The following is a 57,671-nucleotide window of genomic DNA, read 5'->3' as shown; positions in this document are numbered from 1 at the left end:
GTCAGAAGAAGAATATGAAACGTTACAAACTTTAACGCAACAAATTTCTCAACTTGTGAAAGAAGATTTAGCGACAAAAGGGTTAGAATTATATGATATTAAACTCGAATTTGGTAGAGATGCTAAAACGAATGAAATAATTTTAATTGATGAGATTTCTGGTGGCAATATGCGTGTTTATAAAGATGGTCAATATATTGAACCGCTAGCATTGGAAACTTTATTGTTCTCTTAAATAAGGAAGAATCCTTTATTCCATAAGAATAAGGGATTTTTTGTGTTATAATCAAACGGTAGATATAGAGATTCAAAAGGAGAAATATATGCAAAAACAACATATTATTCGAAATATTATTGTGGAAACTCCATCAAAACCAGGTAATTTTGCGAAAGTTGCAACTGCAATCGGTTTAGGAGAAGGAGATATTGGTGATATTACTACTTTAAAAAGTGGTGCATTGACGACGCTTCGTGATATTACGATTACATGTAAATCGATTGAACAATTAGATCAAGTAATTGCAAATATTGAAGAAATTGGAAACGGTGTGAAAATTCATGCGGTAACAGATGATGTACTGAATGCGCATGAAGGCGGAAAAATTGCGATGAAGAGTAGATTGGATGTACGCTCTCTTGGAGATTTGCAACGAATCTATACGCCCGGAGTCGCAAGTGTGTGTATGGAAATTTACAACCATCCAGAAAAAGCTAACTACTTCACATCGATTGGAAACTCTGTTGCTATCGTAACAGACGGTACAGCGATTTTAGGTTTAGGCAATATTGGTCCAGTTGCTGGTATGCCAGTAATGGAAGGGAAAGCTGTATTATTAGATCAATTCGTCGGATTAAGTGGAATTCCGATTTTATTGAACACGAGCGATCCGGATGAAATAGTAGAAACAGTGAAGCATATTCATAAAGGTTTTGGAGCGATTTTACTGGAAGATATTGGCTCTCCGCATTGCTTTGAAATTGAAGAAAGGCTAAAAGAAGAGCTTCCAATTCCTGTTATGCATGACGATCAGCATGGTACGGCAGTAGTTGCTTTAGCGGCTATATTATCTGCATGCAAAGCTACCAATGTCGATGTGAAAAAAGCGAAAATCGGTCAAATTGGTCTTGGTGCAGCTGGTCTTGCGATTTGCCGTATGTTAATGGCTTATGGTGTAGAAGACGTTTATGGGCTAGATCGCCAAGAAGAAGCACAAAATCGTCTATTAAAGCACGGAGGGAAAACAATTGGCTCTCTTGAGGAAATGATGGAGACTTGTGATATTATCGTTGCCACAACGGGAGTGTCTGGCTTGATCAAACCTGAAATGGTTCGAAAAGGACAAATCATTTTAGCGCTTTCCAATCCAAATCCAGAAATACTTCCATCTGAAGCAATCGCAGCAGGAGCAGCTTTTGCAGCAGATGGACGTTCTGTAAACAACGTAATCGGATTCCCAGGTATATTTAAGGGAGCATTAGATGCTGGAGCGTCTGCTATAACATACCCAATGCTAATAGCTGCAGCCCAAGCAATTGTCGGTCATACAAAACCAGGGGAGTTAATACCAAATCCACTCGATCCAACTGTGCATCAATTAGTTGCAAGAGCAGTGGAAGAAGCAGCAAATAAAAAATAATATCCAAAATAAAAGAAGATTTCGGTTAAGATGCCGAAATCTTCTTTTTAAATTCCTCTTTGTAATCAGTTGCTTCTATCAAAGCCTTTTCTTCTAGTGGAATGCGAACCGAAAGCATCGCTAGATTTAAGAGCGTAAAGCAAATAGCGGTAAAATATGCCTGAAACATTAAAGGTAATAGCGCTATTTCAATACATACGACCACATAATTGGGATGTCTAATATACAAATATGGACCAGATTTCACAACGTTTGCGCCGGGTAAGATCATGATTTTCGTATTCCAAAATGTCCCTAAGGAGGTTAAACACCAAATTCGAAGTGCCTGAACAAATAAAAAGATTAACATAAACAATGGAAATAAAGGTGAAATACGTTGGTTTAAAAAGACGACTTCTGCAATCAAGCACACAAAAAAACTTACATGAAGCGTAATCATATAAGGATAATGTGAGCTACCTACTTCATATGCTCCGCGTGCAAGCATCCTCTTTTCATTTCGTTTGGCAATCAAAACTTCTATAATTCTTTGAGCAATTACAAGGAATATGATAATCCAAAACAACATGCTAATCCCCCCAATTTAGTAATACTGCTTCTCCACAAAATCCAGGGCCAAGTGCTACAAGTAAACCAATCGCTTCTTTTTTATTTTCATTTTGCATGAATTGCTCTAATACATATAAGACGGTTGGTGAAGACATATTACCATGATTTCTTAATACGTCTCGCGAAATTGATGTGTGGTCTTCTGTCAGGTGTAGTGTATCCTCATATGCTTTTAGTACTTTTTTTCCTCCGGGATGTGCTACAAAATGGTCGAGTTGTTCTGTTGTCAGTTGCTGTTCTGTAAAAAAATCATCGATGAAAGGACCAAGCCAGCTAGAAATAATAGAAGGGATACTCTTTGAAAATACAACATGTAATCCACTATTTTTAATATCCCATCCCATTACATTTTCAGAGTCTGGCATCCATTTAGAAGCTGTATTTATAATGTGAGGAACGGGTCTTTTCGTTGAAACATTTGCTTCATCCCCACATACTAATACACAAGCGGCACCGTCCGCAAAAAGAGAAGCACCTATTAAATTGCTTTTCGAAAAATCATTTGGTTGAAAAGTAAGACTGCAAAGCTCTACACAAACAACGAGTACTTTCTCTGTCGGATGAGCTTTGCAATAGTCAAATGCTCGGCTAACTCCTGCAGCTCCACCAGCACAACCTAGTCCCCATAACGGGATACGTTTCATGCGATCGGAAAAAGGAAGATGGTTCATCACGCGTGCATCAATACTCGGAGTAGAGATTCCAGTAGTACTGACAAATATAATGGCATCAATTTCTTTTGGATCTATCGTAGTTTGTAAAAAAGCTGTGTTTTGAAGGCAAGCTTGGATAACCTCTACACTATATTTTGTCGCTAAATCTATATAAATATCATTGCGTTCTTCAAAAGTATGATCTGTTCGATGCCACTCTAAAGGTACACAAAAATTGCGGGTTTCGATATCTCCATTCTCAAATACTTTTAATAATCGATCTAGCTGTGCGATTTTGTCTTGGAACAGTTCTTTTGTTAATTGTTCAATATTAGTTTGGTTTAATGAATAGGGAGGTTTATATGTACTTATAGAGGCAATTTTAGGCATGGAGTTACTCCTTTTTACTAAGTACTATACCCATATTTTTGTTAGATATGCATAAAGGTGGTTGAAGTGTTACTTAAATTATATAAAACTTTTTTTCATTGCAAATCTTTTAATAGTAGTTGCAATGCAGGAAACCCGACCTATTCAAAAAAGGTCGGGTTTCCTTAAAACGTTAACTCATCTTCATTTTTTCAATCGCCAATATAAACGGCGGGTCATTTTGTTGATTGACAAATTGGTACGAAAGCACATGGGCGTACGACTGTGGTAATTGTTGTACGAAATCCATCAGGGTATCTTTTTCCTCTTTTCCACCTTCATGACCGTGGTAAACGACTAGCACGATAAGCCCGCCAACTTTTAATAAATGTAATAGAGATTCGATTGCTTGAATAGTTGAAGCTCCTCTTGTCACGATCTCATGACTACTACCAGGCAAATAACCCAAATTAAAAATGGCAGCAGATACTTGACCAGACACATATTTTGCTAGATTTTCATGCCCATCATGAATTAACGAAACTTGCTCACTCAAGTTTGCTAGTTTTAGTTTTTCGGCGGTTGACTGAATGGCTTCTTTTTGTACATCGAAAGCATACACATGCCCATTTTTTCCTACTAAATCTGCAAGATATAAGGTATCATGTCCATTTCCGGCAGTTGCATCTACTACCGAATCACCTTTTTCAACAACACTTGCTAGTAATTCTTTTGCAAATGGTAAAACTCTTTTTAAAATCATTGTAGAACACCAGTCTTTTCATAAAATTTCCCTTGATAGCTATCCCTTTTTAAAAGCTCCGCATCTATGCCGTTTAATACATCCCATTTATTGACACTCCACATTGGGCCAATCATTAAATCGATCGGTCCATCACCAGTAATACGTTGGACAACCATCGCAGGTGGAAGTACTTCTAATTGGTCGGCAACAAGCTGAATATATGCATCCCGCTCCATAAATTCTAGCTTTCCTTTTTCGTATTGCTTCACCATTGGAGTTCCTTTTAATAAATGAAGTAAATGGATTTTAATCCCTTGTACATCAAGCTTAGCAACTTCACGTGCAGTTTCCATCATCATTTCACGGTCTTCTAAAGGAAGTCCATTAATAATATGTGTGCAAATTCTAATGCCGTGTTTGCGTAATTTGTTAACTCCATCTATATAAGTAGGGTAATCATGCGCGCGATTCACTAAACTGGCTGTTCTTTCATGTACTGTTTGAAGTCCTAGCTCTATCCATAAATATGTTCGTTCGTTTAACTCCGCTAAATACTCGACTACATCATCTGGTAAGCAGTCGGGTCTAGTTGCAATGGAAATCCCAACGACACCTTCTAATGCTAAAGCAGCTTCGAATTTTTCTTTTAGCACGGGGAGTGGGGCATGTGTATTTGTGTATGCTTGAAAATAGGCAATGCATTTTCCTTTTTTCCACTTTTCATGCATTTTGGCTTTTATTTTTTCAAATTGTACGGGGATTGGGTCGACTTTATCTCCCGCGAAGTCACCGCTACCGGCAACGCTACAAAAAGTACAGCCTCCAAAAGCTACTGTACCGTCTCTATTTGGACAGTCAAATCCTGCGTCTAGTGCGACTTTGAAAATCTTCTGGTCAAATTTATCTCGTAAATATCGATTCCATGTATAATACCTTTTTCCGTCGGATGGAAAAGGAAAATTTTTTTCATTCATGCGAATTCACTCCTTAACATGCCTATTTTATCACGTCTTCGTGAAGTTTGTTGTATCTACCTTGAAGTACCTTATAAAAAAGCATACAATAGTTTAGCGAACGAGGAAATGAGGTGTGGTGTATGCCGAAAGTTGTATGGCTTTTAATCATCGGAATGTTTGTCAATACGATGGGAAATTCCTTTTTATGGCCTTTACATACGATTTATATGCATGATTACTTGGGTCAGTCGCTGTCGATGGCTGGTTTTGTTCTCATGATTAATGCTGGAACAGGTGTAATCGGTAATTTACTTGGAGGGTATTTGTTCGACCGTATTGGTGGTTATAAATCGATTATGCTAGGGATTATATTGTCAATGGTTGCTTTAGTGATGTTGACAATTTGGCATGGATGGCCGGAATATATATGGTTTGTTGCAATTTTAGGTTTTAGTGGGGGAGTTATTTTCCCAAGTATGTATGCGATGGTCGGTAGTGTTTGGCCAGAAGGTGGCAGAAAAGCGTTTAATGCTATTTATTTGGCGCAAAATGTGGGAGTTGCAATTGGTCCGGCGATTGCTGGTATTGTAGCGGACCACAATATAAACAACATATTCATGGCAAATCTGCTGACCTATGTATTGTTTTTAGCTATTGTATGGGTTTTTTATCGGAAATTGGTTGTTACGACAAATAGACATACCTCGGTGTTGAACGAGAAAAAGGAAATAAAACAAAAAGCACCTTTTTACGCTATGATGATTGTAACGATTGGGTATATGCTGACATGGATTGTATACGTGCAGTGGACATCTACTATTTCAACGCATGTGTTAGATTTAGGTATATCATTAAAACAATATAGTTTGCTATGGTCGATCAATGGTGCGCTTATTATTGTGGCGCAACCGCTGATTAAACCAATCATTAGCCGATTAGAGCATAAAATAAAAGCGCAACTTATCATCGGGATTGTTATTTTCATGGGTTCTTTTGTTGTTGTTGCTTTTGCAGAGAGTTATGCGATGTTTATCACAGCGATGGTTATCCTAACCATTGGTGAAATATTCGTATGGCCTGCTGTACCAACACTTGCTGGTCAGTTAGCACCAAAAGGAAGAGAAGGGTTTTATCAAGGGATCGTCAATAGTATGGCAACCATTGGTCGAATGATTGGTCCTTTTATAGGTGGAATACTTGTAGAGGCTTATGGAACCCCAATGATGATCCTAATACTAACTAGCTTGATGATTTTTGCAATTGTCACGAGTTTGCTATATGATTTACCACTTAAAAAACGGACCGTTTGATGAAAATCAAACGGTTTTTTTCTGAAATGAAATTGATTAATATGCTAATCTTTGAGAATATTAAAGAAAAGCTGTTTCCAAGGGGGGATTGCAATGGAAACTTTTTTAAAAAACTTATCTATATCTGTGCTTGCGGAAATATTAGAAAATGCATTTCAGTGGTTTGTAGTGGTGGACGAGTTTTCTAACATTCTTTATATTAATGAAGAATATTGCCGTTTCTTAGAGGTAGAAAGGAAAGAGGCAATTGGAAAGCCGGTTGCTGAAGTTATAGAAAATACTAAAATGCATGAAGTTATAAAGTCAGGGATAGCACATATTGCCTCACCTCACTATATTAAAGGGACGTATATGCTTGCGAATCGAGTACCTCTTGTTGTGGAAGGGAAAATTGTTGGTGCTTTTGGAAGTGTGATATTTAGAGATATGTCTGATTGGAAAAAGCTAAGTTCTCATGTTCGTACAACAATGGAACGCATTCAATTGAATATGGAGGATAATAGTTATAAAGATTACTATCTAGGAGATATTAAAGGTACCTCTGCAGCGGTGCGTAAAATAAAAGAAACGATTGAAATAATTGCTCCGAGTGATATACCAGTTTTAATTGAAGGGGAAAGTGGGACTGGAAAAGAGATTTTTGCACACAGCATACATCAGCTTTCTGAACGATCAAACGAGCCGTTTGTTAAAGTGAATTGTGCAGCGGTTCCACCTGAATTGCTGGAGGAAGAATTATTCGGCAAGTATGACTTGGCAACTGGTAAATTTAGTAGAGGGAGATATAAGCAAGCGGATAAAGGGACGTTGTTCATAGATGAAATTAGTGCGCTGCCTTTAACGCTACAGGCCAAACTCCTACGTGCGTTACAAGATGGCACGGTTTTTACTGCGCATGCTGAGAAAGAAGAACAAGTAGATGTTCGCATACTAGCATCGTCGAATGTATCACTAGCAAATCTAGTGGAGGAAAAGAAATTTAGAGAGGATCTATTTTATAGGATTCAAGCTGTAACATTACAAATACCGCCTTTACGGGAGCGGTTGGAGGACCTAGATGAGCTGTTAAATTACTTTTTACAAAAGTTTGTCGTGCAGGCTGGCCGCCGGAAAATTGTATTGGCAACAAAAACGAGAGAAATACTTCAATCTTATCATTGGCCAGGAAATGTCCGTGAGTTGCAAAATGTACTACAAGCAGCGGTATATCTTGCTGAAAATGACATTATTGAGCCTTCTGCACTGCCTATACAAGTAAAGAAGCGAAATGCTTTGTCGTTTAACACGAATGGAAAACTAGAGGATATATTAATAGAAGTAGAAAGACGCGTTATTCAAGATTTACTTGAAAGTCAATCCAACAAAGCAACGATTGCAAAACAATTAGGAATAAGCAGATCGACGCTTTATGAAAAAATAAAAAAATATAACTTATGACCTAATTCCGATTTATTGGACACTTGTCCTGAAAATCGGATTTTTTCTGTTGAATCAAATGATATTTATAGTGCTTTTTCAGAAGAAATTATCCAGGAATTCGGATTTAGAGGGGATATCATGAACTTAATATTGTCACAATGGCTATTGCTAGAATATTCCGATTCTGTTTTAATTACATATGAAAGCGTTTTAAATTAATTCAGTAATAGTCTTTCATTTTTACAATTGGCGGGATGATTACTAGAATTCATTAAAAACGGAGGTAGACCAAATTCATGCTTATTCAATTTAATCCTTCGGCGGATGCCACCGATTTTGAAAAAGAGTTATAGGATGTTAGTCTAAATACGTCGCATCCATGTGACAACGGCTAACTGACCTGCATCACGCAGACCAAAAGCGCAATTCAAAATCTGGACGCTATCACTCCGAGGCGCAATTGATTAGGATGTTAAAAATGTAAGGGGGAATTCATATGAAACCGATTTATTCTTCTGCAGAAGAAGCGGTAATGGAAATTCAAGATGGAGCAACATTAATGGTAGGGGGATTTGGTTTAGTAGGGATACCGGAACAGCTGATTCTTGCCCTAGTGAAAAAAGGCGTAAAGGATTTAACGGTTATTTCAAATAACTGTGGGATCGATGAATGGGGACTTGGATTATTATTAAATAATAAACAAATAAAAAAAATGATAGGTTCATATGTTGGGGAAAATAAAGAATTTGAACGCCAAGTACTTTCTGGAGAAATTGAAGTAGAGCTAACTCCACAAGGAACTCTTGCTGAAAAAATTCGTGCAGGGGGTGCAGGTATCCCAGCATTTTTCACTCCGGCTGGTGTTGGTACAACAATTGCTGAGGGGAAAGAGATTCGTGTGTACGATGGTAAAGAATATGTACTAGAAGAAGCTTTGAAAGCAGATTTTTCTCTTATTCGTGCAGCGAAAGCAGATAAATTTGGAAACTTAATTTATAACAAAACCGCTCAAAACTTCAATCCAATGATGGCTGCTGCGGGTAAAATTACGATTGCTGAGGTAGAAGAAATTGTAGAGACAGGCGACTTAGATCCAGCTCAAATTCATACACCAAGTATCTATGTTCAAGGATTATTCCAAGCAGCACAAGAAAAAAGAATTGAACGTTTAACAACACGTTCATAAGAATGAAGGAGGAGACTTAGTTGAATACTCGTGAAATAATTGCAAGAAGAGCAGAAAAAGAAATAGAAGATGGTAACTATGTCAATTTAGGGATAGGAATTCCTACTCTAGTAGCGAACTACATTTCTCCTGACAAAACAGTTGTCCTACAATCGGAAAATGGATTACTTGGTATTGGACCATATCCGACTGAAGAGGAAGTAGATCCCGATCTAATAAATGCTGGGAAAGAAACGGTAACGACCATTCCTGGTTCTTCATTTTTTTCAAGTGCGGAATCATTTGCGATGATACGTGGCGGCCATGTAGATGTGGCAATTTTAGGGGGAATGGAGGTATCTGAAAAAGGAGATCTCGCTAACTGGATGATTCCCGGGAAAATGATTAAAGGAATGGGTGGTGCAATGGATTTAGTCCATGGTGCTAAAAAGACAATTGTAATTATGGATCATGTAGCGAAGGATGGTTCTGCAAAAATTAAAAAAGAGTGCTCTCTACCATTAACAGGAAAAGGCGTAGTGAATAAAATCATTACAGAGCGTGCCATGATTGAAGTAACACCAGAAGGACTCGAACTAAAAGAAGTATTCGAGGGGTTCAGTGTACAAGATATCATTGATTCTACAGAAGCATCCTTAATTGTAAAAGATGTAAAGGAAAACGTACAAATTAGTTAATTTAATAAATTTATAAATAAAACTTAGTGAAATAAACATTTGGGGGAAATGTTCATGGAATTATTAAGTATGGTTGGACTTATTGGGGGATTAGTTCTACTTATTATTTTGACTATGAAGGGTGTAAATATTTTAATAGCAGGTCCAATATCGGCATTATTAGTGGCTTTGACAAGCGGCATGCCATTATTTGCACAATTGGCGGATGAAGGGGAAGCCAATTTTGTAACAAGTTATATGACCGGGTTTACTGGCTTTATTATGTCTTGGTATTTAATGTTCTTACTTGGTGCTGTATTTGGTAAAGTAATGGAGGATAGCGGTGCTGCAGACTCTGTTTCTAAATGGATTGTTGATAAGTTAGGAATGAAATATGCAGTGCTTGCTATCGTTATTGCCTGTGCAATTCTTACATATGGAGGCGTAAGTCTGTTTGTTGTTGCGTTCTCTGTGTATCCAATGGCAATTTCATTGTTTAAGCAAGCAGACTTACCTCGTCGGTTTATCCCAGCAACTTTAGCATTAGGTTCTGTAACTTTTACAATGACTTCAGCAGGATCTCCAGAAATACAAAACTGGATTCCCATTGAGTTTCTAGGAACGAATGCATATGCAGGATGGGAAGTAAGTATTATCGTAGCAGCATTTATGGCTATTTTCGGATATTGGTGGCTAAGACGTATTATTCAGAAAGCGGTTAGTAAAGGAGAAAGATTTATAGACCGTGAATCTGATCCGACATTCGATACGACAAGAAGTTTACCGAATCCTTTCTTAGCAATGCTGCCATTAGTAGTTGTACTAGTTATTTCCTTTATATTCCATGACAAATTAGCGCAATCCGCATTAATTTTAGCGTTACTTGGTGGGGTAATAGCAACTTATATTGTTGGAAGAAAGTATTCCCAAAATTTCTGGGAAGCATTTTCTGCAGGTACTGTTGGTGCACTTATTGCAATCGGTAATACAGCTGCAGTTGTTGGTTTCGGTGGGGTTGCAAAAAATGTCCCTGCATTTACAACTGCAGTAGAAGCTATGACGAATATTCCGGGATCACCTTTAATTGGAGCTGCGATTGCAGTATCTGTAATTGCTGGTATGACAGGTTCGTCATCTGGTGGTCAATCTATCGCTTTACCATTATTAGCACCACATTATATGGATATGGGTGTAAACGCAGAAGCATTGCACCGAGTAGTCAGTATTTCATCTGGTGCACTAGATTCATTGCCGCATAATGGATATGTAGTAACTACAATTCAATCAATCTGTGGAGAAAAGCATAGTGCAGCATATTGGGGAGTAGCAGCCACGACTGTAGTAGTGCCGTTATTAGGGACAGCTTTGGCAATTATCTTGTTTTCACTAGGTTTAGGTATCTAAATTTTAATATCTAAAGAGTATAAGTAATGAGTTTTGGAGGTAATACAAATGGTAAAAGATAGAGTACTACTCATCACCGGAGCGGCACAAGGTATAGGATTTGAAATAGCACGTGAATTTTATGAAGCAGGTGCGAAGGTAGTTTTAACGGATATTAATGAAGAAAAAGTAAAAGAAGCTGCATTGTCACTTGGTGAAGACGTTCTTAGTGTTAAATGTGATGTTACAAATGAAGAGGAAATTGTACATTCTATTAATAGAACGGTAGAAGAGTTTGGTCGTATTGATATTTTAATTAATAATGCCGGAATGCAGCATGTTGCAATGCTAGAAGATTTTCCGACAGAGCGCTTTGAATTATTAATAAAAATTATGCTAACCGCTCCATTTGTGGCGACTAAGCATGTTCTTCCACATATGCGTAAAGAAGGCTTCGGTAGAATTATTAATATGGCATCCATCAATGGCTTAATTGGTTTTGCAGGAAAAGCTGCCTATAATTCTGCTAAGCATGGTGTTATTGGATTAACAAAAGTTGCAGCCTTGGAAACGGCTGCCGATGGAATAACGGTTAATGCTATCTGTCCTGGATATGCGGATACACTTCTTGTGCGCAATCAATTTGAGGATCTTGCAAAAACACGTAACATTCCAGTAGAAGCAGTACTAGAAGAAGTTTTATATCCGTTAGTTCCGCAGAAACGTTTGTTAGATGTAAAGGAAATTGCTGACTTGGCATTATTTTTAGCAAGTGATTCTGCAAAAGGGATGACAGGTCAAGCTGTTGTTTTAGATGGTGGATACACAACGCAATAAAAACTTGCTATTTCTTGTTATTTCCTCTAAAATACGAAGTAATAGCAAGACTGGGATAAGGATCAGTAAATAGCGTGTGTTTTTTTAGAGAGCTAACGGTTGGTGAAAGTTAGTGAAATGCCCTATTGAACTCGCCTTGGAGTCTGTATAAGTGAACTTTAGTAGCTTATACCGTTTTCCGCGTTAAGGAATCAAGTTGAGTGAAGTTTTCACTAATTTGGGTGGTACCGCGTGAGTATATCTCTCGTCCCTTATTTTTTAAGGGGCGAGTTTTTTTATTTCTAGCTTCAGCGCCTAGCCCCTCGAGGTCAAATGTGAAATAGCTGTGGTGGCTGAGGAGCTGCCTCCTTGGCCCGCACGATGCGGGTTATGTCTGCAATGCCACAGGATGTGGCGCACTTTGCAGACCTCCCCTAAACCCATTTGCCTGTCGGGGCATACACAGGCGCTTACGCTTTCTTACATTTAAGGAGGAAATTCAATGAGCTTTAATCATGAAGCAATCGAAAAAAAGTGGCAAAAGTATTGGCAAGAAAACAAGACGTATAAAATGACGGATGATCCATCCAAACCTAAATTTTATGCATTGGATATGTTTCCTTATCCATCAGGAGTAGGTTTACACGTTGGGCATCCACTGGGATATATCGCAACGGATATACTAAGTGCATTTAAACGTAAACAAGGCTATAACGTACTTCATCCAATGGGCTGGGATGCTTTTGGATTACCAGCAGAGCAATATGCGATTGATACTGGTAATGATCCAGCAGAATTTACTGCCAAGAATATTGCTACATTTAAACGTCAAATGACAGATTTAGGATTTTCATTTGACTGGGATAGAGAAGTTAATACGACAGATCCTTCGTACTACAAATGGACACAATGGATTTTCATTCAGTTGTACAAAAAAGGTCTAGCTTATGTAGATGAAGTACCAGTAAACTGGTGCCCTGCATTAGGTACTGTATTGGCAAATGAAGAGGTAATTGATGGCGTTTCTGAACGTGGAGGACATCCAGTAGAACGTCGTCCGATGCGTCAATGGGTACTTCGCATAACTGCCTATGCAGATAGACTTTTGGAAGACCTGGAAGAACTAGATTGGCCGGAAAGCTTAAAAGAAATGCAACGTAACTGGATTGGCCGTTCAGAAGGTGCTGAGCTTACATTTGACATAGCTGATACGAAGGAATCCTTCCGTGCATTTACTACTCGACCAGATACCATTTTCGGTGCAACTTATGCAGTATTAGCGCCTGAACACAAGCTTGTCGATACAATCACAACTGCTGAACAAGCTGAAGCAGTGCAAGCTTATAAAGATCAAGTGAAATTGAAAAGTGATTTAGAACGTACGGACCTTGCAAAACACAAAACAGGTGTATTCACAGGTGCTTATGCGATCAATCCAGTAAGTGGCGAAAAAATGCCAATTTGGATTGCGGATTATGTGTTAGCATCATACGGGACAGGTGCTATTATGGCGGTTCCAGCCCATGATGAGCGCGACTATGAATTTGCAAAACAATTTGACTTACCAATCGTTGAAGTAGTTTCAGGTGGGGATATTGAAAAAGAAGCATACACAGCTGATGGTACGCTTGTGAACTCAGAATTCTTAAATGGCTTGAACAAACAAGAAGCTATTGCCAAAGCGATCGAATGGTTTGAGCAAAATGGTAAAGGTGAAAAGAAAATTACGTATCGTCTTCGTGACTGGTTATTTAGCCGTCAACGTTATTGGGGCGAGCCAATTCCAATTATCCATTGGGAGGATGGCACATCTACTCCTGTAGATGAGTCTGAATTACCATTAATGCTTCCTGTAACTACAGATATCAAACCAAGTGGAACCGGTGAATCTCCATTAGCTAATATTACGGAGTGGGTAAATGTTGTAGATCCAGTAACAGGTAAAAAAGGGCGTCGTGAAACAAATACAATGCCACAATGGGCAGGCAGCTGCTGGTACTACCTACGTTATATCGATCCGAACAATGACGAAGCACTTGTGGATCCAGAACTAGCTAAACGTTGGCTTCCAGTTGACATTTATGTGGGTGGAGCGGAGCATGCGGTACTTCACTTGTTATATGCACGTTTTTGGCATAAATTCCTTTACGACATCGGCGTTGTGGCAACGAAAGAGCCATTTCAAAAACTATTTAACCAAGGAATGATCCTAGGTGAAGGTAACGAAAAAATGTCTAAGTCAAAAGGGAATGTAGTTAATCCTGATGATATCGTGAAAAGTCATGGAGCAGATTCTCTTCGTCTATATGAAATGTTCATGGGACCGCTGGATTCTTCTAAACCATGGTCAACAAACGGCTTAGATGGATCAAGACGATTCCTAGACCGTATTTGGCGTTTACTTGTCGATGAAGATGGTAAATTAAGTGCGAAAGTTACAGACACTTCTTCTGACAATATGGAAAAAGCGTATCACCAAACGGTTAAAAAAGTAACGGAAGACTTTGAAGCAATGCATTATAATACAGCCATTTCACAAATGATGGTATTTATCAATGAAGGCTATAAAGCAGAGAAAATCTCAAAAGAATATGTGGAGGGCTTTGTGAAGCTTATTTCTCCAATCGTTCCGCATATAGCTGAGGAGCTTTGGAGCATTCTTGGACATAATGATACAATCGTGTATGAATCTTGGCCAACATTCGATGAGTCTAAATTAGTAGATAACGAAGTAGAAGTTCCGGTGCAAATTAAAGGAAAAGTACGCGCGAAACTAAATGTTTCTAAAGATGCAACAAAAGAGGAGTTAGAAGCATTAGCTTTAGCTTCTGAACAAGTGCAACAATGGCTAGAAGGTCAAGAAGTGAAGAAGATTATTGCAATACCTGGAAAAATGGTTAATATTGTAATCTGACGAGTGAAAAAGCTGCTTATCCCTATGAAGGATAAGTAGCTTTTTTTTACTTTTTTTACTATTACAACTAAACTGTTCATTTTTCCAACTAAATCCTCAGAAATTACAACTAAACCTTCAAAAAATCCAACTAAACACCCCAAATTTCCAACTAACTCCATTCTCAAGCATTTCACAACTAAAAAAGCCCCTAGTAAGGTACTAGGAGCTCCTAAATTTTGTAGATTATCATTCAAGTGTTTCTATAAAAGTCTGTATAATTCGATTCCCTTGTGCAGTTCCAATGGATTCCGGATGGAATTGAAGTCCATAAAGAGGGTAATCACGATGCTTAATCGCCATTATTTCCTGATCATCTTCAGCTCTGGCAAGTACCTCTAGTTCGTCGCTTATCGTATTTTCATCAATCACAAGCGAATGATAACGCATTACGGAAAAGGGTTCATTTACACCCTCAAACAAATATGAATAAGTATGTTCTACGTTTGAAATCTTGCCATGCATGATTGTTTTTGCTTGCACAATATTCGCGCCAAATGCAGCCCCAATTGATTGATGACCGAGGCAAATGCCCAGTATCGGATATTTTCTGTGCAGCTTCTGGATGATCTCCACCGAAATGCCGGCTTCCGATGGGGTACCAGGACCTGGAGAAATAATAATAGCCGCAGGATTTAATCGTTCAATTTCCTCTATGGATATGGCATCATTTCGAATAACCATTACTTCCTGTCCTAGCGTGCTCACTTGTTGAAATAAATTATAAGTAAAGGAATCATAATTATCGATTAATAAAATCATCGTTGCACCTCCAACAATGCTTTTGCTTTATTAATCGTTTCCTCGTATTCACTTTTTGGAATCGAATCAAAGACAATACCAGCTCCGGCTTGAACATGCGCAAGGCCATCTTTCACAACCATCGTGCGTATAGCAAGTGCTAAATCCATATTGCCAGTGACGGATATATAGCCGACCGCTCCCGCGTACACTCCGCGTTTGGTAGTTTCCAAATCATTAATAATTTGCATTGCACGGATTTTAGGAGCTCCTGATACAGTTCCTGCTGGCAAACAAGCTGTCAACACGTCGAGCACATGCAAGTCTTTCATTAAGCGACCAGTTACTTCGGAGACTATATGCATGACATATTTATAGTATTCAATCTTCATATACTTTTCGATTTGTACGGAACCAATTTCTGAGATTCTTCCGATATCATTACGGCCAAGATCTACAAGCATGCGGTGCTCGGCAATTTCTTTTTCATCATTCAATAAATCTTTCGCGATTTGCATATCTTCCTCGGAGTTTTTTCCTCGTGGCTTTGTGCCTGCAATTGGATTGGTTGTAATCATGCCATTATTAACTTTTACTAAGCTTTCTGGTGAAGTTCCGAGAATAGTATATTTTTCAAACTCCATATAAAACATATAGGGAGAAGGATTCGAAGTGCGAAGCTGGCGATATAAGGCAAAAGGATTTCCTTCGAAAGGAGAAGAAAAACGTTGTGACAATACAATTTGGAAAATATCACCTTTTACAATATGCTCCTTTGCTCTTTCTACCATCTGAATGAAAGTTGCCTGTTCTATATTTGGTTGGAAAGCAAGACTTGTTTTTGTATCTTCTTGAAACTTGAAAACCTGCTGTAAATCGGTATAAATTGTTTCAATAGCAGATGCCATCTCTTGTTGCGTGCGACCAGTTTGAAATAAATCAATTGCAGCAATCGTCACAGTTTGCTTCAAATGATCAAAAATAATAAATGTATCATAAAACATTAGATGGATATCTGGCATTTCTAATTCATCAGGCAATAATTCCCCGATTTTCTCATGATAAAATGCTGTTTCGTATCCGAAGTAGCCAATCGCACCGCCAAAAAAAGCAAACGGGTACTTTTCCATATGAATGGGCATTAAATTTTTTAGCTTTTCTATTACAGAAGTTGATCCTTTCTCCGTTTCACCCTTGGTATATGACAGAGTATAGCCTGATTGGTCACCAATCAGTTCTGCAATGGGGTTTAATGCGATAAATGAATAGCGTCCACTTTCCTCATGCTTCGCGGAAGATTCAAATAGCATTTTCTTTCTTCCATTAATCGATTGGTAAATGGAAATAGGGGTCATCATGTCTCCTTGAATCTCTTTCATCTCATAGCTTCTCGTCTCAACTGTCATTACTAATCTCTCCTTTTCTCTGCTCAACTGAACACAAAAAGGCCCTCCATCTAAAAAGGACGGAGAGCCGTGGTGCCACCTTTATTGATTACTATTGTAACCCGCTTATTTTGCAAACAATCATTCGCAAAGTCTTATAACGTAGACCTACGCCAAAGCCTACTAATTCGTTCAGCCCGGAGCTCAGAAGCCCATTCACGACATGTCTGCTACTAACTTGCACCAACCGTCAGCTCTCTTAAGCATTTTACATCGCTACTATTCTTCCTCATCGCTTGTTAAAGACTATTGTATTATAAATAGTGTTAAAATTCAATTTATATTTTGAGGTAGCTAATAAATAGTTGCACATTTTAGGGATACTGCGCGGTAAGGCTTTAATAGGTGTCCACCGTGATTCACTCCATCCCCGCCGCTTAGGCGTACGTTGGGATGTCTCATTAGCCCAAGTGGAACAAAGGCTAAGAACGCCACATCGTGTGGTAACGCCTTTGAAACCGACATCCTGTTGACCTCGCCGTCTGGAGCGAAAATCAATAGATATTTCTTACTTATTCAGTATCGACTTCACTGAAAGCAACCAATTTTACTCCGAAAGCAACTAAATCTGTATGAGAGCAACCAAATTGTCATGGAAAGCAACCATTTCTTAAAATAACAAGTTTAGTTGGGGTGAGACTCCGATAACTACCGCACAGTTTCTCTATATTGCTTATTAATTATAGGATAGTGCAGCACTCATACCTGCAATTTTCCCAGTTACAAGAGCGGATGTAATATTATAACCACCTGTATATCCGTGAATATCTAAAATTTCCCCACAGAAATAAAGTCCTGCTTTTTTCTTAGAAGCCATTGTTTTCGGTTCAATTTCTTTAATAGATACGCCACCACCTGTTACAAATGCTTTATCGAGAGGCTGTGTACCATAAACGTCCACCGTAAATTGTTTCAGCTGATGTGCAAGTTCTCTTATTTTATCGTGCGCTAGGTTTTGCCCATCTTCGCTTTCCTGGATACCCGCACGCTGAAGCAAGAATAATAACCATCTTTCCGGCACAATCCCTTTCCAAACATTTTTCACCGCTTTTTTGGGATCCTCTTTGATGGAAGAAAGAAGAGATTGGAAGGTCTGCTCTTCGTTTTGATCGGGTAAACTATCGATGCGAATTTGAACAGGCTGTCCGCCATTTTTCTTTTGTTCTTTTACAACGAATTGGCTACAACGCAAAATGGCTGGCCCGCTTAAGCCGAAATGGGTAAATAGCATGTCCATTTGATGGGTAATAATCGGTTTACCATTTTTCTTCAGTACAGAAACGGCAACATCTCGTAGTGCAAGACCTTGAAGATCTTTCGATTTAATAAAAGACTCGCTTGATAGTAAAGGAACTTCTGTCGGATAGAGATCCGTAACTGTATGTCCAGCTTTTTCAGCCCAAGGATAGCCGTCACCAGTGGATCCAGTTTGCGGAACTGCTTTTCCTCCGACTGCAACAACAACAGCTGGTGCAACAATTTCTTCACCTGTACTAAGGCGGACGCCAATTACTTTTTCGTCATTCATTAACAGCTTTGCAACTGGGGAATTTAATTTAATTTCTACATGTAATCTTTCTAATTCATCAAGTAATGCATTTACAACATCCATTGCCTTATTAGAAACTGGAAACATTCTTCCGTGATCTTCTTCTTTTAAGGCGACCCCAAGATTTTCAAAAAACGCAATAATATCTTCATTATTAAAAACGGAGAAGGGACTGAATAAAAAACGTCCATTTCCCGGGATATTTTTGACTATTTCTTCTTGAGGAAGTCGATTGGTTACGTTACAGCGTCCTCCACCAGAAATAGCAAGTTTTTTACCGAGTTTCGATCCTTTTTCAATAAGTAATACTTTTTTCTTTTCTGCTCCAGCAGCTGCAGCGGCCATTAATCCTGATGGACCCCCACCGATTACAATAACGTCATACATAATTAGTTCACACTTTCACTTTTTTCTTTATTATACACGATTGTAGTTTTCATGAGACAGATGTAAACTGTAGTGTAGACAATTTAACTTCATTCAGCAATATTTTCTTGCACAGAAGCAAAAAATAACTACTGAATAAAGTTAAAGCCTCCGGCGGATGCCACAGATTATAGAAAATATCTCGAGCGAGCTTAGGCCTTCGTGATGCAGGCAATTAAGCATTTGTCAAGGATGAGAAGTTATTAGGCTAACTTCTTTACATAATCTGGGCAACACTGTTTTCTGCGACGAGCTTGAGAAGGAGCAAATACGTCGAGGCGAATTTGATAGGATTGGGCGGGTTTGATGGCTTCGAATTTATTAAAAGGGACAATGATTTTGACAGTTGGTCTCTTGTTATCAAGAATTTTGGGTGTACTATATGTTATTCCTTTTTACCAAATCATTGGGGAAGATTATGTAGCACTATACCAATACGCATATGTACCGTATTCCATTATGCTAGCGATTGCTGTTTCTGGAGTGCCAATCGCTGTTTCTAAGTTTGTTTCAAAATATAATGCGCTTGGGGATTATGCAACTGGTCGAAAATTAGTAAAGTCCAGTATGCTACTGATGATGGGTACAGGAGTTTTAGGGTTTATCATTTTATTTGCAATGTCGGAACCGATAGCTCATCTCATCATTAAAGATGATGAGGCACTGTTTACTGTAGAAGATGTAGCAACCGTTATTAAATATGTAAGTTTTGCGGTTATTGTTGTACCTGTCATGAGTTTAATCCGAGGATTTTTCCAAGGGTATCAACATATGTCTCCTACAGCAGTTTCACAGTTATTTGAGCAAATTGTACGTATTCTGTTTGTACTAGCAGGCGGATTTATGGTCGTTTATATTTTCAAAGGTTCTGAAAAAACCGCGATTTCTTTTGCAGTGTTTGCTGCGTTTTTAGGGGCGATTGCAAGTTTAATCGTTTTATATTGGTATTGGAAAAAATTAAAGCCAGAGTTTAATGGATTGCTCAATTCGAGTGGTAAAATGACTTCTGATGTTTCACTTACAAATATTTATAAAGAGATGCTGATTTACACCATTCCATTTGCTTTAGTCGGTGTTATCAATCCATTATTCCAATTTATCGATATGATTACATTTAACCGAGCAATGTTGAAAATAGGTATTAATGGAGAAATTTCCAACACATTACTTGGAATGCTCAACTTTTCCACACACAAATTAGTAATGATCCCTGTAATGCTAGCAACAGGATTTTCCATGACGTTAATTCCGTTAATCACAAGTTATTACGCTAAGCAAGATTTTGGCCAAGTAAGAAAATCATTAGACCAAACTTTTCAAATATTACTATTCCTAACTGTACCAGCTGCAATGGGAATTTCCGTTTTAGCGAATGAATTTTACTTAGTGTTTTACGAGCAAAGTGAAACAGGGGCGACAGTGCTTGCTCATTATGCACCTGTAGCTATATTATTTGCGCTTTATCCAGTGACAACAGCGATTTTGCAAGGGATAGATCGTCAAAAACTTATTATATTGAATTTGTTAATAGGTATATTAACAAAGCTTGTATTAAATACGCCACTCATTAAAGCGTTTGAAACAGACGGTGCAATATTGGCTACCTCATTAGGTTATATTGTAGCAATAGGGTTAAATATGTTTGCGATTCGAAAAACTTTACATTACAAATCAACGATGGTATTTAGAAGAATTCTATTAATCGTTGTGGTAAATGTAGCTATGTTAATGCTTGTATTCCTTTCCAAATGGGGTATTGAAAAAATGGTCATGATTGATCATAAGCTGGAAGCGTTAGTAGTCATCTTCGTTTGTGCTTCCATCGGTGCTGCTTTTTATGGATATGTGACATTGCGATTAGGTCTTGCACAAAAACTCTTTGGAGAAAGACTCACAAAATATACGAAAAAAATTGGTTTTTAGGAGAACGATATGCGATTAGATAAATTTCTAGCTCATACGGGCTTTGGAACAAGAAGAGAAGTTAAGCTATTGATCAAGTCAAAGGCAATTCAAGTAAATGAAGTTACTGTAAAGGATAGTTCCATGCATGTAAATGAACATAGCGATAGAGTATCTGTTTACGGGGAAGTGATAGAATATAAACAGTTCATTTATTTAATGTTAAATAAACCAGCAGGCGTTGTATCTGCAACAGAAGATACAAGGGATAAAACCGTCATCGATCTATTGGATGATGATGTGCGACATTTCGAACCTTATCCAGTCGGGAGGCTGGATAAGGATACAGTGGGGCTGCTCTTGCTTACAAATGACGGTGCATTAACGCATCGTTTGCTGTCGCCAAACAAAGAGGTGCCTAAAGTATACTTTGCTAAAGTGCAAGGTATTGTTAACGAGACTGATATAGAAGCTTTTAAAAATGGAGTCACATTAGATGACGGCTATCATACTAAACCCGGATTACTGCAAATTTTAAAAAGTGGGTCCATTTCTGAAATTGAATTAACAATTACAGAAGGGAAATTTCATCAAGTTAAAAGAATGTTTGAAGCAGTAGGGAAGAAGGTAGTCTACTTAAAAAGACTTTCAATGGGTACCCTTAAGCTAGATGAGTCACTTGTAGAAGGGACTTATAGGGAATTAACAGAAGAAGAATTAGAGCAAATACAGCAAAAGAATGACCTCGCTTAAATTTTGAGCATGGTCATTCTTTTCATATTGAAGCTATCTAAGATGTTAATTTAACGCGTTTGTTCGTCGTGGTCCATTTGCCTCTTGTTGGACTAATAACTAAGTCATTAAAAGCAAGCACATTCAAATCTCGCTGAATGGTGCGAGGAGTGATGCCAAATTCATCGACTAAGTCTTGTGTTGTAACAGTTCCGTTATCTCGGATGAACATGTACATGTCTTTAATTCGATTGAGCATCCGATCAGTAGTAGGTTTCATGAGTAACCACTCCTTCATCATCATATCTCTTGGCTAGACTAGCGGACGACATGGGTGAAAAGCAACTAGATAATTGCAATTTACAGCCCCTTTACTATATTGGTAGTCAATAGTATTATCTGACAATTTAATTATAGTAGATTTTCTACCAAATTTCTATCAAAACAAATTAATTTACAAAGATTTAATATAAAAATCTGAAAGTACAGGCATTCATAAGTTATAAATTTTTTTAAAAGACGTCCTGTTAAAATAAGTGTAAAATAGCTATATACATTAATCGTAGAGGTGGTTGTCTTATGAACTGGCTAAAACTTGCAGAAGAAAAGAAAGAAGAAATAATTACAGAGTTACAAAAGCTTATTCAAATCCCAAGTGTGCTACAAAAAGATCTAGCTACAGATGACATGCCTTTCGGTCCAAAACCTTTAGAAGCATTACAACATATGCTGCGTGAAGGAGAACAAGCCGGTTTTACAACAAAAAATGTAGATAATATGGCTGGACATATTGAAATGGGCGAAGGTGAAGAAATTCTAGGTATTCTTTGTCATGTAGATGTAGTACCAGAAGGAAATGGCTGGACTTACCCACCATTTGAGGGCATCGTGGCGAACGATCGAGTATACGGCCGAGGTGCTATAGATGATAAAGGACCAACCATTGCCGCATGGATGGCGATGAAATTAGTAAAAGAATCTGGAATTGAGCTTTCTAAAAAAGTGCGCATGATTATTGGAACGGACGAAGAAAGTGGCTTTCGTTGCGTAGATCGCTATTTTCAAAAAGAAGAAATGCCTACAATTGGGTTTGCTCCGGATGCGGATTTTCCAATTATTAATGCAGAAAAAGGAATTGCCAGTTTAATATTTACGCAAACAGGTTCCCCTGAAACAGAAACAATTCAGTTCTTCCAAGCTGGAAAACGAACAAATATGGTACCGGATGAAGCTTTTGCCTTTGTATTTGGTGGACTAATTACGATTAAAGAAAAGTTTGATGTTTTTGCAAAAGAACATGGCATTACCGGGGAAGTTGCTCCTCAAGGTCCCACGGTAAAAGTATTAGTCCACGGAAAATCTGCACATGCTATGGAACCGGATGAAGGAGTTAACGCAGCAATCGTACTTGCGAAATTTTTACAAACGATTAATTTAACCGATCATTCGAAAGCTTTTGTAGACTTTTTAGTTGAAGGCTTCGGAGAAGATAGCAGAGGACATAATCTCGCTTTAAACTTTACGGATGAGATTTCAGGCGATACTACGCTTAATCCTGGGGTTATTCACTATGCCCCAGAACAAGGATCATGCACGCAGGTAAGTATGCGTTATTCTGTTACGTATCCTTTTGAAAAAAAGCTTGCTGCTTGTCGAGAAGTACTGAAGCAAATGAGCATTACACTAGATTTAGGTTCTAATTCTGCTCCGCATCATGTCGATGAAAAGGATGAGTTAATCCAAACATTGCAAAAAGTATATAAAAGAAATACTGGAGAAGAAGCTAAGCTTCTATCCATTGGTGGAGGGACATATGCACGTGTACTCGATAAAGGGGTGGCGTTCGGTATGCTTTTTCCGGGTAGAAAAGATGTTGCGCACCAACTAGATGAATATGTGGATATTGAAGATTTGATAAAAGCTACAGCAATTTATGCGGATGCAATCGTTGAACTTGCAGGTAAAAATATAGAAGCGGGTGAAAAATAATGGATAAAATTTTATGGAATGACGAAATTATAAACGAAGAAGACGTGAAAATTGGATTTGAAGACCGAGGTTATCAATTCGGTGATGGAATTTACGAAGTAATTAAAATTTATAACGGCAATGTATTTACAGCAACAGAGCATATTGATCGTTTATATGCAAGTGCCGACAAAATTCAACTAGTGATTCCGTACACAAAAGACGTTATGCACAAGATGCTCCATGAACTAATCGAAACAAACGAAGTAGAGAATGGTCATATATATGTTCAAGTTACACGTGGTATAAGTCCGAGACAGCATAATTTTCCAAATCCTGCTGTGGAATCCGTTTTAACAGCATATACAAAAGAAACGACACGCCCATTCGCTCAGCTAGAGAACGGGGTAAAAGCGTGTTTTGTAGAGGATATTCGATGGCTCCGTTGTGATATTAAGTCGCTTAACTTACTTGGTAATGTACTCGCTAAACAAGAAGCAATTAGTAAAGACTGCTATGAAGCAATTCAGCATCGTGGAGAGATCGTCACAGAGGGATCTTCTTCGAATGTGTATGGCATAAAAGACGGTGTGCTTTATACACATCCGGTAAGTAACTTAATATTAAATGGTATTACAAGAAAAGTGATTTTAGATTGTTGCGAAGAAATCGGATTAAAAGTTGTTGAAGAAGCGTTTACGAAAGATCAAGCATTGGCTATGGATGAAATGATTATGTCCTCTACGAATGCAGAGGTAATGCCGATCATTTCACTTGAAGGGCAACTAATCGGAGAGGGTAAACGTGGGGAATGGACGGAAAAACTGCAACAAGCATTTGAACACAAAATCCCATCTTCTATTGGTGTATGAAACAACATTACTTTATCGGTATTAAGGTTCCCGAGCATATTGCAAAAGTAATTGTAAATGAGCGTGATAATACAAATGTGCACCAAACACATAAAACTTTGCCAGTTGCAGAGGACTTACATATCACGCTCTTTTACTTAGGGCATGTGGAACCGAATGTTTTAGCAACGATAGCGCAACGTTTACGAGATATTCAGTGGGAAGAGTTCAAACTAACAACAAGTGGTCTATCCCATTTTGGAAATGCACAAACACCTCGCGTAATATATACGGCTATAGAAAACAGCGAGTATTTGCATGATTTACACCAGCAAATTGTGCAACAATTATCTAAAGTCATCGAGCTAAACAACATAAAAGAATTTCGGGCTCATATTACTATTGCTAAAAAATGGGCAGAAACGAACGACTTGCATACAAAAGATTTTCAATTACCAAAAATGAGTTTTGATGTTTCTCATTTCTCCATTTTCCAGATTAATAACAATCGTTCCCCTCGTTATGAGGAAATTGTTTGTATACAGAATAGTGGGGTGTAGAATGGCTCAATTAGTAAAGCTACAGGATTATGTTTCACGTTACGAAAAAGATTTGAAAAGATACCCGACTCAATTTATTCGATTGAAAAAACAACAATGGGAGCGCACGAAAGAAGCATTCGAAAAAGGGGCATTCCATAATAATTGGATGGAAGCAGAAGAGGAAAAAATAGAGGAACCAGAGAAAAAATCTATTTTTTCTAAACTGTTTTATCGGAATAAGGAAGAAAATCAGGAAATAGAAGAGGCAATTACTATCTCGGATGAGCCCACTCCTCTTTTTTTTGAACCCAAAATTGTTTATGAACCACAGACAAAAGAAGATTTAAAACGAATGTATTTGGATCAGCTTTTTCATTTTCAATTAAAATGGGCAAGTTCCACTTTACGTGAAAAGTCGTATGTGGATCCAAAATTTATGCGAGATACTTTATTAAGATCGTTTATGCAGACGCTGCCGGATAATTATTTTTTATTTTATTATCCTATTTTAAAGTTAAAAAAAGCCCCAATAGAATTGGATATTATGCTTGTTTTGCCAACGGAAATCGTTTGTATCGTCATGCTAGAAGGCCAAAATTTAGATGCATTTATCGGTAGCGGGGACCGTTTTTGGATAAGAAAAAGTGGAAAAGAAGAGAAAAAGGTATTAAGTCCAATGCTTAATATTAATCGTATGGAATCTATCTTATTGCAAGTTTTTAAAAAAGAAGAAATAGATTTACCAATTAGAAAAGTTATTCTATCAAGGAATGGATATATCGACTATCCTGGTTCTTCTTATAATGTCCAATTTATCGATAGCAGGACATATGAAGAATGGTTTGCATCGTTAAAAAACTCTCCATCTCCTATGAAACATATGCAGTTTAAAGCTGCACAAGCTATTTTGAATTTAGTGCAAACTACTTCCTATTCAAGGTCTTCTTGGGATTTAGATAGTGAGGAGAAAGATGAATAACATTGTTTTTATCGTCAATGAGCATGCTGGCAATGGACGCGGAAAAAAGATTTGGATGAAATGGAAAGAAGCCATTACTTTTCCTTATACGTTTGTGTTAACGGAGCGAAGTGGACATGCGACAGAAATTGCGAGAGGCTATGCTACATCGAGTAAAGATGAGTTATTGATAATTGCTGTTGGCGGGGATGGGACGGTCCACGAAATCATTGTTGGAGTGACAGGATATAATCATGTTCGTGTTGGTGTCATTTCTGCTGGAAGTGGAAATGATTTCGGCCGAACATTTTCTGTTTTTAAAACGACTGAGCAATTAAATAAGTACGTACATAGCAACTATGAATCAGTGAAAATGGATCTAGCTTTGTTAACTATTGGTCATGATTCATACCCAGTAGTGAATAATGCTGGTTTTGGTTTTGATGCGAAAGTTGCTTATTCTGTGAACCATTCTACATGGAAAAAACGATTAAATACAGTTGGTTTAGGTAAGTTAACTTACATTATATACCTTATAAAAGAGTTATTTACATTCAAGCGTTTTTCTTTCACTTTACATACAGAAGACAAAATGGTAACGTATGACGATGTTTGGTTTATTGTGGTGTGCAATCAACCCTATTTTGGTGGAGGGATGAAGATATCTCCTTTATCAAAACCAAATGATCAATTAATTGAAATGACCGTTGTGTACAAGCTGGCAAGATGGAAATTATTATTTATATTTAGTACCGTGTTTTTTGGAAAACATACAAAATATAAAGAAGTCATTCAGTTTCAAGCGAAAAACTATACAATATCCATGCATGACAAAGTTTACGGACATGTAGATGGGGAATTTTCTTGTATAACAGAGGAAAACCACTCTTATATATTTACGGTCATATCAAAAGCTTGGAATTTAGCAAAACATATAGAAAAAGGAGTTTAACGTAATGAGGTTAAGACATAAACCATGGGCAGATGAATTTATAAATAGCCACCCTGAAATTGTTATTCCAAATCCAGAAGAGTTGAAAGGGAATTGGGAGTCCGAATTCAAAAATGATTATCCGCTTCATATTGAAGTAGGTACAGGAAAAGGTCAGTTTATTACAGGAATGGCAAAACAAAACCCGGATATTAACTATATAGGAATAGAGCTTTATGATAGTGTAATTGTTTCCGCGGTTGAAAATGCAATTGCTGCAGGCTCTCCATCAAATTTACGCTTACTAAAAGTAAATGGTGCCGATTTAGAAAAGTACTTCGAGAAAAACGATGTAGACCGCGTGTATTTGAATTTTTCTGATCCGTGGCCAAAAATTAGACATGCGAAAAGACGTTTAACGCATGAAGGATTTCTGAAACTATATGAATCTATTTTAGTAGACAATGCGGAAATTCATTTCAAAACGGATAATCGCGGTTTATTTGAATACTCTTTAATTAGTATGTCGGCTTATGGTATGTTAATAAAAGATGTTTCACTCGATTTGCACGCAAATATGCCTGAAGATAATATTATGACGGAGTATGAAGAGAAATTTTCTGCAAAAGGGCAGCCGATTTATCGAGTTGAAGCAAAATTCGTATAAAAGGGGACAAGGGAGAATGGATACGTTTCAATTTCACGACATGTCTTTAACTTGGTTAAAAGGCGGGACAACACATATGGACGGGGGTGCCATGTTCGGTGTTGTACCAAAACCATTATGGGAGAAGAAATATCCTGTCAATGAAAAAAATCAAATCGAATTAGCGTCCGATCCATTATTCATCCAGCACAAAGGACAAAATATTTTACTAGAAGCAGGAATCGGTTATGGAAAATTTACAGACAAGCAACTACGAAACTATGGAATTTCAGATCAATCTCAGGTGGAAGACAATTTAGCACAACTTGGTGTTCTCCCAGAAGAAATCGATATAGTGATCATGACACATTTACATTTCGATCATGCGTGTGGCTTAACTAAATGGGTAGAGGACAGGCTTGTCTCCAGTTTTCCAAATGCGAAAATTTATGTATCGGACGTCGAATGGAATGAAATGAAAAACCCAAATATCCGTTCCCGAAATACATATTGGAAAGAAAATTGGGAGCCAATAGAAGATCAAGTAGTGACATTTACAGAATCTATAGAAGTAGTAGATGGGATTGAAATGATCCACACTGGTGGTCACAGTGACGGACATAGTATTGTGCTGTTTAAGCAAAACGATGAGACGATTATTCATATGGCGGATCTCATGCCTACAAATGCCCACCAAAATCCACTATGGGTATTGGCTTATGATGATTATCCGATGACTTCTGTTTTTGCAAAAGAAAAGTGGGTAAATGAGGCATTACAATCTAATTATTGGTTTAGCTTTTACCATGACGTTTTTTACCGATTAGTGAAATGGTCTGAAGATGGAAAAGAGATAGTAGATAAATTAGAGAGAACGAATGGCTTTTAAAATGAAGTTTAATAAAAACAGCTTATGGTTTATATAATCATAAGCTGTTTTTATTTATGGATGGAGCCCTATAAGTCAAGTAGCATTAGGAGCGGCATGTTTATATTTTAATTGTTGTATAGGGATACTGTGCGGTAGAGAGTTGAATGAAGTGGACGATTGGATTTCCGCTACAGGGCGGACGCTTTCCGCCGGCTTGGCTTCAGACGCTTCCCTTGCTCCTGCGCAAGCTCGTCGCAAAAGTAAATTTCGCTACACTCAGTCCAGGGTCTTCAGCATTTTAGGAACAAAGGCTAAGAACGCCACATCGTGTGGCAACGCCTTCGAGGCCAACATCGACAAGAGAATGGAAAAAGCCAAGAAGGAAGTAAACATATTACTTCTTACTTGGCTTTAGTTATGTTAGTTTTTTGTCTTACATTTTTACCAATTCTACAACCGTACCAGTTTTTGCATCTGCTGCAAATTCAAACTGCTCAAGTTCTCCATCTCTCATGCGGGAAATGCCGCCTTTGTATACGTTCGTTTGAATAGCCTCTTTTTTAAATGGCTCTGGGTTCATTAAAATCCATGACCCATCAATTGGTCCCTCTTCTTTAAATGCTGTTTTTATATCTTTTAGAACGAGTTCGGCAGATCGATTATTCATTTTGTTAGCGGCTTGACTTGCGATAATTCCAATAGCAATTCCAGTACCTAAACCCATCATATAATCTTTTAGTTTCATCGTTATCTTCCTCCAGTCCTTTTTTTTAGTGTATCACACATCCGGTGTCGTTTAAATTATTCGATATTCGAAGTTTAATTGTAGTAAAGTAATGCATCTTTTATTACAATAGAAGTGGAATCTTTATTGAAAAATATATTTTTACATAAGCTTTAGGAGGCTTTTTTATATGAATGAAGAAACGCGTTCACTATTTAAAACGTTAACAGAATTACCAGGTGCACCTGGCAATGAACATGCAGTTCGTGCATTTATGCGTAGCGAGCTGTCGAAATATTCCGATGAGATTGTGCAAGATAATCTAGGTGGTATTTTCGGTTTAAAAAAAGGGAATGCAAATGGACCTAAAATATTAGTAGCCGGTCATATGGACGAAGTTGGTTTCATGGTATCCGGTATTACTGACAACGGAATGATTCGTTTTCAACCACTTGGAGGTTGGTGGAGCCAAGTTCTACTTGCGCAACGTGTGGACATTGTAACAAAAGAAAAAACAATTCCTGGTGTAATTGGTTCCATTCCTCCTCATTTACTAAGCGATGAAATACGCAACAAGCCGATGGATATAAAAAATATGCTCATTGATGTTGGTGCAGACGATAAAGAAGATGTGGCGCGCATGGGGATTAAACCAGGAGATCAGATCGTTCCCGTTTGTCCGTTTACACCAATGGCTAATGATAAAAAAATCATGGCAAAAGCTTGGGATAATCGCTATGGCTGTGGACTTGCAATTGAACTATTAAAAGAAGTACAAAACGAGCAATTACCGAATATGCTTTATTCCGGTGCAAATGTAATGGAAGAAGTCGGCTTACGTGGGGCACAGGCTTCTGCAAATATGATTAAACCAGACCTATTCTTTGCATTAGATGCTAGCCCTGCAAATGATGCTTCTGGCAATAAAAATGAATTTGGTCAACTTGGAAAAGGGACACTTTTACGTATTTTTGACCGTACAATGGTTACGCATCGCGGTATGCGAGAATTTGTATTGGATACAGCAGAAACACATGATATCCCTTACCAATACTTCATCTCCCAAGGTGGTACGGATGCAGGTCGAGTGCATACATCCAATGAAGGGATTCCAAGTGCTGTAATTGGTATATGCTCACGCTATATTCACACATCATCTTCTATCATTCATACAGATGACTATGCAGCAGCAAAAGAATTACTAGTAAAACTAGTAAAAGCATGTGACCAAACTACATTAGAAACGATTAAAGCAAACGTATAAAAAAGATGCCCTCGAGGCATCTTTTTTTGGAAATGGAGAATAAGTTGATGAAAATATACATAGGAACTAATAATAAAGCTAAAACAAAAGCAGTGCAAACAATTGCGAGTCTATATTATCCGGATGCCAGTTTTGTAAATAAGGAAGTAGATTCCTTCGTATCTGCACAGCCAATGAGCAATGAAGAAACGAGACAGGGAGCGATCAATCGAGCAAAACAGCTAATAGGTCAGCAGGATACCTTATTTGGAATTGGGTTAGAAGGAGGGGTACAAGAAATAGACGGCATCCTATATATTTGTAATTGGGGTGCGCTTGTCGTAAATAATGGAGACATATTTACCGCAACAGGAGCAGGTATTCCTTTGCCGGACGAAGTTGCCGAAAAGTTACGTGCTGGGGCGGAACTTGGACCAGTAATGGACGTCTATACAAATAGGAAAGGAATTCGCCACGCAGAAGGAGCAATTGGTGTATTTACGGACGGTCTTATAACAAGGAGTATGATGTTCGAACATATTATGTACCTTCTAATAGGACAATATGAGCTTTCCAGGAAGTTGTTGTAGTTGCATGTAAGGTAAATCATCGTTAAAATATATAGCAGTTATGCTGTGAATGGAGGAAAGTAAATGACTCGAAATTGGATGCGATTTCTTTTCGTGTCGCTAGCTGTCATTTTATTAGTTGGATGCTCTTCCATCGAAGATGAAGTGGAAGATGGTATAGAAAATGCTAAGTTAGTTTTTCAAAGTGATGCTGAAAAACCGAATGAAAAAATAAACAATATGAAATTATTTATCCCTAGTGGTTTTTCGATAGAAGATGAGCCTGATGAAACAAATATTATTCTTTCAAAAGGGAAAGATTCCTATATATTATTTCTCAACCCTAACGAATTACCAGGTAGTCGATTATATTATGATTTAATGATGGCAGACACTAATTTAAATATAGTAGAAGAAAAGACATTTGAACAAAATGGTCGATTTGGTTTTGTAGCGATTCTTGAAAATAGTGAAGAGAAATACGAGCTCATTACTAGTATTGGTGGTATCAAACTGTCAACGATTTCTAAACAACAAGATATTGCAGGCAATTTGGAAAAAATGATGACAATTGTTCGATCTATCACGACAAACTAAAGGAGAATTTATATGCAAAATTTAACTTCCATAGAACAATTTGAGCAGTTAAAACAAGAGGAAAAGGTAGTTTTCAAATTTACAGCGAATTGGTGTCCGGACTGCCATTTCATTGACCCTTTTATGGGAGAAATAGAAGACAAATTTTCAAGTTTTACATTTGTGTCTGTAAATCGAGATGAATTTATCGACTTATGTGGCCAGTTAGATGTGTACGGGATTCCAAGTTTTATCGTTTTCGAAAATGGTGTGGAAAAAGGTCGTTTTGTTAGTAAAGACCGTAAAACAAAAGAGGAAATTGAATCATTTCTTCAAACGATGTAAAACATTCAAACGGTTCACTCCTAGTGGACCGTTTAAATTTTTTCAGCCAACATTTACACCGAGGCCTAATGGATTGAATGGAAAGGAAAGATTTACTGTGAAAGCATTAGAACTAATAAGAGTATTAAAAACAAAACTATCAGAAGAGATATATACGTATGATTATAATCGCGAGACAAATAAACTTCGATTGACATATAAGGAGATAGGAAAAGGAATTGATATTTCCATACCTCCTATATTAGCTAAATACGAAACGAAAAAGGATCAAGCAATCGAAGAAGTAGTCTACACGATTCATCACACATTTTTAGCGATGGAAAAAGAAAAAGCGGGAGAGATTGATCCAGCTTCTTCTGTTTATCCAGTTATTCGTTCCACCTCATTTCCTTTGAAGTCGAATGAGGGAAATAAATTTATCACAAAAGACCATACTGCAGAAACACGTATTTATTATGCGATAGACTTGGGAAGCACCTATCGTTTACTAGATGAAAAAATGTTAGCTGCTTGGAACATTCGGGAAACAGAAATTCGCGAAAGAGCATTATTCCAAGTTAGAAACTTAGAAACAAATTATAAAAAAGATGTCGTAGCGGACAACACATTCTATTTCTTCAATAATAATGATGGATATGATGCTAGTCGTATGTTAAATGAATCACTTCTTCGAGATATGAAAAAAATAATTGTTGGAGATATGACTGTTTCTGTACCCCATCAAGATGTTATGATTATTGGTGATATAAGAAATGAAACAGGGTACGACGTTCTAGCTCAAATGACGATGCATTTCTTCACAGTTGGAACAGTGCCCATTACTTCATTATCTTTTATATATGAAAATGGAGATTTAGAGCCGATCTTTATCATGGCGAAAAATCGAGTAACAAAGGAGAACGAAGACAAATGAATATTTTTTACAATGAAGTTGGCGTAGGGGATGTACTTTTAGTACAAGTAACACCTGAAAAAGTAGAAAAAGTAGTGACGGAAACAAAAGGTGACGTTACGCTTGTGAGAGATGCAAAAACAAATGAAGTATTAGCGATCAATATTTTTAATTTTAGCAAATATGAAAAAATCGAAACAACAGGCAATGTGGAGCTTACAGAAGCGTTTGTTGAAAAAGTGCAGCAAGCTTTACATACAAATGGGGCAGACTACCAATTAGAAGTGGATTTATCACCTAAGTTTGTCGTTGGTTACGTAGAATCATTAGAGCAACATCCAAATGCAGACAAATTAAAAGTTTGCCAAGTAAATGTTGGGGAAACAACATTACAGATCGTATGTGGGGCTCCTAATGTGGATGCAGGACAAAAAGTAGTTGTCGCAAAAGTGGGAGCAGTGATGCCTTCTGGTATGGTTATCAAAGATGCAGAGCTTCGTGGAATTGCTTCTAGTGGAATGTTATGTTCTGCAAAAGAATTAGCATTACCAAATGCTCCTGAAGTGAAAGGTATATTAGTTCTAGACGAAAACGCCGAAATAGGAACTGCCTTTGAATCATAAGGCATACTCTTGTTATCGGTAATTAGCTAATTTCTATCAAAATATGAAAAAGCATGCCATTCTGGTGTGCTTTTTTATTATATAAGGGGACGTATACCGTTTTTATTGGTAAAATAGAATGTATCTATTAGAAAGAGTGATGAAATTGAATTGGTTTAAAAAACTATTTGGACTTAATGAAGAAGAAAATAGAGAAGAAATCGAAGTAGTAGAGAAAACGGTTTCGACTACACGATCAAAAACACCATTCCGCTTTCCGTTAATCCCTGATGATGAAAAAAATGAAACGGTATATGAGCAACAAAACGAAGAGAAAACGATGCAAGAGCCTTTTATAGAAAAACCATTAACAGAAGAAGAACAGCTGTATAAGCCTTTGTACACGCAGGAGAAATGGCAACAAAGGAAGCAACCGACAATCATTCACCGTTCAGACAAGACTATAGTGGATGATACGCCAGCAATTTTGAGGAAAAAAAGAGGATTTACACCATCAGAAGTGCCTTCACCTGTATATGGGTTTTCCAAGAAAAGTAGAGGAACTTCCAATTCCAATAACAAATCAGTCGTAGATAATGCTCCGATACGCACCATTCAAGAAACATGGCAGCAACGAAAAATACAGAAAGTAGAACAACGTGTAGTTAAAAATACAACGGATGATATTATTACGACAGCAAGTAAAAAAAGGGCATTTACGCCAACAGAGGTACCATCACCGATTTATGGCTTTTCTAAAAATCGAGAAAAGCAACTACCTATTGAAAACACAGTAGAACCAGAAGTGAAAACAACAAAATTGACCAGAGTGGAAACACCTCTAACTAGCATTCCACAGCATCAGAAGAAAGAAGAGTTCGCATCAACGATTAGAAAGATAGAAGAGTCTGTACTAACAATAGAACAAGAAGTATTGGAAGCAAAATCTGAGATACTTGAAGAAAAAACAGAAGTACAGGAAATTCAACCGGAAGTACTGGAAGAGAAACCGGAAGTACCGGAAGAGAAACCAGAAGTACAAGAAGTTCAACCGGAAATACCGGAAGAGAGACCAGAAGTAGAGGAAGCTCAACCGGAAGTACCAGTGGAAAAACCAGAAGTACAAGAAGTTCAACTGGAAATACCGGAAGAGAGACCAGAAGTAGAGGAAGCTCAACCGGAAGTACCAGTGGAAAAACCAGAAGTACAAGAAGTTCAACCGGAAATACCGGAAGAGAGACCAGAAGTACAGGAAGTTCAAGCAGAAGTACCGGAAGAAACACTAGAGTTACTAGATGCAAAACCTGTTGCACCGGAAGTAATAAAAGAAGAAACACAAGAAAATAGAGAAGTGCAAGAAGAAAAATCAGAACTACTAGTTGAAAAAATGGAAATAAACCCAAAAGTTCAAAAAGAAAATATCCGACCTTTTAATGTATTGATGCTGAAATCAGATAAACAACATATGGAAAAGGCAATAATCAAAAAAGAGGAAAAAGCAGAAGAGCCAATCATGATAGAAGCTTCAAGGACTCTAGCTCCACAAGAAATTGCTTCCGAAGAAACTGCAGCGTCATTACCGGAAGAACAACCATTAGCTGTATTGGAACATGCAAGGGAAGAGGAATTAGAAGTTAAAAAAGAAAATATTCGTCCGTTTAATGTTCTAATGTTGAAATCAGATAATCAAAAGATGAATAGACTAAATATAAATAATATACAACAAAAGCCTATAGAGAAAATTGATGTAGCTGAAACCACTCCAATTGAAAATGAAGAGCAAGTGGAGCAGGAAATTGTTCTATCTAATTACACGACACCATCATTCAGTTATTTGCTCCCTCCCGAAATGAAAGATGAAGATAAAGAGTGGATGGAAGAACAGGCATATACATTAGTAGAGGCATTATCCCATTTCCAAGTAACAGGTGAAATTGTTCAAATGGTTCAAGGACCAGCCGTCACACAGTTTGAGTTGACGGTAGGTCATGGGACGAAGGTAAGTAAGATTCGCAATTTAGCAGATGATTTGAAATTAGCACTTGCTGCAAAGGATATACGTATTCAAGCACCAATTCCGGGAAAAAGATCGATTGGTATTGAAATACCTAACCGGACATCGCGAGCAGTTCGCATTTCCGAAGTGCTTAATACGGACGTTTTTGTACAATCGGATTCACCACTTGAAGCTGCGCTTGGACTTGATCTTACTGGAAAACCGGTAACTCTAGATTTACGGAAAATGCCGCATGGCTTAATAGCAGGAGCAACAGGATCGGGGAAATCAGTATTTATTAACTCTTTACTTGTTAGTTTGTTGTATAAAGCAACACCTGAGGAAGTAAAATTACTATTAATCGATCCTAAAATGGTAGAGCTGGCTCCTTTTAATCATATTCCGCATTTGATAAGTCCGGTCATTACAGATGTAAAAGCTGCAACTGCAGCACTTAAATGGGCTGTTGAGGAAATGGAGCGTCGCTATCAGCTGTTTGCGCATATTGGCGTTCGTGATATTAGCAGATACAACGCACTTGCAACGGAAAAAAGAAAATTTGCTCAAAAACTTCCATACATCGTGATTGTGATTGATGAGCTTGCGGACTTAATGATGATGGCTCCTGCAGAAGTGGAAGATGCTATTTGTCGCATTGCACAAAAAGCGAGAGCATGTGGTATTCATTTAGCTTTAGCTACTCAGCGTCCATCTGTAGATGTTATTACAGGGCTTATTAAAGCGAATATTCCTACACGTATTGCTTTTTCTGTCTCTTCTCAAATTGATTCACGTACGATTTTAGATCAACAAGGAGCCGAACGTTTATTAGGTAAAGGAGATATGCTGTATCAAGGAAATGGCATGTCCAGTCCTGTTCGCATACAAGGTACTTATGTAACTGACGATGAAATCGAAGCGATTATCGAATATGCGAGAAGTCAAGGGACTCCTGACTATATATTTGAACAAGAGGAATTGTTGCAAAAAGCAGAAACATCTGAGCAAGATGATCTATTTGAAGAAGCATGCCGCTTTATCGTAGAGCAAGGATCTGCTTCGACTTCTTTGTTACAGCGTAAATTTCATATTGGATATAACCGGGCTGCAAGGCTAATAGATGCCATGTATGAGTGTGGTTATATTTCGGAGCAAAAAGGTAGTAAAGCAAGAGATGTGTTACTTACTAATGATAGTTTAGATCAAATATTTAGTTAATATTGTTTATTAAATGTATGGATGAAAAAATGATATAATGGGGAGTACGTCTACGCATATAAATGATAGATGAAAGTAACAATGGATTAACTAGTGGTGTATTTAAGCGGGGATAGCCCCAGGAGGTTTACAACGTATGACAAAGTATCATTTTACAGGTATCAAAGGCTCTGGAATGAGCCCATTGGCACAGATATTACATGATGTAGGAAATGAGGTACAAGGCTCTGATATTGAGAAATATTTCTTTACAGAAAAGCCTTTACATGAAAGAAATATAAATGTGTTGTTATTTGATGAAGCAAATATTGATGAGGGGATGACAATTATTGCAGGAAATGCTTTTCCTGATAGTCACCCTGAGCTTATAAAAGCAAAGGAACTAGGTTTGGAAGTCATTCGTTACCATAACTTTTTAGGTGACTATATGAGCCGATTTACTTCCATTGCAGTAACAGGTGCGCATGGCAAAACGTCTACAACTGGATTGCTTTCTCATGTTTTAAGTGGGTATGCACCTACTTCTTTTTTAATCGGTGATGGCACTGGAAAAGGAGAAAAGGATGCAGCGAACTTTGTTTTTGAGGCATGTGAATATCGTAGACATTTTTTAGCCTACAGTCCGGATTATGCGATCATGACCAATATTGACTTTGATCACCCAGATTATTTCCAAGATATTGAGGATGTATTTAATGCATTTCAATCCATGGCGATGCAAGTGAAAAAAGGAATTATCGCTTGTGGCGACGATGTCTATCTACAAAAGATTAAAGCACCGGTACCAGTAGTCTATTATGGTTTTGGAGAGCATAATGATTTCGCAGCCCGAAATATCGAAAAAACAACAGAAGGAACCTCTTTTGATGTATTTGTACGAAATGAATTCTATGAGCGCTTTACGATTCCTTTGTTCGGGGACCACGCTGTGTTAAATTCACTTGCAGTTATCTCTTTATGCCATTATGAAGAAGTTCCAGCGGATATTATCCAAAAAGGACTAGAAACATTTGAAGGTGTGAAAAGACGCTTTACTGAAACGATTATCGGCGACCGTGTTATTATTGATGATTATGCCCATCATCCAACAGAAATTAAAGCAACGATTCAATCAGCGCAGCAAAAATATCCTAAACGAAAAATTGTTGCGATATTTCAACCACATACATTTACAAGAACGAAAAAGTTTTTGCATGAATTTAGCGATAGTCTTAGTTTAGCCGATCAAGTCTATTTATGTGATATTTTCGGTTCTGCTCGAGAAAACGCTGGGGAATTGTCCGTTCAAACACTTGCAGATTTAATCGAAAACAGTCATATTTTACATGAAGAGACGGTAGATCAATTACTTGGCTATGAAGAGGCGGTTTATCTTTTCATGGGAGCTGGAGATGTACAAAAATATCAGCAAGCTTTCGAAGAAAAACTAAATAGCTGAAAAAAATGCTTAATCCTTTAGTGATTAAGCATTTTTTTAAAGGATATTTGAAAGAAACGTAGTATAGTAATATAGAGAAAGAAGTTTAATTTTATTCTTTTAGGGTAAAAATGTTATAGGTCAATGAAAAAAGGGGAGAAGACAAAATGGAAAATCTTTTATACATAGCTGCTATCATAGCTGCAGTTGCATTTTTAGTGCTCTGTATAAGTCTAGCTGTTACATTGTTTTCAGTTAAAAAGACTTTAAATAATGTTGCGGACACTTTAGATGGACTTGATACAAATCTACAAAATGTTACAAAGGAGACAGCGGAACTTCTTCATAAAACGAATGGATTAGCGGAAGATATCCAAGAGAAGTCTGAAAAACTAAATACAGTTGTCGATGCTGTAAAAAATGTAGGAACTTCTGTAAATGGCTTTAACCATTCTATCCAGCGTCTAACAACTTCTGTTACATCTGAGGTAGCAAAGAACGAAGAGAAAATAGCACAAGTTGTCCAGTGGAGTAATGTAGTATTAGGAATACGAGATAAATGGAAAGAAAGAAAAGAGTTAGAGCAAGCGGGTTATCATACTTACGAACAGAATAAAAATTCAAACTTATAAATTGGAGGAATTCAGATGAGCAATCACGAAACAAAAAAACCAAATTATAACGAAGCATCTTATAATCATGAATATTATGCGAACCAAACATCGTATGATAGACAAGCAACTCCAAATTACCCAGCAGTACCTTACTACAACGAAACAAGAGATAATGTATATCGAGAAGAAGAAGTAAATGGGAAGGATTTTATCATTGGAGTATTCATCGGTGGTATTATCGGCGCTGCGACTGCATTATTGTTAGCTCCTAAAACGGGATCTGAGCTTCGTGGTAACCTTTCTACGCAAGCAGGACAATTAAAAGAAAAAACGTTAGATTTATCTTCAACTGCTAAAGAGAAGACGTCACAAATCTCGAAGCAACTACAAGAGCAATCCGGCCAATTAGTTGATAAAGTAAAATCTATTAAAGGGCAACCAACATCTCCTTTAGACGATGGTACTGCTTCCTATGAAGGTGAAGAACCTATGGATTATATGGAGACCATTTCGAATACAACAGACGAGGTAACTGCAGAACAAGAAGATACTACAGCAGTTGCAGAGGCGCTAAAAGAAGCGGTCGTAGGTACTGATAACTCGAATAAATAATAAAAAACGAAACGAGCATCGACTCGTTTCGTTTTTTTATATTACTTGAGGATTATTTCTAATAGATCCCCACCAAAAATTTCTTCGTCAAATCTAGAGGGCTGTCCATTTCTAATAATTTGAAACGAACTGGCACCTTCTGGCATATTCCAATTCGTAAAACGGAATACATCCTGGAAAATCCACGGAGAATGGTTTTCCTGCTTCCATTGAAGACTTGTTCCGCTTGGTATATAATCCATAGGCGATACCCTCTTCTCTCCAATTGTTACAACCGCACATTCTCTCGTTAGCTCGACTGCTTCTCCTTGGAAAGTAACTGTAATATGTTCCGTCAATTTCTTATCCAATTGATTAGCGAGTTGTTGCAAAGTCGGAGGATTCGCAGCACCTACTTCTAGGACATCATTGTCTTGAACCGGATACGTAAGCTTTACTATGTTTCCGTTTAACAATAATTTCGATGACAGGTCCGGTATATAATGATTTTTATCGTTAATCGTAACCGAATAAGGAGACAACTGGGCGATATAATGTTCTTTTCGAAGAGCATGTAAAACTTGTTCCACTGTTTGTGGCGTATCGACTGTTATTTTGTCTCTTTCTTTTAATGCAGTGTCAATAGAAATTGCTTTTCCATTAACTTTTACAGTAGGTTCAACTGTATGTGAAACGCCTTGAAAATAGATCGTTTTGACAGAAGCATTATCGATTAAATCACGGACAGAAGCGGAACCCTCTTTTCCGTTCTCGCCTTCTAATATTTCAATAATATCTTTATTTTTTATCACTTCTTTTGTATTAGTTTTTAGTCCATTTAACATAATTACAGCTGGTTTCCCATGTTCACCTGGAATATGTATCGGTTGCCCATTTACTTCTACGGAAAGGGCTGCTCCTGGTTTGCCGTATAACTGGCGCGTAGGGATATTCGCTGCAAGCAGTGCATCCCCTACAGTCATTTCTTTTAGCTCAAATAGGCGAACGACTTGGTTATTAACTTTTACCGACATATATTGTATTGGTGCACGTTTTGCTGCAATTGCAATTCCGATCGGTGTAACTAGTTCAGGAGATACAGGAATATGTGCTTCTTTTGTTAAACTTTGAATAGCATCAATTCCTCGGACTGCCACACGATTTGCAGGTAGATTTAGTTTATCAGCTAGAATTGTGGTAAGGGAAGGGGTTAAGCTTCCTCCACCGACTAGCATGACGGCTTTCGTTGATCGGTTATTATTCAGCCGGAGAATTTCAGTTGAAATGGATGTGGCTAGTTCTAATATTGCCGGTTTAATTGCTGCTATCATTTCTTCTTTTGGAATGTTTTGCTCGAATCCTAAGATATCTTGTATTGGTATAAAATCATTCGTATTAATCGCTCTTTTTGCATCTTCTGCAAGTGGAAAATCGAGTAAGAAATGGTCACTTAATGCTTCTGTAATTTCATCCCCTGCATTTGGAACCATTCCGTATGCAACAACGGTACCAAAGTCGGTAATTGCAATATCGGAAGTTCCAGCGCCAATGTCTACCAGGGCTACATTAAGTCTCCGCATAGTGGGAGGGATTAGTACATTGATCGCTGCAATAGGCTCTAATGTTAAAGCTTCCATTTCTAAATTAGCTCTCTTTAAAGCAGAAAGTAATGATTCGACAACTACTCGTGGCAAAAAGGTTGCGATTACTTCTATAGATGCTTCACGACCTTGTTGGTCTACCAAACTACCGATTTCCTCACCATCTAATCGGTAGTATAAAACACTATATCCAACACAGTAATAATGGCTCGATTCCGTTTCAGTGTCGTTTTGTACAATATTATTTTGTGCCTGTTGAACGGCTGCAAGCTCTAGTCGGCTTATATCATCCTCTGAAAAGATAGGTCTATTTTTAATATCCAGTTTAACCTCTGCTTGTTCTGTTTTTAATGCGCGTCCTGCTGCTGCAACACTTACTTTCTCAAGTGGACCATGTTTTTCCTCGAGTTGTTTTTTGATCGATTGGATTACTTCCGCCACTTTCAATACATTATGTATTTGCCCGTCGACCATTGCCCGTTCTTTATGTTCCTCGACTAATATATCGACAACATGAAAGGTCTCATTGCGCTCTTCTAGTATAATTCCAACTACAGATCTTGTTCCTATATCTAATGCAAATAACTTAGATGCCAATTTCCCACGTCCTTTTTCAGGCAAATACTTTAGCGAGTTGAATCGCTAAAATAAAAATGCGTGACATTTTCACAAACATTGATTATAATATGAGTTATACTTAAAAATGTATCATAATTTTCAGTCGATATAAAGTATCGGTGGAAAGAAGAGAGGAGAAATATCTATGAGTCATATGGATTTAGAAGCTCTACGCAGTCGTGTAGATGAGATTAACGTAGAAATTTTACAGTTAATCAATGAAAGAGCCGGTGTTGTAAAAGAGATAGGAAGAGTGAAAGAAAAGCAAGGTGTAAATAGATATGATCCTCTTCGTGAAAGACATATGTTAGATCACTTAAAAGAAAATAATGCTGGTCCACTACCACAATCAACGGTTGAGCATATTTTTAAAGAAATATTTAAAACTGCTTTGGAATTACAAGTGGATGATCAAAAGAAAGCATTATTAGTTTCTCGTAAAAAGAAATCTGCTGATACAGTCGTGGAAATAAACGGTGAGAAAATTGGTACAGGATCACCTTCTTTCGTGTTTGGTCCATGTGCAGTAGAATCATATACACAAGTAGCAGAAGTAGCAGCTGCAATCCAAGCAAAAGGTCTAAAGCTAATTCGTGGGGGAGCATACAAACCACGTACATCACCTTATGATTTCCAAGGTCTAGGATTAGATGGCCTTAAAATATTAAAACAAATTTCACAAGAATATGGCTTGGCAGTTGTGTCTGAAATTGTCACTCCTAGCCATTTAGATGAAGCGCTTGACTATGTAGATGTCGTGCAAGTAGGTGCTCGAAATATGCAAAACTTTGAATTATTAAAAGCGGTAGGTTCTATTAATAAGCCGGTATTATTAAAACGAGGTATTGCAGCTACACTAGATGAGTTCATTCATGCAGCAGAATATATTATGTCACAAGGAAATGATCAAATCATCTTATGTGAACGCGGTATTCGCACATACGAACGTGCTACTCGAAATACATTAGATATTTCAGCAGTGCCAATTTTAAAACAAGAAACGCATTTACCAGTATTTGTGGACGTTACACATTCGACAGGACGTCGTGATATTCTTTTACCTGCAGCAAAAGCTGCTATCGCAATTGGAGCAGATGGAGTGATGGCTGAAGTTCATCCTGATCCAGCAGTTGCGTTATCGGATGCTGCACAGCAAATGAATTTACAACAATTCGATGAGTTCTATAATTCATTGCAAAACTTCATGAAAACACATGAAGTGCATGCATAAGTAGAAAAATTTCACAAAACCGACTCTTCTTATAGAGTCGGTTTTACTATTTGATTGATAATTATAGGGTATATCAAGTATTATTTATATATAATATAAATAGTAAAAAATGTGAAGGAGGGATATGCGTTGACTATAACCATTTATGATGTAGCAAGAGAAGCAAATGTGTCGATGGCAACTGTTTCACGTGTAGTTAATGGAAACCAAAACGTCAAGCCAGCAACCCGTCAAAAAGTGTTAGCTGTTATCGAGCGATTGGACTATCGACCGAATGCAGTAGCTAGAGGGTTGGCTAGTAAGAAAACAAAAACAGTAGGGGTAATAATACCGGATATTTCTAACGTATTTTACGCAGAACTAGTGCGAGGCATAGAAGATATAGCAACCATGTATCGCTATAATATTATTTTAACGAACTCTGACCAGCAAGCTGATAAAGAAGTACAGCTACTTTCTACATTGTTCAGTAAACAAGTGGATGGAATTGTGATGATGAGTGACGAAGTAACAAAGGATATGCTTAGTGAAATGGAAAGGTCGAGCGTTCCGATTGTTTTAGCAGGCACCGTGGAAACATCTGAATCATTTCCTTCTGTTAATATCGAATATCATGACGCAGCAGTTGATGCTGTAAATCGACTCATCCAAAATGGTCATACTCGTATTGCATTTGTCTCTGGAAATATGGACTCGACCATCGATCGTGTATATAAGCGTTCTGGTTATGAAAAAGCATTAAAAGAGGCAAATATAGAAATCGATGATGAATTGATCGTAGGTGTAGATAATACATACGATGACGGTCTTGCAGCATGGGAAGAATTGGGTCAGCTTACCAATCCTCCTACGGCAGTTTTTGCAGGCAATGACGAGATCGCAATTGGTTTGATCCATGGGGCACAGGATAGCGGACTAAATGTACCAAATGACATCGAAGTCATCAGTTTTGAAAACTCAAAACTAGCTCGTATGGTTAGACCACAGTTAACAAGTGTTGTATTACCTTTATACGATATTGGAGCAGTTTCCATGCGATTATTAACGAAATTTATGAACAAAGAAAAAATCGACGAACAAATTGTCGTTCTTCCTTATCGAATTGAGGAAAGAGACTCCGTCAAATAGAAAATCACCAGTAGCCATTGGTTACTGGTGATTTTTGTATGATTGCTGATTGCGAAGGGCGTATAATGCTTTTTCGAGCATCTGTTTATTTTTTTCTGTTATCTCTGCTTTACGTGGAATTGGTTCATACAATGGACTTGGATCCATCCAAGTCGGAATAAATGGAACTGGCGACTCTTTTGACCAACGATCGAGCCAAGCTTTTGGTAAGTTTCCTTCAGGTGTCTTTATATCATTCATTTCCATCCAAAGAAGAGACCAAGCACGAGGAACGACACGCCATATATCATACCCACCGCCACCAACAGCTATCCATCTTCCGTCACAATATTGATGTGCCAGTTCATGGGCAAGTTTAGGAATCTCTCGGTAAATGTTCATTGTTCCATATAAATGGGTTAATGGATCAAAATAATGCGCATCTGCACCATTTTGGCTTAAGATAACATCTGGTTTGAAAGATTCTACAATTTCACGAAGTGCTGTACGATAAATTTCTAAAAAGGATTCATCCTCAGTAAAAGCGTCTATCGGAAAGTTAAAGGAAGTCCCGTATCCTTCGCCGGTTCCTCTTTCGGTAATATTACCTGTGCCGGGGAATAAGTATCTGCCAGTTTCATGAATCGAAATAGTACATACATTTGGGTCATCGTAAAAACTCCACTGTACACCATCTCCGTGATGCGCATCTGTGTCGATATAAAGAACACGTGCATTGTATTTTAGCTGCATATACTTAATAGCTACTGAACTATCATTATAAACACAAAATCCCGAAGCTCGTCCTTTAAATCCGTGATGAAGACCTCCCCCTATGTTGAGTGCATGGACAGATTTCCCTTCCATAACGTAATCCACTGCAGTTAACGTACCACCGACAAGACTTGCGCTCGCTTCGTGCATATGTGGGAAGATAGGGGTATCTTCGGTTCCGATACCATAGCTTTCATAATTGGTTGTTTCACTTTTCTCCAGGCTTGCTTTTTTGACGATTTCAATATAACCGGGATCATGTACTAAACTTAATTCTTCATCTGTTGCAATGCGCGGTACTACGATATCCGATGGCGATAAAGCGTTCATTTCTTTTAAAAGATCGACCGTTAGAGTTAGGCGTTTTTGATTGAATGGATGCGTTTCGGAAAATTTATAGCCTAACTGGTCTTCTGAAAAGACAAACACGGCATTTGTTTTCATAAAATTTTTCCCGGATGATTTGGCCACAGTACTTCGAAGCCATCCGCTTGTAACGCTTCGATGAGTTTAAGTGGATTCATCGTTTTTACACGAAGCACTAAAATTTTATAATCTTCATTCGCTTTATCGGGATATACGAGTACGCTTAATACATTCACTTTTTGTTCATAAAAAACTTTGGAAACTTCAAATAAAACACCAGGCTTGTTTGGAACGCGAACTTCAATTTGGGAGCCCGGCTGATGTGCACCCGTCAATTCAATAAACTTATACAATAAGTCGGATTCTGTAATCATACCAACTAATTTTCCTTGTGACACAATAGGTAAACAGCCTATCCGATTATCATAAAAAATAGTAGCTGTTTCTTCGAGAAAATCTAATGGATGGCCCACAATTGGATTTTTTGTCATTATTTTTTCTAACGGTAACTCATACACTTCGGGATTATTAGTGTTTAATAAAGTAGAAGGTGTTGCTTTCTTTAAATCGCGATCTGTTACAACCCCTAGTACTTCTTTATTTGCGTTAATGATTGGTATATGGCGGATTCTTTTTGCTTTTAATAGCAGTAATGCATCATTAATCGTGTGTGTAGGTGTTAAAGTCGGTACCGAGGTATTCATAATTTCTTCTACAAGCATTTCCATACACCCCTTTAGAAAAAATATAATTTTTATCTAATACATAAACCGGTTCATGAATCGTAATTGATCGAATTGTTGAATGGATTCGTCGTTCACTCGACTGCCTATTTTAGCCATTAAACAATTAGCGGGATGCGAACTGATCTCGGGATCGTCCGTTGCAAAATATTCAAGACCGCCAGCTTGCATCATTTTCTCCATTACTTTACGATACTCCCAAACATTTAAACCAGTACCCTTTAAATCCCAATGCCAGTAATATTCCGTTGTAATAGTTATATAATCTTCCATTGCATCATCCATCATTGAAACGCGTAATAGTGTTTTACCAACACCAGTTCCGCGGAATTTTGGAATTATTTCAATTGCCCCTAATTCAATCAGGTTTTCCATTTTTCCTTGCGACCATCTTTCCAGTGGATCCGGATAGAGAAATGTACAATAACCAACGATAGTCTCTTGGTCTCGTACAATAATAATTCTTCCTTCCGGCAATTTGGCAATTTCAATAATTGCTTTATGCTGCTGGGCAGGTGCCCGAAAGGCTACTAAATCTTCATGAAACGTTAAATTGGCTATAACATCCGAAGGGATAGGTCCTTCGACAATGACGGCACCATGTTTTGTTTCTATTTCCAACGCATTATACGTCTTTTCGTGTATCACGATTTCACCACCTATAAAAATAAACGCATTTAACACTATTATACATGATTTCTACAAAAAGTAGATGGATGGATAAGAAACGTAACCAAACATTCGTAAAAATAAAAAGATTGGCAAAACTGTGAACAAGTATTGTAGAATAGAAGTGTATAGTTTTTGTATAGTTATAGAAAGGGTGAATAGGATGAAGGTAGTTGAATTGTTACCAGTCGAACAAGGGGATTATCAGTTAAAGGATTACGATGAAACAAAAAGAACATTTAAATGGGAAGATACCGAGAAAAACTTTTCATGGTATGAAACTGGAAAAGTAAATATGGCATATGAAGCGATCGATAGACATGCAGAGTCTGATAAAAAAGACAAAGTCGCACTATATTATCAAGATGCAGATAGAAAAGAATCATATACGTATTCAGATATGAAAAAGTGGACAAACAAAGCTGCCAATGTTTATAAGGAATATTCTAACTTAACAAAAGGAGATCGACTATTCATCTTTATGCCGAGATCTCCAGAATTATATTTTTCTCTTTTAGGTGCCGTTAAAAAAGGTGTTATTGTTGGACCTCTTTTTGAAGCATTTATGGAAGGTGCAGTTTACGACCGATTATTAGATAGTGAAGCAAAGGCAATTGTGACAACACCAGAATTATTAGAAAGAGTTCCTTTAGAAAAATTACCGAACTTAGAAAAGGTATTTTTAGTAGGGGATAACATAGAGGAAACAGATAAGTTTATTGATTTTAACAAAGCATTACATAATGCTTCGGATGCTTTTGATATTGAGTGGGTAGATAAAGAAGATGGACTAATCCTGCACTATACATCCGGCTCCACAGGAAAACCAAAAGGAATTCTACACGTACACTATGCAATGGTTCAACAATATCAATCGATGAAATGGGTTATGGATATTCGTGATGAAGATGTTTATTGGTGTACAGCTGACCCAGGTTGGGTAACTGGAACTTCTTACGGCATATTCGGACCTTGGTTGACTGGTGCTACATCACTTGTTCTTGGAGGTCGTTTTTCACCAGATGCTTGGTATAATGCCATTGAAGATTACAAGGTAACAGTATGGTATAGTGCACCAACTGCTTTCCGGATGCTGATGGGAGCAGGAGATGCTATTGTGGAGAAACACGACTTATCCTCTTTACGTCATATTTTATCCGTTGGGGAACCACTGAATCCAGAGGTGATAAAATGGGGGATGCAAGTGTTCCAATTACGCATACATGATACATGGTGGATGACGGAAACAGGGGCCCAAATGATTTGTAATTTTGGTTGCCTACCGATTAAGCCAGGATCTATGGGGAAACCACTTCCAGGGTTAGAAGCGGCAATCATTGATAATCAAGGCAATGTTGTTCCGCCATTCACGATGGGCAACTTAGCGATTAAAAAAGGCTGGCCTTCGATGATGCGTCAAATTTGGAATAATAAAGAGAAATATGAATCTAGCTTTATGAGTGATGAATGGTATTTCTCTGGAGATTCTGCTTATATGGATGACGAAGGATACTTCTGGTTCCAAGGAAGAGTAGATGATGTTATCATGACGTCCGGGGAACGTGTAGGACCATTTGAAGTGGAGAGCAAACTACTGGAGCATCCTGCTATTTTAGAGGCGGGGGTAATTGGTAAGCCAGACCCTGTACGCGGTGAAATTATTAAAGCATTTGTTGCGTTAAATGAAGGATATGAGCCTTCGGATGAACTAATTGCGGATATTCAGCAATTTGTGAAAAAAGGACTTGCTGCACATGCGGCACCAAGAGAAATTGAATTTAAAGATAAGCTCCCGAAAACTAGAAGCGGTAAAATTATGCGTCGAGTTTTAAAAGCTTGGGAGTTAAAATTGCCGACTGGCGACTTATCTACGATGGAAGATTAATATATAAAGAAAAGCCACAGCGACCTAGTTTAGGTTGCTGTGGCTTTATTTCATTATCTACTTGCAGTTGTAGTATCTACTTCTTCGGCTGGTTCTTCTTCCACAGGAGGAGTAATTATTTCTTCTTCTGTCGTTTCATCCTCTTCGTTTTCTGGAACTGTTGGAGGAACGACTGGTTCCGCAGGTGTTTCAGGTTGTTGAACTTCTCGCGATACTATATTGGAGGCGCCTGATTGTAAACCAGTAATGTCTACAGATACAATAATATATTGACCAGGACCGCTAATTGTATGACTAGGCGATTCGGCTTCCGCTTTAGTTGCCACTAGCATTCTTTGTCCATCCACCACTTGGTATACACGATACCCAACAACGTCTGAAGATGCTGATTTGGACCAGGTAATGGTATTTCCGGATATGGACGCATTTACAGCGGAAGGTGGGTTACCATCTGCATTAAATACTTCTTCAGAGACAACATTTCCACCGAAACTAGAATTCTCTGGGAACAGCTTACTAGCATTGCCACCAAATCTTCCAAGCATTCGTGTGATAAAGTCTTGGTTTACCCCATAGCCTCCTTGTACAACAAATTCCCTTGGAGTAGCATCTAATGCGCGATATCTATTACCGTTTATCACCACATAAGATGAGGAGATTAGACTATCATCCGCTGCGGTTGGTAACATAGCAGCAGCGTTAAACAAATCGGATTTAACTAATCCTGCTTGTGCACATGCATCAGAAGGAGCTAGTCCAGAAATTCCACAGAAAGATCTTGTAACGACACCTTCAGGAACTTGGAAAGCGTTTGGTGCATCGATAAGTTCTGGTGACACATCGTACATAGCGTTCATTATATTAGACCATAACATATTGACCCGTACACTAGGGTGATTATAACGATTATTCATATAAAATAAAGATTTTGTATTATCATCGTAACCAAGCCAAACACCTAAAGAGATATTAGGATTATAACCAACGAGCCATGAGTCATTATGATTTTGAGTTGTTCCTGTTTTAGCGGCAAAGTCAGACTGGAATTTAAGTCGAGAGTTTGCTAACTTCGCAGTACCCCCAGATAGTACGTCACGCATCATATCCGTAATAATATAAGCGGTTGCTGGACTAAAGACTTGCACTGGTTCGATTTCATGTTGATAAATCACTTTTCCATCCACGCTTTCAATCTTTTCGATCATATAAGCATCGATAAATTGACCATTATTTGCAAAGGTACCGAATGCATTGGTGTTTTCTTCCACAGTAGCACCGTTTGTCATCCCACCGATAGAAAGCGCATGGTTTGCATATTCATTTTCTTCAATATGTTCAAATCCCATTTTCAATAAGAAATCAGTTGGCTTTCGATCCATAATTGAATCATATAATCGAATCGTCGATAAGTTTTGAGAAGTCATAAGCGAACTACGCGCTGAAATAATTCCTTTTTCTTGTGCAATCGTATAGTTGGCTGGTGATTTGGCCCAAGTCGTCCCTTTTAGGTTGTTCAGTTTAATATCCACCACTGGACTTCCAGCACCGATGACTCCATATTCGATTGCCGGTGCATATACAAGTAAAGGCTTCATCGTTGAACCGATTGGTCGGACTCCTTGTGTCGCATGATTATATTGTTCTAAGTTATAATCGCGTCCACCGAGGAACGATAGAATCTTCCCAGTATTATTTTCAATTAGCATACTACCAACTTGAGCAGGGAAATCTTTTGTGACTATCTCGCCGGTATTTGGATCTTTTACTTCTTTCGTATACGTATGTCCATAATATTCGAATTCATCTTTTACTTTTAACATCGCTTCAAACATGTCTCTATTAATCGTTGTATGAATGCGATATCCATCTGTTCGAATAGAGCGTTCAGCCATTATATTATATTTCTCTAATAATTTAGGTTCTTTTGCTAGTCTTTCAGGGTCAATTCCATCTGCACTAGCCAATTGGACTCTTAAAATCTCTTTTACCCGATTTTCTACTTCTGCTGTTAGCCAAGGATATTTCTCTTCAGCTACCACTTCTGGCTCTCTAAAATCTTGTGTAATATCATAATTTACTGCAGAATCATATTCTGCTTGAGAAATATAGCCTGTTTCTTTCATTCGGAATAGTACTGTCTTCATTCGCTCGATACCGGCTTGTAGTGCTTCACCCTCTTTTTTTTCACCGCCTTGTCTAAAAGGTGTGTAGGCAAATGGGGCTTGTGGAATACCGGCAATATAAGCAGCTTGTGGCAATGTAAGATCTTTTGCTTTTACATTAAAGATACCGTTTGCAGCTGTTTCAATTCCTGCTATATTTCTTCCATTTGCATTTCGTCCGTATGGAATGATATTTAAATAGGCTTCTAGTACTTCCTCTTTTGTCATAAAATGTTCTAAGCGCATTGCTAAGAGAATTTCTTTAGCTTTTCGTTCATACGACACTTCGTTTGTTAATATCTGGTTTTTTATTAACTGTTGTGTCAAAGTGGAGCCACCAGTTTGTGTGTCCGAATTTGTAACATCTTGAAGCAAACCACGGAAAATTGCTTTCGGTACAATTCCATTATGTACTTCAAAGTATTCATCTTCGGTCGCAAGTACCGCATCAATAACATATGGAGAAACGGCAGCAAGTTTCGTTTCCGTACGTTCAAGATCGGTTCTTAGCTTTCCTAAATACACATTATCTGCAAAATAGATTTCAGACGTTTCTTCATAATTAAACACATCCGCTCTCATATCTTCTTTAGCTCGAAGTGGCTCTTCTTTCACTAAAGATGCAAAATAACCAGCACCAACGGAAGCAGCAAATACTCCGAGCGCAAGAAACGTGATTAAGAATATTAAACACAGGTTCCATATAACACTAGAAGAAATTCGCAAGCCTTTCGCCCATTTAGTAGATTGCCACTCATTCATTATCTCTGTATAAAAGTGGATTTTCTCCATCCATTTTTTCATTGATCATTCTACCCCCAAATCAAGAATTATTATACCATAATCGTTCATCTGTAAACGATAGATATTGACATACGGATTAAATTAGGTAAAATGGGTATATAATTTAACTAGGAAGAGTCCGAAGTAGTTGTTGTATTAACTGTTTAGAGAGCTAGCGGTTGGTGAAAGCTAGTCAGTGTGCAAAGGGCGAATTACAGGCTTGGAGTTAAACGTTTTCACAACGATATCGTGAATGAAGCGGAAGGTGAATTCCTTCAAGCTGGGTGGTACCGCGCTAATTTGTTGACTAAGCGTCCCTGCATGATTTATTTCGTGCAGGGATTTTTTTATTTTTAAGGAGGAGATTGAAATGACAAACGCATTACTAGAAGACTTATCCTGGAGAGGGCTCATTTATCAGCAAACCGATGCAGATGGATTAAAAGATTTACTAAATAGCGAAAAGATTTCTTTATACTGTGGAGTAGATCCAACTGCAGATAGTATGCATATTGGGCATATCGTCCCGTTATTAACATTAAGACGATTCCAATTACATGGCCATCGTCCAATTTTATTAGTCGGTGGGGCAACAGGAATGGTTGGAGATCCATCTGGTCGTTCTGAAGAGCGAGTATTACAAACTACTGAGCAAATTGATAAAAACGTAAAAGGTATTAAAACTCAAATGGAGCGCATTTTCGATTTTAATACGGACAATGGGGCTCAAATGGTAAATAATCATGACTGGATTGGACCAATGTCCGTTATCGAGTTTTTACGTGATTTTGGTAAGCTTATCAATATTAACTACATGTTAGGGAAAGATTCCATTGCTTCTCGTTTAGATTCTGGTCTTTCTTTTACAGAGTTTGCATACACACTAATTCAAGGGATTGACTTCAATCACCTGTTTAATACGTACAACTGTAAAGTACAAGTTGGTGGATCCGACCAATGGGGTAATATAACGACAGGTCTGGAAGTGATTCGTAAAACGCATGAAGAAGAAACAAAAGCTTTTGGTATTACGATTCCACTAGTAACAAAAGCAGATGGAACCAAGTTTGGTAAGTCGGCATCTGGTGCTGTATGGTTGGATGCGAAAAAGACTTCTCCGTATGAGTTTTACCAATTTTGGATCAACACAGCCGATGCCGATGTGATTAAATACATGAAAATCTTTACATTCCTTGAACGCAGTGAAATTGAAGCATTAGCTGAAACTGTTGAAAATGAACCGCATTTACGCAAAGCACAAACAACATTAGCGGAAGAGATGACTCGCTTAATCCATGGGGATGAAGCTTTAGAACAAGCGGTTCGTATATCTCGTGCTTTGTTCAGCGGAAATTTGAAAGAATTATCTGCGGAAGAGATGAAAGATGCATTTAAAGATGTGCCATCAGTGGAAATGTCAAAAGATGCGAAGAATATTGTGGATTTCATCGTGGAAGCAAGCGTGTCTCCTTCTAAAAGGCAAGCGCGTGAAGACGTAACGAACGGGGCTATATCGGTGAATGGAGAAAAAATAACCGATTTAGCATATGAGGTAGGAGAAAGTGATCGTTTAGAAGATGAATTCATGATTGTTCGTAGAGGTAAGAAAAACTACAAAATGATTAAATTTGTATAAAGTAAGTGGGAGTCCAATTGCCCGTTAATGCGGATAGAATGAAAGCTACTTCCCGATAAATAAAGGGAAGTAGCTTTTTACCAAAAAGAGTACATTGGTTAAAATCCACCGCGTTCATCTACATGATGATTGTTCTGTCCATCTTTTACTTGAAGTTTTTTCTTTTCATGATCCGTTAATTTTTCAGGTTCCGTGAAATTTGGGCTAACATGTGTATTTTTCATTTTTTTATTAGTCGATGTATGGCTGTTGTTATTTTTCATATGCTAATCCTCCAATCTATAATCATTTCAGTTCTTAGTATTTACGTTGGTTAGGGAAATAATCATGAATTTATTAAGAAGTTTTAAATTTAATGTGAAATAGGATGATAAATAAGCGTTAAATAGTATAGAATAATAATTGGAGAGAAACTTTCAACTATTTTTAAATAGTAAGTAATTTCATTTTATAGGTTAATTATTTGGATCGAGGGGCTGGGTGCAATGGCTACGAAAAAGTACATATTAGATCGCTTCGACGATTTTTTTGTCATTCTATTTGAGAAAAATAACAAAGCGAACAAGTTAGTTATTTTAAAAGATAAGTTTACGATAGATGCAAAAATTGGAGATTTAATAGAAGTTCATATGAATGAGGATAAATCAGGTTATGATTTTAAAATACTAAAAGAAGAAGCAAATGAGACAAGACAGCGGTTATTAGATTTAATTCAAGGAATGAAAAAAGTTTAAACATATGTATCTTTAAAGACAGCGTTTTTCTATTCAATTAGATTGACGCTTTTTTTGTTTGTAGAAAAAATATAGAAAAAACCTTTTCTAGGGGGAGTGAGGGAAAGCCATTGACTCGCAACAAGGAACAATAGAATAGAAAAAAGCCCCAAACCCCAGATCTCTCTGGGATTTGAAGGCTTTCAATACTATTTTTCGATTAACGAGAGTAGAACTCAACGATTAGAGCTTCGTTAATTTCAGCAGATAATTCGCTACGCTCTGGGAGGCGAACGAAAGTACCAACTTTGTTGTCTGCGTCAAATGTTAAGTATTCTGGAACGAAGTTATTTACTTCGATTGATTCATTTACAACGTTTAGGTTTTGAGATTTTTCACGAAGAGAAATTTCTTGACCTGGTTTTACGCTGAATGATGGAATATCAACACGTTTACCATCAATCATAACGTGACCGTGGTTAACTAATTGACGAGCTCCACGACGAGTACGAGCAAGACCTAAACGGTAAACAACGTTATCAAGGCGAGTTTCAAGAAGGATCATGAAGTTTTCACCATGCTTACCTTGCATTTTACCAGCTTTGTCAAAAAGATTACGGAATTGACGTTCGTTAACACCATAAGTGTGACGAAGTTTTTGTTTTTCTTGTAATTGCATACCGTATTCTGTTAATTTTTTACGTTGGTTTGGACCGTGTTGTCCTGGTGCGTAAGGGCGTTTTTCTAATTCTTTACCAGTACCGCTTAGTGAAATACCAAGACGACGTGATAATTTCCATGATGGACCTGTATAACGAGACATATATGTCTCCTCCTTTATATTGGTTTTATTTTGTTGTAAAATAAGACCAGATGTATTCAGACTAGCAGACATTTTGTTTTCATGTATCATCGCCCTAGCAGCCAAGGGTTACAGGATACACCATCTATAAGAGGAACAAAATGAGCAATCTAGGCCATACAACTGCTGCATTTATTTTACACAAATTCGATTGTATCGTTTTATGAGGAAAAAGTCAATAAAATTCATTTTATATAGAATGAACAGATATGAAGTACAAGAAACAATTGACAAATCTAAAGGGATATAGTCAAATAGAATTACAATTAAAGTGTGATAAAAGTATCAAATTCGCTCTTAGAAAACTGAGAGGTGTACGCATGAAGAATAACGCAATAATGACGCATTTAAAAGGTCGTATTCTAGATGTTTATAATGAGAATTTACTTGTAAATGGAACTACTATTAAATGGTTCAGTGACTTAAAAGTAATATTGTCAGAATTTTTTGGAGTTGAAATAGCTCATTATTTAATTTTTGACGTAGATTCATTTAGACCACTGAGAGAAAATTATGCTTATGCTATAAATATGCCTACGATTAAATGGGAGGATATAGAAGCATTCTTTGTTGAGAAAAATTTTACCGAAACTCTTTTTTGGAATTCTGAAAATGATATGAATAAACTAGTGAAAATTTTACTAAAGGATCAGGACGATAAACCAATTGGATTGCTCGTCATGGATTCAACGTTGAAATGGAAGGAATTCTCCGAAACAGAAAATATAGAAGACTTTGTGTGCACGATTAGTAAGCTTGTGAAAATAGTAAGACAATCGATTAGATTAGTTCAGCAAGAAAACCAATATCGTCATTTATTTAGTGTAACAAAAACGTTTAACTCCACGCTAGATTCTGGAGAAATATTAAATGGAACATTGTTTGCTATAAATAACGCATTTCCACAAATAGATCCTACTTTAATATTATCGAATGACCAAGATAGAAAAACTTCCATTCCTTATAAGTTATTTGATTATACTTCTGAAAGACCAGCCACTGTAGATGCATATGTTTCGGGAGAAATTACTACAGAAATAGAAGAAGATTTAAAAGTCCGATTGATAAATGTGCCGATAAAAGGTAAACAAGGGATTTATGGAATATTACAACTTTCAGTTCCAACAGATTATATTTTCTCTACTAGACAAAAAGAATTTGCAACTTCGCTAGCGGAAACAACGGGAAATGCCCTTGAAAACGCAAAATTATATATTCAGTCGCATAAATTAGTTTCAGATTTGCAATTGATAAACGAAACTTCCCATACATTGAATACGAATATTTCTTTAGATGAAATGTTAGTTTTCTTAAGAAACCAACTTATCAAATCTTTCATGCCGGAGCAAATATGCTTTGTTATGGAAAAAGATGAATATAAAATCATTGGTGCGAGTAATGATTACTTCCATACAGATGAAGGTCAGTTGTATATTCAGCATGTAGCGAATCATTTTAACAAAGTAAAGGAACCCCTGTTTATAGCTGACTTCAACCGACTAACAAAGTTAAAGTATGGATATCGTTCCCTAATTGCAGTTCCGTTAAAAGAACAAAATACGATTACGGGTTTTAGTATAGTTCTGCATAAAGAACCTTATTACTTTTCGTTCGATGCTTTTAAATTAATGCAATCACTCATCCAGCATTCTTCACTTGCTATAAGCAACTCTGCGCTCCGAAATAAGTTGCAGGAGATGGTCAATCGCGATCATTTGACGAATCTTTTTGCGCGCAATTATTTAGATAAATATGTAGAAAGCTCCATGAAAGTAGATGATCGTGGAGTATTTGTGTTAATTGATATTGATGATTTTAAACAAGTAAATGATCAGTATGGACATCAAATTGGGGATGAAATATTAAAACAAATTGCATCTATTATAGAGAAAAAAGTTGGAGATAAAGGAATTGGTGCTAGATGGGGTGGAGAAGAGCTAGCGTTATACTACGCTCAAATGCCGCTCGAAGAAGGTATTAAAAATTGTTCTCAATTATTGGTGACAATACCATTGGAAACAAATCCAAGTGTGACAGTTTCGATCGGTATTTCTAGTTGGAAGCAAGGCGATCAAATAGATTATCGCGATCTTTTTCATCAAACAGATATCGCTTTATATAAAGCAAAAAACAAAGGGAAAAATCAGTTAAGTGTTATGGAGGTATCTCAACTTTCGTAGGGAGATGCCTTTTCTTTTTGGCCGATTATGTATAAACTGTATGTAAGCGTTTACAAGGAGGGGTGTAAATAGATGCAAAATAAAAAAGTACAAAAGGAGACGGCATACATTCATAAAGGCTATCAATCAGTCGAACATCAGGACAGTTTAGCAGTACCTTTATATCAAACTTCTACATTTGCATTTGAAACAGCTGAGCAAGGAGCTAGAAGGTTTGCCGGAGAAGAGACTGGCGGAGTTTACTCTCGTTTAGGGAATCCGACTGTTCGTGTATTAGAGGAACGGATGGCTGCAATGGAATATGGAGAAGGTGCATTAGCATTTGGGTCTGGAATGGCAGCGGTTAGTGCGATTTTAGTACATTTAACAAAGTCAGGTGATCATATTCTTTGTACCCGAGGGATATACGGCTGTACATTTGGACTTCTGAACATATTACAGGAAAAATATAATGTTTCACATGATTTAGCCATATTAAATACGGAAGAAGCTATTGAGGCCGCGATAAAACCAAATACTGTTTGTATTTATATAGAAACACCTATAAATCCAACTATGGAAATAGTGGACATTGAGTTAATCGCGAAAATTGCCAAAAAACATCGTATACGTGTAGTCGTTGATAATACTTTTTCTTCTCCTTATTTACAAAATCCATTAAAACTTGGAGTCGATTTTGTCTTGCATAGTGCGACCAAATATATTAATGGGCATGGAGATGTTATTGCAGGGATTGTAGTTGGGAATGATAAGGAGGAAATAGAGAGAATTCGGTTATCCGTTCAAAAAGATTTCGGAGGCATTATTTCACCGTTTGACGCATGGTTATTAATTAGAGGGATCAAAACGATGCATGTGCGGATGGATCGACATACAAAGAATGCAGAGGAACTTGTTGCTTATTTAAAAACGGTTGCTTCTGTAGAAAATATTTATTATCCATTTGATACAAGTAATCCACAGTATGAAATCGCCAGGAAGCAAATGAGCGGTGGTGGTGGGCTCATCTCATTTACTGTTGTGGGCGGTATGAAAGAGGCACAAAAGCTTATGAACGAATTAAAGCTAATAAAAATCGCTGTTAGCTTAGGTGATGCTGAGACTCTAATTCAGCATCCAGCAACGATGACTCATTCAGTTGTACCAGAGAAAGAGAGACTAGAAATGGGGATTACAGACGGTTTACTTCGACTTTCTGTGGGACTTGAAAACTCTATTGATCTAATAGAAGATTTAAAGCAAGCATTTACTAAACTTTAAAAAAGAGGGAGCATAGACTCCCTCTGTTGTTCTTGCTTTT

Annotated in this window: 52 protein-coding genes and 3 other annotated features (1 of these 55 running past the window's edge); of the genes, 35 read left to right on the top strand and 17 right to left on the bottom strand. The window is 37.5% G+C overall.

The genetic code is table 11. The features are described 5' to 3' along the window. On the top strand, window positions 1-235 hold the end of the coding sequence (locus FG382_RS10490; protein ID WP_142538855.1) for a phosphoribosylaminoimidazolesuccinocarboxamide synthase. 449 nt of this gene lie to the left of the window's left edge; 235 of the gene's 684 nt are visible here — the last part of the coding sequence; its start codon lies beyond the left edge, outside the window; its stop codon occupies window positions 233-235. Window positions 236-323: 88 nt separating this feature from the next. After that, a complete protein-coding gene (locus FG382_RS10485) occupies window positions 324-1,637 on the top strand; it encodes an NAD-dependent malic enzyme (RefSeq protein ID WP_142538854.1) in 1,314 nt (437 codons plus the stop codon). 25 nt (window positions 1,638-1,662) lie between these two features. On the opposite strand, the gene FG382_RS10480 is transcribed toward FG382_RS10485, so the two are convergent. The 4 genes from FG382_RS10480 to mnmL form a co-directional block, all read right to left on the bottom strand. Further along, window positions 1,663-2,205 carry an isoprenylcysteine carboxyl methyltransferase family protein gene (locus tag FG382_RS10480; protein ID WP_142538853.1) on the bottom strand — a complete coding sequence of 181 codons (543 nt, stop codon included), beginning with the start codon at window positions 2,203-2,205 and terminating at the stop codon, window positions 1,663-1,665. 1 nt (window position 2,206) lies between these two features. Continuing rightward, entirely contained in the window at window positions 2,207-3,289 is a 1,083-nt protein-coding gene (locus tag FG382_RS10475; RefSeq protein WP_142538852.1) for a type III polyketide synthase, read from the bottom strand. Between the two features lie 172 nt (window positions 3,290-3,461). Then, window positions 3,462-4,031 carry a tRNA 5-(aminomethyl)-2-thiouridylate-methyltransferase MnmM gene (gene mnmM, locus FG382_RS10470; protein WP_142538851.1) on the bottom strand — a complete coding sequence of 190 codons (570 nt, stop codon included), beginning with the start codon at window positions 4,029-4,031 and terminating at the stop codon, window positions 3,462-3,464. Then, complete coding sequence (gene mnmL / locus FG382_RS10465; RefSeq protein ID WP_142538850.1) at window positions 4,028-4,987, bottom strand: tRNA modification radical SAM protein MnmL/YtqA; 960 nt, start codon at window positions 4,985-4,987, stop codon at window positions 4,028-4,030. The genes mnmM and mnmL overlap by 4 nt, the downstream gene beginning before the upstream one ends. A 122-nt stretch (window positions 4,988-5,109) precedes the next feature. On the opposite strand from mnmL, the gene FG382_RS10460 reads away from it, so the two are divergent. The 7 genes from FG382_RS10460 (at window position 5,110) to leuS (ending at window position 14,653) form a co-directional block, all read left to right on the top strand. Next, window positions 5,110-6,279, top strand: a complete 1,170-nt coding sequence (locus FG382_RS10460; RefSeq protein ID WP_142538849.1) for an MDR family MFS transporter — start codon at window positions 5,110-5,112, stop codon at window positions 6,277-6,279. Window positions 6,280-6,372: 93 nt separating this feature from the next. Continuing rightward, window positions 6,373-7,716: a sigma-54 interaction domain-containing protein gene (locus FG382_RS10455; RefSeq protein WP_142538848.1), complete on the top strand. Its 1,344-nt coding sequence runs from the start codon at window positions 6,373-6,375 to the stop codon at window positions 7,714-7,716. A 478-nt stretch (window positions 7,717-8,194) separates the two neighbouring features. Further along, entirely contained in the window at window positions 8,195-8,884 is a 690-nt protein-coding gene (locus tag FG382_RS10450; RefSeq protein ID WP_142538847.1) for a CoA transferase subunit A, read from the top strand. A 20-nt stretch (window positions 8,885-8,904) separates the two neighbouring features. Beyond that, window positions 8,905-9,561: a 3-oxoacid CoA-transferase subunit B gene (locus tag FG382_RS10445; RefSeq protein ID WP_142538846.1), complete on the top strand. Its 657-nt coding sequence runs from the start codon at window positions 8,905-8,907 to the stop codon at window positions 9,559-9,561. Window positions 9,562-9,615: 54 nt separating this feature from the next. Continuing rightward, window positions 9,616-10,944: a GntP family permease gene (locus FG382_RS10440; protein WP_142538845.1), complete on the top strand. Its 1,329-nt coding sequence runs from the start codon at window positions 9,616-9,618 to the stop codon at window positions 10,942-10,944. 48 nt (window positions 10,945-10,992) lie between these two features. Further along, window positions 10,993-11,760, top strand: coding sequence for a 3-hydroxybutyrate dehydrogenase (locus FG382_RS10435; RefSeq protein ID WP_142538844.1), 768 nt, complete (start codon window positions 10,993-10,995; stop codon window positions 11,758-11,760). Between the two features lie 43 nt (window positions 11,761-11,803). After that, window positions 11,804-12,015: a binding site (T-box leader), on the top strand. Window positions 12,016-12,241: 226 nt separating this feature from the next. Next, window positions 12,242-14,653 (top strand): leucine--tRNA ligase, encoded by a 2,412-nt coding sequence (leuS, locus tag FG382_RS10430; RefSeq protein WP_142538843.1) that lies wholly within the window; start codon window positions 12,242-12,244, stop codon window positions 14,651-14,653. 228 nt (window positions 14,654-14,881) lie between these two features. On the opposite strand, the gene FG382_RS10425 is transcribed toward leuS, so the two are convergent. From FG382_RS10425 to FG382_RS10415, 4 genes are all read right to left on the bottom strand, one after another. Continuing rightward, window positions 14,882-15,454, bottom strand: coding sequence for an anthranilate synthase component II (locus FG382_RS10425; protein WP_142538842.1), 573 nt, complete (start codon window positions 15,452-15,454; stop codon window positions 14,882-14,884). After that, window positions 15,451-16,839: an anthranilate synthase component I gene (gene trpE / locus FG382_RS10420; protein ID WP_142538841.1), complete on the bottom strand. Its 1,389-nt coding sequence runs from the start codon at window positions 16,837-16,839 to the stop codon at window positions 15,451-15,453. The genes FG382_RS10425 and trpE overlap by 4 nt, the downstream gene beginning before the upstream one ends. Window positions 16,840-16,891: 52 nt before the next feature. Continuing rightward, window positions 16,892-17,120 (bottom strand) — a binding site (T-box leader). 52 nt (window positions 17,121-17,172) lie between these two features. After that, window positions 17,173-17,343, bottom strand: a complete 171-nt coding sequence (locus tag FG382_RS22630; RefSeq protein ID WP_170206493.1) for a hypothetical protein — start codon at window positions 17,341-17,343, stop codon at window positions 17,173-17,175. 211 nt (window positions 17,344-17,554) lie between these two features. Then, window positions 17,555-18,814: a BaiN/RdsA family NAD(P)/FAD-dependent oxidoreductase gene (locus FG382_RS10415; RefSeq protein ID WP_142538840.1), complete on the bottom strand. Its 1,260-nt coding sequence runs from the start codon at window positions 18,812-18,814 to the stop codon at window positions 17,555-17,557. Between the two features lie 345 nt (window positions 18,815-19,159). On the opposite strand from FG382_RS10415, the gene FG382_RS10410 reads away from it, so the two are divergent. Both FG382_RS10410 and FG382_RS10405 read left to right on the top strand, forming a co-directional pair. Beyond that, window positions 19,160-20,776, top strand: coding sequence for a putative polysaccharide biosynthesis protein (locus FG382_RS10410; RefSeq protein ID WP_142538839.1), 1,617 nt, complete (start codon window positions 19,160-19,162; stop codon window positions 20,774-20,776). A gap of 9 nt (window positions 20,777-20,785) precedes the next feature. Beyond that, window positions 20,786-21,508, top strand: a complete 723-nt coding sequence (locus FG382_RS10405; RefSeq protein WP_142538838.1) for a pseudouridine synthase — start codon at window positions 20,786-20,788, stop codon at window positions 21,506-21,508. 37 nt (window positions 21,509-21,545) lie between these two features. Here the strand turns inward: FG382_RS10405 and FG382_RS10400 are convergent, their stop codons facing one another. Further along, window positions 21,546-21,767, bottom strand: a complete 222-nt coding sequence (locus FG382_RS10400) for a DeoR family transcriptional regulator (protein WP_142538837.1) — start codon at window positions 21,765-21,767, stop codon at window positions 21,546-21,548. Between the two features lie 299 nt (window positions 21,768-22,066). On the opposite strand from FG382_RS10400, the gene pepV reads away from it, so the two are divergent. Genes pepV through FG382_RS10365 form a run of 7 tightly spaced genes read left to right on the top strand, consistent with a single transcriptional unit; the run spans window position 22,067 to window position 28,272 of the window. Further along, the gene (gene pepV, locus FG382_RS10395; protein WP_142538836.1) at window positions 22,067-23,476 is read left to right on the top strand and encodes a dipeptidase PepV; all 1,410 of its coding nucleotides are present in this window, start codon (window positions 22,067-22,069) and stop codon (window positions 23,474-23,476) included. After that, entirely contained in the window at window positions 23,476-24,327 is an 852-nt protein-coding gene (gene dat, locus FG382_RS10390; RefSeq protein ID WP_142538835.1) for a D-amino-acid transaminase, read from the top strand. Before pepV ends, dat begins: the two co-directional genes overlap by 1 nt. Next, window positions 24,324-24,866 (top strand): RNA 2',3'-cyclic phosphodiesterase, encoded by a 543-nt coding sequence (gene thpR, locus FG382_RS10385; protein ID WP_142538834.1) that lies wholly within the window; start codon window positions 24,324-24,326, stop codon window positions 24,864-24,866. Before dat ends, thpR begins: the two co-directional genes overlap by 4 nt. A gap of 1 nt (window position 24,867) precedes the next feature. Beyond that, entirely contained in the window at window positions 24,868-25,827 is a 960-nt protein-coding gene (locus FG382_RS10380; RefSeq protein ID WP_142538833.1) for a nuclease-related domain-containing protein, read from the top strand. After that, on the top strand, window positions 25,820-26,758 hold the full coding sequence (locus FG382_RS10375; protein WP_142538832.1) for a diacylglycerol/lipid kinase family protein: 939 nt from the start codon (window positions 25,820-25,822) through the stop codon (window positions 26,756-26,758). The genes FG382_RS10380 and FG382_RS10375 overlap by 8 nt, the downstream gene beginning before the upstream one ends. Before the next feature lie 4 nt (window positions 26,759-26,762). Beyond that, window positions 26,763-27,404 carry a tRNA (guanosine(46)-N7)-methyltransferase TrmB gene (trmB, locus tag FG382_RS10370; RefSeq protein WP_142538831.1) on the top strand — a complete coding sequence of 214 codons (642 nt, stop codon included), beginning with the start codon at window positions 26,763-26,765 and terminating at the stop codon, window positions 27,402-27,404. Between the two features lie 16 nt (window positions 27,405-27,420). After that, window positions 27,421-28,272 (top strand): YtnP family quorum-quenching lactonase, encoded by an 852-nt coding sequence (locus tag FG382_RS10365; protein ID WP_142538830.1) that lies wholly within the window; start codon window positions 27,421-27,423, stop codon window positions 28,270-28,272. 415 nt (window positions 28,273-28,687) lie between these two features. Here the strand turns inward: FG382_RS10365 and FG382_RS10360 are convergent, their stop codons facing one another. Beyond that, on the bottom strand, window positions 28,688-28,999 hold the full coding sequence (locus FG382_RS10360) for a hypothetical protein (protein ID WP_142538829.1): 312 nt from the start codon (window positions 28,997-28,999) through the stop codon (window positions 28,688-28,690). Window positions 29,000-29,168: 169 nt separating this feature from the next. On the opposite strand from FG382_RS10360, the gene FG382_RS10355 reads away from it, so the two are divergent. From FG382_RS10355 to FG382_RS10310, 10 genes are all read left to right on the top strand, one after another. Beyond that, entirely contained in the window at window positions 29,169-30,242 is a 1,074-nt protein-coding gene (locus tag FG382_RS10355) for a M42 family metallopeptidase (protein ID WP_142538828.1), read from the top strand. A 47-nt stretch (window positions 30,243-30,289) separates the two neighbouring features. Next, on the top strand, window positions 30,290-30,811 hold the full coding sequence (locus tag FG382_RS10350; RefSeq protein ID WP_142538827.1) for a DUF84 family protein: 522 nt from the start codon (window positions 30,290-30,292) through the stop codon (window positions 30,809-30,811). 63 nt (window positions 30,812-30,874) lie between these two features. Further along, on the top strand, window positions 30,875-31,387 hold the full coding sequence (locus FG382_RS10345; RefSeq protein WP_142538826.1) for a hypothetical protein: 513 nt from the start codon (window positions 30,875-30,877) through the stop codon (window positions 31,385-31,387). A gap of 12 nt (window positions 31,388-31,399) precedes the next feature. Then, a complete protein-coding gene (locus tag FG382_RS10340) occupies window positions 31,400-31,711 on the top strand; it encodes a thioredoxin family protein (RefSeq protein WP_142538825.1) in 312 nt (103 codons plus the stop codon). Between the two features lie 97 nt (window positions 31,712-31,808). Continuing rightward, entirely contained in the window at window positions 31,809-32,624 is an 816-nt protein-coding gene (locus tag FG382_RS10335) for a DUF1444 family protein (protein ID WP_142538824.1), read from the top strand. After that, entirely contained in the window at window positions 32,621-33,226 is a 606-nt protein-coding gene (gene ytpR / locus FG382_RS10330) for a YtpR family tRNA-binding protein (protein ID WP_142538823.1), read from the top strand. The genes FG382_RS10335 and ytpR overlap by 4 nt, the downstream gene beginning before the upstream one ends. A gap of 145 nt (window positions 33,227-33,371) precedes the next feature. Then, window positions 33,372-36,419 carry a DNA translocase FtsK gene (locus tag FG382_RS10325; RefSeq protein ID WP_170206492.1) on the top strand — a complete coding sequence of 1,016 codons (3,048 nt, stop codon included), beginning with the start codon at window positions 33,372-33,374 and terminating at the stop codon, window positions 36,417-36,419. 136 nt (window positions 36,420-36,555) lie between these two features. Then, complete coding sequence (murC, locus tag FG382_RS10320; RefSeq protein ID WP_142538822.1) at window positions 36,556-37,857, top strand: UDP-N-acetylmuramate--L-alanine ligase; 1,302 nt, start codon at window positions 36,556-36,558, stop codon at window positions 37,855-37,857. 146 nt (window positions 37,858-38,003) lie between these two features. Then, complete coding sequence (locus FG382_RS10315) at window positions 38,004-38,468, top strand: DUF948 domain-containing protein (protein ID WP_142538821.1); 465 nt, start codon at window positions 38,004-38,006, stop codon at window positions 38,466-38,468. Between the two features lie 15 nt (window positions 38,469-38,483). Beyond that, window positions 38,484-39,062 (top strand): YtxH domain-containing protein, encoded by a 579-nt coding sequence (locus FG382_RS10310; RefSeq protein WP_142538820.1) that lies wholly within the window; start codon window positions 38,484-38,486, stop codon window positions 39,060-39,062. Window positions 39,063-39,103: 41 nt separating this feature from the next. Here FG382_RS10310 and FG382_RS10305 read toward each other — a convergent pair whose 3' ends face one another. Then, entirely contained in the window at window positions 39,104-41,239 is a 2,136-nt protein-coding gene (locus FG382_RS10305) for a cell division protein FtsA (RefSeq protein WP_142538819.1), read from the bottom strand. Window positions 41,240-41,405: 166 nt separating this feature from the next. Here FG382_RS10305 and FG382_RS10300 point away from each other — a divergent pair, with 166 nt between their 5' ends. Continuing rightward, entirely contained in the window at window positions 41,406-42,491 is a 1,086-nt protein-coding gene (locus FG382_RS10300) for a bifunctional 3-deoxy-7-phosphoheptulonate synthase/chorismate mutase (protein WP_142538818.1), read from the top strand. A gap of 129 nt (window positions 42,492-42,620) precedes the next feature. Continuing rightward, window positions 42,621-43,619: a catabolite control protein A gene (gene ccpA / locus FG382_RS10295; protein WP_142538817.1), complete on the top strand. Its 999-nt coding sequence runs from the start codon at window positions 42,621-42,623 to the stop codon at window positions 43,617-43,619. A 21-nt stretch (window positions 43,620-43,640) separates the two neighbouring features. Here the strand turns inward: ccpA and FG382_RS10290 are convergent, their stop codons facing one another. From FG382_RS10290 to FG382_RS10280, 3 genes are read right to left on the bottom strand one after another with little or no spacing between them, the layout of a single operon-like run. After that, window positions 43,641-44,816 (bottom strand): acetoin utilization protein AcuC, encoded by a 1,176-nt coding sequence (locus FG382_RS10290; protein ID WP_142538816.1) that lies wholly within the window; start codon window positions 44,814-44,816, stop codon window positions 43,641-43,643. Continuing rightward, window positions 44,813-45,460, bottom strand: a complete 648-nt coding sequence (locus tag FG382_RS10285) for an acetoin utilization AcuB family protein (RefSeq protein ID WP_142538815.1) — start codon at window positions 45,458-45,460, stop codon at window positions 44,813-44,815. Before FG382_RS10285 ends, FG382_RS10290 begins: the two co-directional genes overlap by 4 nt. 36 nt (window positions 45,461-45,496) lie before the next feature. Further along, complete coding sequence (locus FG382_RS10280) at window positions 45,497-46,129, bottom strand: GNAT family N-acetyltransferase (protein WP_142538814.1); 633 nt, start codon at window positions 46,127-46,129, stop codon at window positions 45,497-45,499. A gap of 184 nt (window positions 46,130-46,313) precedes the next feature. Between FG382_RS10280 and acsA the strand changes: the two genes are divergently transcribed. Further along, window positions 46,314-48,035: an acetate--CoA ligase gene (acsA, locus tag FG382_RS10275; protein WP_142538813.1), complete on the top strand. Its 1,722-nt coding sequence runs from the start codon at window positions 46,314-46,316 to the stop codon at window positions 48,033-48,035. Between the two features lie 53 nt (window positions 48,036-48,088). On the opposite strand, the gene FG382_RS10270 is transcribed toward acsA, so the two are convergent. Next, window positions 48,089-51,001 carry a transglycosylase domain-containing protein gene (locus FG382_RS10270; protein ID WP_142538812.1) on the bottom strand — a complete coding sequence of 971 codons (2,913 nt, stop codon included), beginning with the start codon at window positions 50,999-51,001 and terminating at the stop codon, window positions 48,089-48,091. A gap of 100 nt (window positions 51,002-51,101) precedes the next feature. Beyond that, window positions 51,102-51,302: a binding site (T-box leader), on the top strand. 48 nt (window positions 51,303-51,350) lie between these two features. On the opposite strand from FG382_RS10270, the gene tyrS reads away from it, so the two are divergent. Beyond that, the gene (tyrS, locus tag FG382_RS10265) at window positions 51,351-52,616 is read left to right on the top strand and encodes a tyrosine--tRNA ligase (RefSeq protein WP_142538811.1); all 1,266 of its coding nucleotides are present in this window, start codon (window positions 51,351-51,353) and stop codon (window positions 52,614-52,616) included. Window positions 52,617-52,714: 98 nt separating this feature from the next. On the opposite strand, the gene FG382_RS22625 is transcribed toward tyrS, so the two are convergent. Beyond that, on the bottom strand, window positions 52,715-52,879 hold the full coding sequence (locus FG382_RS22625; protein ID WP_170206485.1) for a hypothetical protein: 165 nt from the start codon (window positions 52,877-52,879) through the stop codon (window positions 52,715-52,717). Window positions 52,880-53,101: 222 nt separating this feature from the next. Between FG382_RS22625 and FG382_RS10260 the strand changes: the two genes are divergently transcribed. Next, window positions 53,102-53,350 carry a DUF3006 family protein gene (locus tag FG382_RS10260; protein WP_142538810.1) on the top strand — a complete coding sequence of 83 codons (249 nt, stop codon included), beginning with the start codon at window positions 53,102-53,104 and terminating at the stop codon, window positions 53,348-53,350. 199 nt (window positions 53,351-53,549) lie between these two features. On the opposite strand, the gene rpsD is transcribed toward FG382_RS10260, so the two are convergent. Continuing rightward, on the bottom strand, window positions 53,550-54,152 hold the full coding sequence (rpsD, locus tag FG382_RS10255; protein WP_142538886.1) for a 30S ribosomal protein S4: 603 nt from the start codon (window positions 54,150-54,152) through the stop codon (window positions 53,550-53,552). Between the two features lie 359 nt (window positions 54,153-54,511). Between rpsD and FG382_RS10250 the strand changes: the two genes are divergently transcribed. Both FG382_RS10250 and megL read left to right on the top strand, forming a co-directional pair. After that, window positions 54,512-56,371: a sensor domain-containing diguanylate cyclase gene (locus FG382_RS10250; RefSeq protein ID WP_170206491.1), complete on the top strand. Its 1,860-nt coding sequence runs from the start codon at window positions 54,512-54,514 to the stop codon at window positions 56,369-56,371. 72 nt (window positions 56,372-56,443) lie between these two features. Next, window positions 56,444-57,631, top strand: coding sequence for a methionine gamma-lyase (gene megL / locus FG382_RS10245; protein WP_142538808.1), 1,188 nt, complete (start codon window positions 56,444-56,446; stop codon window positions 57,629-57,631). Window positions 57,632-57,671 lie beyond the last annotated feature (40 nt).

The sequence above is a fragment of the Psychrobacillus lasiicapitis genome, assembly GCF_006861795.1.
GTDB lineage: Bacteria > Bacillota > Bacilli > Bacillales_A > Planococcaceae > Psychrobacillus > Psychrobacillus lasiicapitis.
This window is presented reverse-complemented; position numbering and strand designations above follow the sequence as displayed.

What these genes read in the sequence shown, in the direction of transcription:
- FG382_RS10485 (WP_142538854.1), top strand. Translation starts at nt 324, where the DNA reads ATGCAAAAACAACATATTATTCGAAATATTATTGTGGAAACTCCATCA.
- FG382_RS10480 (WP_142538853.1), bottom strand. Translation starts at nt 2,205, where the DNA reads ATGTTGTTTTGGATTATCATATTCCTTGTAATTGCTCAAAGAATTATA.
- FG382_RS10475 (WP_142538852.1), bottom strand. Translation starts at nt 3,289, where the DNA reads ATGCCTAAAATTGCCTCTATAAGTACATATAAACCTCCCTATTCATTA.
- mnmM (WP_142538851.1), bottom strand. Translation starts at nt 4,031, where the DNA reads ATGATTTTAAAAAGAGTTTTACCATTTGCAAAAGAATTACTAGCAAGT.
- mnmL (WP_142538850.1), bottom strand. Translation starts at nt 4,987, where the DNA reads ATGAATGAAAAAAATTTTCCTTTTCCATCCGACGGAAAAAGGTATTAT.
- FG382_RS10460 (WP_142538849.1), top strand. Translation starts at nt 5,110, where the DNA reads ATGCCGAAAGTTGTATGGCTTTTAATCATCGGAATGTTTGTCAATACG.
- FG382_RS10455 (WP_142538848.1), top strand. Translation starts at nt 6,373, where the DNA reads ATGGAAACTTTTTTAAAAAACTTATCTATATCTGTGCTTGCGGAAATA.
- FG382_RS10450 (WP_142538847.1), top strand. Translation starts at nt 8,195, where the DNA reads ATGAAACCGATTTATTCTTCTGCAGAAGAAGCGGTAATGGAAATTCAA.
- FG382_RS10440 (WP_142538845.1), top strand. Translation starts at nt 9,616, where the DNA reads ATGGAATTATTAAGTATGGTTGGACTTATTGGGGGATTAGTTCTACTT.
- FG382_RS10435 (WP_142538844.1), top strand. Translation starts at nt 10,993, where the DNA reads ATGGTAAAAGATAGAGTACTACTCATCACCGGAGCGGCACAAGGTATA.
- leuS (WP_142538843.1), top strand. Translation starts at nt 12,242, where the DNA reads ATGAGCTTTAATCATGAAGCAATCGAAAAAAAGTGGCAAAAGTATTGG.
- FG382_RS10425 (WP_142538842.1), bottom strand. Translation starts at nt 15,454, where the DNA reads ATGATTTTATTAATCGATAATTATGATTCCTTTACTTATAATTTATTT.
- trpE (WP_142538841.1), bottom strand. Translation starts at nt 16,839, where the DNA reads ATGACAGTTGAGACGAGAAGCTATGAGATGAAAGAGATTCAAGGAGAC.
- FG382_RS22630 (WP_170206493.1), bottom strand. Translation starts at nt 17,343, where the DNA reads ATGTCGGTTTCAAAGGCGTTACCACACGATGTGGCGTTCTTAGCCTTT.
- FG382_RS10415 (WP_142538840.1), bottom strand. Translation starts at nt 18,814, where the DNA reads ATGTATGACGTTATTGTAATCGGTGGGGGTCCATCAGGATTAATGGCC.
- FG382_RS10410 (WP_142538839.1), top strand. Translation starts at nt 19,160, where the DNA reads ATGGCTTCGAATTTATTAAAAGGGACAATGATTTTGACAGTTGGTCTC.
- FG382_RS10405 (WP_142538838.1), top strand. Translation starts at nt 20,786, where the DNA reads ATGCGATTAGATAAATTTCTAGCTCATACGGGCTTTGGAACAAGAAGA.
- FG382_RS10400 (WP_142538837.1), bottom strand. Translation starts at nt 21,767, where the DNA reads ATGAAACCTACTACTGATCGGATGCTCAATCGAATTAAAGACATGTAC.
- pepV (WP_142538836.1), top strand. Translation starts at nt 22,067, where the DNA reads ATGAACTGGCTAAAACTTGCAGAAGAAAAGAAAGAAGAAATAATTACA.
- dat (WP_142538835.1), top strand. Translation starts at nt 23,476, where the DNA reads ATGGATAAAATTTTATGGAATGACGAAATTATAAACGAAGAAGACGTG.
- thpR (WP_142538834.1), top strand. Translation starts at nt 24,324, where the DNA reads ATGAAACAACATTACTTTATCGGTATTAAGGTTCCCGAGCATATTGCA.
- FG382_RS10380 (WP_142538833.1), top strand. Translation starts at nt 24,868, where the DNA reads ATGGCTCAATTAGTAAAGCTACAGGATTATGTTTCACGTTACGAAAAA.
- FG382_RS10375 (WP_142538832.1), top strand. Translation starts at nt 25,820, where the DNA reads ATGAATAACATTGTTTTTATCGTCAATGAGCATGCTGGCAATGGACGC.
- trmB (WP_142538831.1), top strand. Translation starts at nt 26,763, where the DNA reads ATGAGGTTAAGACATAAACCATGGGCAGATGAATTTATAAATAGCCAC.
- FG382_RS10365 (WP_142538830.1), top strand. Translation starts at nt 27,421, where the DNA reads ATGGATACGTTTCAATTTCACGACATGTCTTTAACTTGGTTAAAAGGC.
- FG382_RS10360 (WP_142538829.1), bottom strand. Translation starts at nt 28,999, where the DNA reads ATGAAACTAAAAGATTATATGATGGGTTTAGGTACTGGAATTGCTATT.
- FG382_RS10355 (WP_142538828.1), top strand. Translation starts at nt 29,169, where the DNA reads ATGAATGAAGAAACGCGTTCACTATTTAAAACGTTAACAGAATTACCA.
- FG382_RS10350 (WP_142538827.1), top strand. Translation starts at nt 30,290, where the DNA reads ATGAAAATATACATAGGAACTAATAATAAAGCTAAAACAAAAGCAGTG.
- FG382_RS10345 (WP_142538826.1), top strand. Translation starts at nt 30,875, where the DNA reads ATGACTCGAAATTGGATGCGATTTCTTTTCGTGTCGCTAGCTGTCATT.
- FG382_RS10340 (WP_142538825.1), top strand. Translation starts at nt 31,400, where the DNA reads ATGCAAAATTTAACTTCCATAGAACAATTTGAGCAGTTAAAACAAGAG.
- ytpR (WP_142538823.1), top strand. Translation starts at nt 32,621, where the DNA reads ATGAATATTTTTTACAATGAAGTTGGCGTAGGGGATGTACTTTTAGTA.
- murC (WP_142538822.1), top strand. Translation starts at nt 36,556, where the DNA reads ATGACAAAGTATCATTTTACAGGTATCAAAGGCTCTGGAATGAGCCCA.
- FG382_RS10315 (WP_142538821.1), top strand. Translation starts at nt 38,004, where the DNA reads ATGGAAAATCTTTTATACATAGCTGCTATCATAGCTGCAGTTGCATTT.
- FG382_RS10310 (WP_142538820.1), top strand. Translation starts at nt 38,484, where the DNA reads ATGAGCAATCACGAAACAAAAAAACCAAATTATAACGAAGCATCTTAT.
- FG382_RS10300 (WP_142538818.1), top strand. Translation starts at nt 41,406, where the DNA reads ATGAGTCATATGGATTTAGAAGCTCTACGCAGTCGTGTAGATGAGATT.
- FG382_RS10290 (WP_142538816.1), bottom strand. Translation starts at nt 44,816, where the DNA reads ATGAAAACAAATGCCGTGTTTGTCTTTTCAGAAGACCAGTTAGGCTAT.
- FG382_RS10285 (WP_142538815.1), bottom strand. Translation starts at nt 45,460, where the DNA reads ATGCTTGTAGAAGAAATTATGAATACCTCGGTACCGACTTTAACACCT.
- acsA (WP_142538813.1), top strand. Translation starts at nt 46,314, where the DNA reads ATGAAGGTAGTTGAATTGTTACCAGTCGAACAAGGGGATTATCAGTTA.
- FG382_RS10270 (WP_142538812.1), bottom strand. Translation starts at nt 51,001, where the DNA reads ATGAAAAAATGGATGGAGAAAATCCACTTTTATACAGAGATAATGAAT.
- tyrS (WP_142538811.1), top strand. Translation starts at nt 51,351, where the DNA reads ATGACAAACGCATTACTAGAAGACTTATCCTGGAGAGGGCTCATTTAT.
- FG382_RS22625 (WP_170206485.1), bottom strand. Translation starts at nt 52,879, where the DNA reads ATGAAAAATAACAACAGCCATACATCGACTAATAAAAAAATGAAAAAT.
- FG382_RS10260 (WP_142538810.1), top strand. Translation starts at nt 53,102, where the DNA reads ATGGCTACGAAAAAGTACATATTAGATCGCTTCGACGATTTTTTTGTC.
- rpsD (WP_142538886.1), bottom strand. Translation starts at nt 54,152, where the DNA reads ATGTCTCGTTATACAGGTCCATCATGGAAATTATCACGTCGTCTTGGT.
- FG382_RS10250 (WP_170206491.1), top strand. Translation starts at nt 54,512, where the DNA reads ATGAAGAATAACGCAATAATGACGCATTTAAAAGGTCGTATTCTAGAT.
- megL (WP_142538808.1), top strand. Translation starts at nt 56,444, where the DNA reads ATGCAAAATAAAAAAGTACAAAAGGAGACGGCATACATTCATAAAGGC.